Here is a 46,527-nt window from a genome sequence, read left to right as displayed (position 1 = left end):
ACTAAGAGGGTATTTAATAACAATAGTTAAAATCTGAGTGGTGTATCTTTTAGGTAAATTGTTGTAAGCGAGGAAGAAGCATAGCGCGCTATGCGACTGACGAGCTTCAACAATTTAGCAAAAGAGACACCAAGGCTTGGGTAACTTAAAAATTTTTATTCATGAAACATCATACAGAAGAAAAGACAATACCATCGCCTCCGAAAGTTTTGAGTGTCTATGACTCTTCATTTCAGTCACATAGCGCGCTATGCTCCTTCAATTCAGAGCCATATCCATCTCAAAACTTTCGCTCAGATTTTAACTATTGTTATTAAACACCCTCTAATACTATTCCTGCCGATTGCAGTGTCATTGGCAGGCCAAAAACATTTGTTGAGTTAACATGACTTTTATAGCTACAATCATAATCATTTACCTCGTGTGGCTTCTGGTAAAGCCCATGCTGATGCGCTATGCCCAGCGCAAATATCAGGAGAAGGTTAATGATATGTTCAATCAGGCGTTTGGCGGCGGCAGGTCTGCATCGTCGTCCTACGGCCCGTTTTCATCTCCAAGTAATGATGCGCCGCCTCGTCGCGAAGCGCGCAACTATCCCCGCAGGAAGAAAAAAATATTCTCCCGCGACGAGGGAGAATATGTTGAGTTCGAGGAAATCGAGGTGACGGCTGATCACCGTGCGGCTTCAAGCCCGGATTCGACTTATACGCCAAGAGAGCCTCAGGTCAGCGATGCCGACTGGGAGGAAATCAGATAGGCGATTTCATCGACAATCATTTTGACATCTTCCGGTGTCACCCAAGGACCGGAAGGGAGGCAGAGTCCGCGGCCGAAGAGGTGTTCGCTGACTCCGTTGACGTATGCAGGTGCGTCGGCATAGACCGGCTGAAGGTGCATCGGCTTCCAGAGGGGGCGCGTCTCGACATTGAGCCGTGCCAGATGTTCGCGCACATCGTCAGTGGTTATGCCGGTGATTTCAGGGTCGATTTCGATGGTCGACAGCCAGTAGTTTGCATCTGAATCAGCGTTTGGATTGGCATGATAAGTCACCCCCTCCATATCGGCTAAAAGTTCCTGATAGATTGATGCCAGCATGCGGTGGTGGGCGATATGCTTGTCGAGTACTGTCATCTGGCCGCGTCCGATGCCGGCACTTATATTGCTGAGGCGGTAGTTGAACCCGATATGCTCGTGCTGGTAGTAGGGGAATGGTTCGCGTGCCTGAGTAGCATAGAATATAGCGCGTTTCTTGGCTGCGGCATCGGGACAGATGAGCGCTCCGCCACCGGAGGTGGTAATCATCTTGTTGCCGTTGAAACTGAGGATTCCATAGTGGCCGAACGTGCCGCACTCGTGTCCCTTATATGTAGAGCCGAGAGCCTCCGCGGCATCCTCCACCACTGGAATGCCCCATTTCTCACCGACGGCACAGATTTCGTCGATGCGGGCCGGCATGCCGTAGAGATGGACCGCGATGATTGCTTTGGGCTTACGTCCTGTCTTGGCTACGCGGTCGGCTATGGCTTCGTCGAGCAGGGCCGGATCCATGTTCCAGCTTTCCGCCTCGCTGTCGACAAACACAGGCTGTGCGCCCTGATAGACAATCGGGTTGGCTGAGGCCGCGAATGTGAAGCTCTGACACATCACTTCATCGCCTTTGCCTACGCCGAGCATCACGAGGGCCAGATGTATGGCGGCTGTTCCTGCCGACAGGGCCGCGATTTCCTTGCCGCTACACGACGGGTCGGTGTCGATGATACGATGTTTGAGGTCTGCCTCAAAGCCGTCGACGTTCGGTCCGAGTGGCACGACCCATTCCTCGGCGAAAGCCTCGTCGATGAAGCGCTGTTCAGCGCCGCTCATGCGGCACATACATAGGTGGATCCGTTTATTTTCCATATTGATTTATTTAAAAAATGAGTATGTTGCATAGCCTCCGGTGGAGGATGCGACATACTCATATATGTTTGTTGACCGGATTTATCCGATTTCGCGGGCAAACTTTTCAGCTGCCTGACTGAGAAGTGCTATCTTTGACCACTGGGTCTCGTAGTTGAGTCCCTGACGTTCGCGGTTGCTCACCTTGAAGCCGCATGTCGGGCTGACAGACAGAAGGCTGACGGGGATATAGCGTGCCGCTACACGGATGGCTTCTACTATGTCGTCGACGCTTTCGAGGTTCGGAAGCGAGCCGTCGACAATGCCTATGATGGCACGTTTTCCGGCAGGAATCCAGCGCACGGCCTCTATTTCCTGAGGCGACGAGATGGCGAAGGGAAGCAGGAATGCGTCGGCGTCGACCTGTTCGAGCATCACACGGAGATGTGTGAGTTCCTTTTCGTCAAACCAGCGTGGGATGCGTGTCTCGTCGGCGGCTATACTGAGTGTTATCTCAAGGTCAGCGGGACGGCCTTCGATAGTGCGGTTGATGATGTCAAGCAGGGTCTGTGTGACCTTGTCGGAGTCAACGCCGCCAAGGAGGAGCAGGCGGTCGAAATCAGGGTCGCTGAGTCGGCCCCACACACCGGTGTCGAGCTGGATGTGACGGCATCCGCGACGATAGAATTCCTCGATGGTCTTGCGGTAGGCTTCCACGATGTCATCGAGAAGAGTCTCGGGCGATGCGTATGTCTTTGATATGTCACCGTTACTTCCGAGAAGTATGCGCATGTAGAGTTCGCCCGGCGAGGGAATGGTCTGGCGCACCTCGGCGCGTCCGGCCGTCAGTTCCTGCATGTGGGAATATTTTTCGAAAAACGGATGGGCTTCGTTGTATTCGATGCGTCCTTCGAAGCGGAGCAGGTCGTGGCGCACCACCTCGTCCTGATGGACATAACCGGTGTCGATGCGGTCGCGGCTCATGCCGTTGAAACCTTCCCAAAAGTCGCGAGCCCAGCTTTTGCGACGCATTTCACCGTCGGTCACAATCTGCAGGCCGGCTTCGATTTCCCTGTCGATCAGGCTGTCAATCACCTTATCCTCAATCGAATGATAGACTTCTTCACTGAGGTTGCCGTGGATTTTTTCGTTAAGAGCGTTTTCAAGTTCCTCGGGAGGAAGAAAACTGCCCACGATTTCAACTCGGGGCATATTTGCTAAAGTGTTGCTCATTTTCAGATTTAATTATCAGACTAATAGTTAGAAATCGAGTGCAAAAGTAGGTATAAATGATATACTATAATTAAACACGTTGTTAAAAATAGTTAACCATGTTGGCACTCGCATGTATCTATTGGGCTGATAGCAAAGGTGTTGAACTGCATGGTGACGGCATCAAACGTAAGTATTCGGTTCAGTAGCGCGTCGCCTGTCCCGACGAGGAGTTTGACAGCTTCCGTGGCCTGTAGCGACCCGATTACACCGACGACCGTGTTCATGATTCCGTTGATGGCACACGGCAGGTCGGCATCAGGGTCGGTGGTCGACGGGTCGAAAATGCAGCGGTAGCAGGCTGTCCCGGCCTTGTGGCTGAACACTTGTCCCGAGAAGCGCGACACTGCTCCGAAGACCATAGCTTTGCCCGTTGCCACACATGTGTCGTTTATCAGCAGGCGTGTCGGCAGGTTGTCGGTGCAGTCTATCACGAGGTCATAGTCCTCCATTATAGTCATGGCATTCTCGCTGTCGAGCATTAGCGGGAGCGTGGCGACGTTTATGTGTGGATTGATGGCCCGTAGCTTTTCGGCTGCCGAATCGACTTTCAGGCGGCCTATGTCGGCTGTGGTGTGTATCACCTGACGCTGCAGGTTGCTGAGACTCACCGTGTCGGCGTCGAGCAGGCCGATAGTCCCGACTCCGGCCGCTGCAAGATAGAGGCTGACGGGGCTTCCGAGTCCGCCTGCGCCAACGATGAGCACACGGCTTTCGGCAAGACGCTGTTGGCCTGCCAGATCAATCTCGCATAGCGACAGGTGGCCGCGGTATCGTATCTTCTGTTCCTTGCTTAGCTCGGTGGGATTTTTCATTCTTCTGGAGTTTCAAAATTGTAGCCACATTCGCGTATCATAGCGATATCCTCGTCTATCTGCGAGCCTATGGTGGTCAGCAGATCGCCCATGATGCTTCCGTTGATACCTATGCGAAGAGCCTTGCGTTGGGTTTCGCGGTCGATGAGCGCGCGTCCGCCTGCAAAGCGTAAGACAGCATGGGGATGTATCATTCTGAATATTGCCACCGTCTGGAGTATGTCGCGGCCGGTGAGTGGGTCGGCGTTTTCAAGCGGAGTCCCGGGGATGGGGGAGAGGACATTGATTGGAATCGAAACCGGACGGATGCGTCTGAGCGTGAGGGCGAATTCCACCCGCTGTTCCATTGTTTCGCCCATGCCGATGATGCCGCCGCTACACACCTCCATGCCTGCCTCGCGGGCGGCTTCAATGGTCTTTATCTTGTCGTCGATGGTGTGGGTTGAGCACAGGGTGGGGAAGTGGGACGGGGCAGTCTCGAGATTGCAGTGATAACGCTCCACACCGGCCTCGTGCAGCCGTCGGAGCGACTCGCTGTCGAGCAGCCCCATTGATGCGCAGAGCCCCATGCCGCTTTCGCGCTCCGACAGTTCGCGGTAATAGTCACACACGGTGTCGAGAGCCTTTCCCGAGAGTGTGCGTCCACTTGTGACGAGCGAGAACCGACCGATTCCACGCCGGTGGTTATAGTCGGCAAGCTCCATGCAGGTGTCATGGTCGACAAGCTGGTAGACGGCTATATCGGTCTTGTGGTGGGCCGACTGGGCACACCATTTGCAGTCTTCGGGACAGCGCCCCGAACGGGCGTTTATGATGGAGCACGAATCAAAATCGCGGCTGCCGAAACGGTCGGTGATTTCAGCGGCGGCTTCCAAGAGTTCTTCATATTCATCCGTGGTGAGTGTTGCGAGGCTCATTGCCTCAGCTTCGGTCAACTCACCGCAGTTGAGCACTTTTTCTTTAAAATGATTTATAGGACTCATGATGTAAGAGTGTGACAATAATTATTTTATATGTCTGTAGTCTGGTGGTTATGTGAGTCAGGAATTGCCTTGACAGCGTCCTGTGTGGCTGCAAAAATACGAAAAATAACGACCTCTTTTGTATTATCGCACCAAAACCCGCTGTCCGTCATCATAATTTTGCGTCACAGTTCCCGTTTTTCTCTGATTCAATTGATTGATAAATCCCTCATCCCAAATCCTTGAACCAATGCATCTCCGCCTCACCCCCTCACGCATGCTCGACCTGTGGATGCTTCATTCCGGTTATTCGCCGTCGCTCACCGATGCCACCTTCAGGCGCAACGACGGCATCGACACCTCTGCCATCCATCTTGCAGAAATGAAACAGTGGTACAGACGCCTGCTTCTTGAAGCCCCGGCCTCATGTCTCGTTGCCGACGATCTTTCAAAATCCGTCATCCTTTCTCCAACGGCCGATGGGGCAGCCGTGATTGACCTGCCACTGTCGGTTGTTAGAATTGTCAGGGTGCGTCTTGATTCGTGGCTCACCTCTGCGCGGATTATCACGAGCCCTACCCATCCGGCCGCCATGCGTCAGCTCCATCCCTACACACGTGCAACGCCGTCGCGGCCGGTGGCCATCTTCCACGACAATCGCTTGCGTCTTTATCCTGCCGCCGCTTCAGGCGAATCGATCAGCACGTTGCTCTGTGTCAGTTACGACGAGGATGAATACCGCCTCGACGATTCGGCCTTCGCAACCATTCATCCACGCCCTGTATAATCTCTTAAACAGCTTTTTTAATGTTCTCCTCCAATTCCAGCCTTCTTGACGAGGCGTTCAGCGCTTGGAAACGCCATGCCGGACTGCGGTCTATGCGTCGCGGTCTTATGCGGCACACATATGGCGACCAGTGGAGCGACCTGACGCAGACTGCCTCCGGCCAAACGGTCAGCGAGTATGAGAAAGCGCGCATGGCCGGCATGCGCCCTCTCACCAACAATCTGCTCCGCGCATTGGTCAAAAGTGTCGTCGGGCGTTTCCGTTACAACGTCTCGCAGTCCGAATCCACTTCGTCACAGCAACTACTTGATGTCCATCGGATAAATCTGCTGACAGAGCTCGACAGCCGTGCGCTTGAAGAGTTTCTTATTTCCGGGATGGCCATACAGCGTGTCGTCTATGAAAACCGTCCTCCTGAGGGGGCGGGAGTCTGGGTCGACAATGTGAATCCCGAACACTTCTTCTGTACCCCATTCCGCGACCCGCGTGGAAGCGACATCCGTCTTGTCGGCATGCTCCACGACATGACTCTCGACGAGCTTCGACTCCGTTTCGGGCACAATTCACGCCGACGTCACCGTTATCTTGAAAAAATCTATCGCCATGTGTCGGCCGACGGGCCTTATCTCTCGTCTGTGGCATGGGGCGGACAAGACGCGGCTGATACAAAATTTTATTCTTCCTCCTCACCGGGCTTCTGCCGGGTAATAGAAGTGTGGACCTACGACATCGACCCTCACCATCCTGTCGAAGACCCACACTGGCATTGCCGTTTCCTCACGCCTGACGGGAGCGTGATTGACCATTCGCGCTCGCCGCTGAAATCGGGCGCACATCCCTTTGCCCTGAAGTTTTATCCGCTGACCGACGGTGCTGTCCATCCTTTTATCGAGGATCTGGTCGGACAGCAGAAACACATCAACACTCTCATCACTACTATCGACCATATTCTTGCCAACAGTGCCAAAGGTGTGCTGCTTATGCCGACCGACGCTCTGCCGCCGGGACTCGACATGGAAAAAGTGGCCGACATCTGGAGTCGTCCCGGCGGGGTGATTCCTGTCAACCCAACCGCACGCCGTCTGCCTGTCGAGGTGACAGCTGCCGGACGCAGCGAAGGTGCGGCGAAGCTCTTGGAGATGGAAATGCAGATGTTTCAGCAGATTTCAGGGGTGACCTCGGCGCTTCAGGGCATGACTCCGGGCGCTAACGTGTCGGCTTCGCTCTATGAAAGTCAGGTCTACAACTCGGCCATAGCACTCCTCGACGTGTATGAGAGTTTCAATTCCTTCCGCACCCTGCGCGACCGCATAGTCATTGCATTGTTGTCGTGATTCATGCGAAGTGGGTGGAAAACGCCGTCGGTTAACATCTTTTTACAGACCTGTACATGCTTTTTACCATATATCGGTTGTAGATTTGCCAACACAAACCGACATAAAAACCTCACGCCGGAAAATTAATAGTGGTATAATAAAAATTCTTCCCCCTTTTGATTTTAAACCTTAAATTTCATCAGTCATGTTTTCTCTCATCCATCTTCGCAACCGTCATTTCCTTACAGCAGTCAGCAATCTCATCTCCTCTCTTCCTGCCGACAAAGCGTTTGACATCGACTCGATTGCCATGCAGGCGGCCATGAGTCATGCTCCGGCATACTATTGCACCTTCGACTATGCGCTGCGAATGCTCCGTGTCCTTCGCCACGGCCGTCTCCGGCTTCGTCGCGACAGGCGTCTTGCCATGTGGACCGAACTCAACACACGCGTAACCCGTCTGATGGAAAAGCGTGGAGTGCGTCTTCCCGACGCGCTGGCCAATGTGCTTTCCGATGGTGGCGCATCGCAATTTTTCATCTCTCCGGCCACAGCCGCGTCGCTTGTCCGCCGTTATTTCGACTACAGCACCCGCACACTCCTCATTCCCGCTTAAACCTCATCTTGATTTCTATTGAAAAATGCATATCTCACTTTCAACCACGGTCATAACCGACACTGTCCATGCGCTTGCGGCGCTTGAGTCGCTGTCGGCTGCCGACGACACGGCGCGCACCCTCCTCCGTCCGCTCCTTGACCGGGAGCGGACGGGAATCCTGAGACTAATGGTCAAAAACGCCTTTGCCGAAATCATTCTCCATCTTCTCCCTTATGTCGACGGTGCTGAGCTTGACAACGAACTTCCTGCTGTCAATCCCGGGCATCAGGCTGCCGGCGATGAGGCTGACACGCTGCTGGGCATCGACCTCCGGCTTCCGGCCGGAGTGTCAGCGACACTCGGCCCGCTCCTTCGCCGCAATCTCGAACTCGCTGTCACCTATCGTGTGCTTGCCGTTGCTGTCACCTCGGCTTCTTCTGTTTCGGATGCCGCCTCTACGCTTGCATCCTCATTTTCCGACCGCTCCGCGAACGCTGTTGCAGCCATGCTTGCTGCTTTGCGTTCCCCCGGACGACCTTTCGTCCGTTCGCGCGCTCATTAAGCGCTATTGTCATCTTTCCGGTGTCCTTCTGTCGCTACAGGAGGACACTTTTATTTTTAATCCGCATCTTAAATTACGTGGTGTGATGCCAAATTCCGGCTTCGGAATACACTGAATCTGACGCTTATTTCGTAAATTTGCGCCCATGAAACCTAATAATGCACTTCCATCAGGCGTAGTGGTCTATTGCGCCTCCTCATCCGATATTGATCCCCTCTATCTCAGCGTCGCCCGCCGTATGGGTGAACTGATAGCGGCTTCCGGCCTGACTCTCGTCTGCGGAGGCGGGGCCGGAGGCATGATGGCTGCTGCCATCGAGGGTGCTGTCGATGCGTCGGGCGAAGCTGTAGGTGTGCTCCCGCATTTCATGATTGAAAAAGGCTGGAATCATCCGCGCCTCACTCGCTGTATCGACACCGAGTCGATGCACCACCGCAAACACACTATGGCTTCGATGTCGCGTGCGGCAATAGCTCTTCCCGGAGGCATCGGCACTCTCGACGAGCTCGCCGAAATCATGACGTGGCATCAGCTTTCGCTCTTCAACGGACCGGTCATAATTGTCAACACCGATGGCTATTACGATCATCTTGTCGCACTGTTTGACTCGATGCAGGCCAAAGGGTTCATGCGTGGCGGTGTGATTCCGGCCACCGTTGTCGCTTCTCCTGAGGAAGCTATGGAAATAATTGACCGTATATGACGATGGACACTTCTCTGTTGGCCGATTCCGTTGCGTCGCCGTTCGTCCCGAAGTTGTGTCGTGAGTATCAGGCTCCATCCTCGGCTGCCGAAAAACTCACCATGACTCTCGGCCCTGTACCCTTTACCTCAGGGGTCAGGCCGGCTGAGCGCACATTCCTGCCGGGCTACGACTCCGGTGTGCTCTGTCTGATAATCGGTGTCTTCCTCCTGTTGGCCTATAACTTCCGCAACTACTCCACATTCCTCAAAAATTTCACCTACGACCTCTGGAATGTGCGCCGGACCGACGACACTTCCGCCGTCCGCACATTCACCGAGACAGGCATCCAGATTTCCATCGTTCTGCTCGCATGTCTGTGTGAAGGCATAATAATCAATGCTGCTCTCAACTCCGCCGGCTATACTACACCGCTCCCGACATTCCCTGAGATTGCTCTGCTGTCATTAGGGGCTGTGGCCTTCTATCTCTTCCAGTTGCTTGCCTACAGGATGGTGGGCTACGTCTTCACCGATAAGCTCTCCGGACGGCAGTGGGTCAAAGGCTTCAACGCCTCGCAGTCGCTTCTGGGAATGGCCCTGACCATACCTGCTCTCGTGGTTCTGTTCAATCCCGATGTAGCTCCGATAGTAGTCACTATTGGCGTGGTTTGCTATATTTTAGCTCGTTTGATATTTATTTTCAAGGGCTTTAGGCTTTTTTACGACAATTTTGGCTCGTTGCTTTATTTTATTTTGTATCTTTGCACTCTCGAAATTGTACCCCCGGTCATCATATTCAGATGTATCGGATTTTTCAGTCAATTACATCCCTAAGCGCTCTGACAGTGAAAGTTAAAAAAGTTTTAGTTTCCCAGCCTAAGCCGGCTTCCGACAAGTCTCCTTATTACGACATCGCTGATAAGTATGGAGTGGAAATCGAGTTTCGGCCTTTTATTAAAGTAGAAGGGCTTACTGCCAAGGAATTTCGTCAGTCAAAAATATCCATCTCTGACTTTTCGGCTATTATCTTCACAGCCCGTACTGCGATTGACCACTTCTTCAGGCTTTGTGATGAGATGAGAATCTCCATTCCTGACACTATGAAGTACTTCTGCACAACAGAATCTATTGCTCTTTATCTTCAGAAGTACATTGTTTACCGTAAACGCAAGATTTTCCATGGCGAGACAGGTAAACTCGACGGTCTTCTCCCTGCTCTTGTAAAGCATAAGAAAGAAAAATTCCTCTACATCGTTTCTGACGTTCACAAGGAAGACACAACCATTCTCGACAAGAACGGCATCAACTACACCAAAGCCGTCATGTATCGTACAGTCTCCAACGACTTCGGTCCTGAAGAGAAGTTTGACTACGACATGCTGCTCTTCTTCAGCCCGGCTGGAATTGACTCTCTGTTGAAAAACTTCCCCGGTTTCGAGCAGAAAGACATCCGCATCGGCTGCTTCGGCGCTACGACCGCACAGGCTGTCCGCAATGCAGGCTTGCGTCTCGATCTCGAAGCTCCTTCGGTCAAAGCTCCCTCAATGACCGCAGCCCTCGAAAACTTCCTGAAGGAAGAAGTTGAAAAAGGCGAATAACCTCATCTGGAAATATGGTCGGACAAAGACTATATAAAATCGAAAAACTCCGCAGCGAGATTGCCATCGGTCAGCTATTCGACCGCAGCAATCCCGCTGCTCAGTCTGTTATGGCCTATCCCTTGCGTGCCGTATGGACTGTCAACTCCTCAAGGCGTGCAGCAATGGAAACCGCGTCCGGCACACCCCGTCGCAAGGTTGCCCCTTGCCCACAGTTTCTCGTCTCCATTCCTAAGAAAAAACTCCGTCATGCCGTCGACCGGGTGCAGATGCGTCGTCGAGTCCGCGAAGCCTACCGCCTCAACCGCCATCTGATTCCAAACGACCTTCCGCTCGACATCGCCTTCATCTATGTAGCCACCGAAGTCCTTCCCTACGCCGAAGTTCTCAAAGGAGTCACCCGCATCCTCACCCGCATCTCCAAAACCCTCCCCACCACTTAACCCTTGTCACTTAATACTTAACACTTAATCCTTAACACTTAATACTTAATCCTTAACATCCCCTTCATTGCTTCGCCTCCTCTTCATATTGCCCATTCGTTTCTATCAGCTCTGCATATCACCGCTGTTTCCTCCCGCATGTCGATTCACCCCCACATGCAGCGCCTACGCCATAGAAGCCATACAGAAACACGGCATCATCCGAGGCACATGGCTCGCCATAAAACGCATCGCCCGCTGCCACCCGTGGGGCGGTTCAGGCTACGACCCCGTCCCCTAATAACACTTAACCCTTAACCCTTAATCCTTAACCCTTAATCCTTAATCCTTAGCAACGCTTTCCCAATGTTCGACTCCCACACACACCGCTTGCGTCGCAACGCCATAGTCGACATCGATCCGGTCGAACAGCGAGGAAATCTACGACTTCATAAAGGCTACTACTACTCCGTAGGCATCCATCCTTGGAATCTATTTAAGGCAACCCCTGCCGACATCCGCATGTTGCAGGCCCTCGCCGCCGAACCGCAGATTCTTGCCATTGGCGAATGCGGACTCGACCCCAAGATTGAAAGCAGCGGATTGCTGTCGAGAAACGAAATAATCGAAGCACAGACACGCCTGCTCACACTCCACATTTCACTTAGCGAGCGGCTCTCAAAACCCCTGATACTCCACATAGTGAAAGCCTATCCCGAAATCATCGCACTTCGCAAATCCTTGCGGCCCGTACAACCGTGGATAATCCACGGCTTCCGGGGCAAACCGCAACTTGCAAGCGAACTCCTCGCCCACGGCTTTCACCTTTCGTTCGGAACGAAATACAACCCCGCCTCCCTCGCCCTGACGCCACCCTCCCGCCTCCTCCGCGAAACCGATGCCATGCCAGAGTGAAGAAAAATAAAACAGAACTGCTTATGGCCGTTGGCTTAATCCTTAGGATATAGCTTATCGCCTCTTTTGATGTAAATTCTTCCCCACTTGTCTCTGTAAGTTCCGTCGTAGAGTTCATCCAGTTCCTTTTCAGTTGAAAAAAGACCTCCGTCTGTAGCCTTGATTGTGCGGCCGGTCGGAGAAAGAAACCAGTAGATGACTTTCAGAATCACAAAGCCGACAACGATGAATATCAGCCACATGAGAGCCTGAATTGCAAGATAGAGCGAAAGGGCTATGGCAGAGACAGTAAGAACGCCATAGAGCATCCCGACCCATGTCGCACGCATGGGGACACCTTTTCTATTGAAGCGCAGACGGCCCAGAAGATAGGCGTAGAGCCCTGTGGCGACAAATGGCATGAAGGTGTAAAACAACATGAGATTTCTGCTCATCTCAGGATCGTCGTTGTTGGCAAGAAAAACTCCGATACATATACCGCTGACGACAGTGCCAAACACAAATGCAGCGACGGCATGCAGGATAAAGCTGTTCCATTTCTTTTCGCCAAGCACCTCTGTTCCGGCCCATTTGTTAAACGTGTCGGCCAATAGGTTATACTTGAACCAGAAACAAAATGTGAAAACTAATGTAGCTACCCCGATAATTCCAAGGACAATTGTGAATAATGTCGTCATAAAGCAATTGATATTAGATTGTTAATGATTGGTCATGGCAAAGATATATAATAAAAAACTTATCCCCGTCACGGTTTTCAGTGAAAAGGATAAGTTTTTATTATTTTTTCAATTGTCTTGATGACTGTCGATTAGGTCATTCCTTATGGATTGCGGAGGCGTTGCGCTGGAGGCCGGTGAGTTTGGTGCGTTTGATGGCCGAACGGCGGAATAGGGTTGAGAATTCTTCCTGCTTCATGGAGATAATGGCTTCGGTGTCGAGGCGCAATATGGCAGGACGCGGACGGAATTCCTCGATTTCAGAGATAGGGGCGAAGCGGTTGTGAGGACAGACATCCTGACAGACATCGCAGCCGTAGATGTGTCGGCCGAGGTGGATGTTTGGCCGGGTGGTGGTGATGTAGGCCGGAGTGTGGTGGTCGGCCGGAGTGAGTATGGCGGTTGGAGTATGTGGGTCGGTCGGGTTGCCTGAGACTTCGGGGGGGAAGTCGCCACGGTGTTCGATGGTCAGATAGGATAGACAGCGGTTAGCGTCGAGTCCCTCAGGACTGAGAGCACCGCCGGGACAGGCGCTCAGGCAGCGTCGGCATTCACCACAGTTTCCCGTTTCGGGCTGGTCAGGAGTCAGGGAGAGGGTAGTGACAATCTCTCCGAGAAAAAAATGTGTTCCCGCTCCGGGGACAATCAGCTGACGGTTCAGCCCGATGAAACCAATGCCGCTTTTGACGGCCCAGTAGCGTTCGGGAATCGGGGCTGTGTCGACACACACGCGACACTCCGCACCTGTCTGACTGACAATCATGTCGGCCACGCTCTGCAACCGCGCCCTCACCACATCGTGATAATCATCGCCGAGAGCATATGAGGCCCATTGAAGCGGTCCGTCGGAGCGTCCCCACCAATAATTGAAAACCGACGAAATCACACTCCGTGCCCCGGGTAGGAGCAGAGCGGGATTCCGTCGGATATCGGTATATTTTTCAAGATAGGCCATTGAGGCGTGACGGCCTTCGGAAAGCCATCTGTCGTAGTCGGCCATGCGGTCGGCATCGACTTCCCCGGCGAGTGCGATTCCTGACTTGAACGCTCCCGCCGCTTTCAGCAGTCGTTTGATTTCTACGGCATCCATCGAAAAACGTCACATTGGCAGCGCACGGAACTCATAGCCCTGTTCCTTGAGCCATTCGATGGCAAGAGGGAGGGCATAGCGCATCTTATCGTGGGCTTTGAGTGAGTCGTGAAACACGATTATCGAGCCGTTGCGGGTGTAGCGCTTCACATTGTCAAGCACCTGCTCCTTTGTGACACGCTTCGAATAGTCGCGTGTCACCACGTCATACATTATTATATTATAATGGCGTTTGATGAGCTTTGTCTGAAGCGGGGAGATGATGCCGTGAGGCGGCCGGAACAGGGTTGAGCCGATATATTGGTCGGCTTCAGTGATGTCACGGAAAAATGTGGTGGCACATTCTTTCAGTCCCTGCAGGTGGTGCATGGTATGGTTACCGTAGGAGTGTCCGCGCCGTTTGACTTCCTCAAACACTTCGGGATGCTTCCTCACATTGTCGCCGACCATGAAGAAGGTGGCTTTGATGTCGTAGCGGTCAAGCACGTCGAGCACCCACGGCGTCTCCTCGGGGATAGGGCCGTCATCAAAAGTGAGATAGACGACCTTTTTTCCTCTATGGAGTATTCGCCATATAGCTTCCGTGAAGAGCAGGCGATAGAAAAACGGCGGTTGTTCAATCCACATGGATAAGGTGAGGTTTATAAAATTTTATGTAGGGGCACGGCACTGCCGCACCCCTACACTTGATTATCTTTGGAATACAGCCGTCGGCCGACGGCTGTTGGATGTCTCTCTTTTTTTACTGCTGGAGGATGGAGACGATACGGTCGAAGTTGATGCCCATGTCAGTCAGGCGGTCAACCATCTTTTCGGGATCACCGCCGATGTCGCCGAGATCCTGAAGGAGATAGACCATATAGTATGTCTCGATGAAACGGTCGGTCTGCGGGAGTGTGGCATACTGCCAAGGGTTGAGGCTCTGGTAGTATTTCACATTTCCTGCATAGCGCATGATTTCCTTTTCAAGAAGTTCGACAGCCTTGGCTGATGCAGCCTTGTCGCCTGTAGCTATGCCGATGCGGGCATAGATCTGGGCCATCTTCTGGGGAATCTGGATGGCGTATGGGGCGGCTGCTTCGGGAAGCTTCTCTTCGATGATGGTCAGAAGTTCCTTGGCCTTGTTATAGCGGTCGGTCTTGAAGGCTTCGAGTTCCTTGCGTGCGTTATCGTCGGTGGCTATGGAGTCGGCGCGTTCGGCCATCACAGCCTCGTTGATCATCGCGGTCGCAGTACCGAGGATGTATGAACGGGTGGTGGTCACCATCTTGCGCACAGTCTCGTCGAGGTAGATCTGACTCGGGTCAGTCACCTTGTCGAGTCCGCCCCAGCGGAATTTCTCGGTGATGTTGCGGTAGGCCTTGTCGGTGTTGACGGCGTTGATGTCATAGTCGCCGTTCTCCTCGTTGCGCACCGGTGTCACCTCATAGGCCATACCTGTCGAGCGCATGTAGGGCTGGAGGGCGATATAGTAGTCGGAAGGCACTGTCGATGCGAAGTAGATGGGGTTTTTCCATCCGTTCTTGACAGAGGTTGCAAGCATGTCGAGCGAGAGAATCTGGCTGAGTGTCATGCCTCCGTGGCGCGAAGCCTCGCGGTCGTCGGCCATGTTGGCGCGGATGGCTGTGTCGGCCACCTCTGCCTCTTGCTCGGTGATGCGTCCGGCCTTCACGGCTGCAGGGATGTCGACGGGGATGACGAAGTTGTTGTATTTCATCATCGGGGCGTTCCATGCGTTCTTGCTTGAGCTCTGGTCATAGACCTGACGCAGGGCGGTGTAGGCGTTGACAGGTGTGCTGTCGCAGTCGGCCGCGAAATAGCTGAAGTTCATGCGTTCGTAGCCGTAATCCTCGGGTTTGGCGAGTGTCTCGATTCCTTCGGCCTGATATGAGGGGTGCTTGACCTGATTTGCATACCAGTCGGTGGTGAGATACGAGAGGTTGACAACCTTCACGTCGGTGCGGTGTCCCTCGACCTCCTGTGCATACCAGAGGGGGAAGGTGTCGTTGTCGCCGTTGGTGAATATGATGCCGTTTTCGTCAACCGAGTCAAGATAGTTCATACCGAAGTCGCGGGTGACGTAGCGTCCCGAGCGGTCATGGTCGTCCCAAGTCTGTGATACCATTTGCAGCGGTACAAAGAGGCCTACGAGGCAGGCGAAGATAGCGCCTGCAAGGCTGACCTTGCGCTCTTTGGCTGCGATGGCTTCTTCCGAAAGGGTGTTTTTACCTTTCTCCTTGCCTCTGCGGTTGAAAAGCTCGCAGACGAGTGCCCAGAGTCCGGCAACACCCATGCCCAACCAGATGGCGAAGGCATAGAACGAACCGGCGAACGCGTAGTCGCGCTCACGTGGCTGTGTCGGGGTCTGGTTGAGGTAGAGCACGATGGCTATACCGGTCATGAAGAAGAGGAAGAAGATGACCCAGAACTGCTCGATGCCGCGTTTGGAGGTGAATGCCTGCCAGCCGAGGCCGATGATACCCATGAGGAGCGGGAGCATGTAGAAGACATTGTGACCCTTGTTGCCCTCGCCGTCGGAGTAGGGGAGGAGGCTCTGGTCGCCAAGACGTGGATTGTCAATGAAGGGTATGCCTGAAATCCAGTTGCCGTGGTTGACCTCGCCGTTGCCTTGGATGTCGTTCTGACGGCCTGCGAAGTTCCACATGAAGTAGCGCCAGTACATGTGGTTGAGCTGGTAGACGAGGAAGAAGCGCAGACTTTCGCCCATCGTAGGCTTGATTGCGTCGACGGTCTGGAGCGTCTCGCTGTCGTGGACATAGCGGGTGGCGCTTACCGGCTTGCCCTTGAGTCCGCCGATCCAGTCGGAGTAGGCTGCTGCATGCTGTCCGCTGTAGATGCGCGGGAAGAGCATGTTGAGCTCGGGAGCCATCACATAGTCTTTCTTGTAACCGGTGATTTCATAGTGGTCGGCCTGTTCGGGTGAGGTCTTGACCACCTTTGCATAGAGCGGTTTCCCTTCCTTATACATAGGTGAGGCCTGGCCTTGCGCGTCGATTTCGTAGACTACGGACGACTGGTGGGTCTGTCCGTAGAACAGCGGACGTTCGCCATACTGCTCGCGGTTGAGGTAGGAGGCAAGTGCGAACACGTTGTCGGGGGCATTCTGGTTCATCGGCGGGTTGGCGCTCGCGCGGATGAGCAGAAGCGCGTATGACGAATAGCCGATGAAGATTACGAAGATGCTCATCACGACGAGGTTGAGAATTCGCACCGGGAGTTTCTTGGCCATGAACAGGTAAGCGATGACGGCAATCATGATGACTACGGGAATCCACATGCTGTCACCGATGAAGGGGATGCCTGAGAAGAAGATGCTCAGGAGGACGCTTATGCGGATTTTCGCGATGCTGTTCTGCTTATAGAGTTCGCTGATGGCCCAGATGAAGCAGGCTACCGCAAGGATTGCATAGATGAGCACGCCCATGTTGTAGCTGCAGCCGAGCACATTGACGAAGAAGAGTTCGAAATACTGCGACACCTCGATGAATCCGGGGACGAGACCATAGAGAATCAGTCCCACTACCACTGCCGAAATCGCGAGAGTCACCAGAGAGCCTTTGGCGGTGGTGTTTTTCCAGAGACGGTAGTAGATGACAAGTGCGATGGCTGGGATACAGAGGAGGTTGAGCAGGTGGACAGCGATGGAGATACCGATGACGTAGGCTATGAGTATCAGGTATTTGTCGCTGTGGGGGCGTTCGGCGCGGTTCTCCCATTTGAGGATGAGCCAGAAGACAAGTGCTGTGCAGAACGAGGAGAAGGCGTAGACCTCGCCCTCGACAGCCGAAAACCAGAATGTGTCGCTCCACGTGTAGGCCAGAGCGCCGCAGATACCCGAGCCGAAGATGACGAGCATCTGGGTGAGCGAGAGGTTTTCGACATCATCCTTCACTACCAGACGGCGGACAAGGTGGGTGATTGTCCAGAACAGCAGCAGGATTGTGCCGGCCGAAAGGAGTGCGGACATGGAGTTGACCATAAGCGCCACTTTGCTGACATCGCCGAAAGCGAAGTTGACAAAGAAGCGGGCGGCCAGCATGAAGATAGGGTTGCCCGGCGGGTGGCCGACTTCAAGCTTGTAGCCTTGGGAGATGAATTCCGGGCAGTCCCAGAAGCTCGCTGTTGGCTCAAGGGTGAGCATGTAGGTCACCGCAGCTATGACGAAGCAGAGCCAGCCGAGCGAATTGTTGATAAGATTGTATTTTTTCATTTATCTGAATTATCAATGTAATCAGTGTTAGCGGGATTTCTGCCTCGGTTTACCAGAAACGGCGGATGCCCATCACCTCGCGTACTTCCGAGAGGGTTTTGGCAGCGCGCTCGCGTGCACGCTCTGCGCCTTCGCGGACAACTCGTGAGATGTATGCGTCGTCGTTGCGGATGTCGTGGTAGCGCTCGCGGATGGGAGTGGTGACTTTGAGGATGTCTTCAGCGAGCTGCTTTTTCATGTCGCCATAGCGGATTGAGCAGTCGGCATAAGCGTCGCGGTAGCTCTGGACGATTTCGGGGGCGGAGGTGAGCTCCATGAGAGTGAGCAGGTTCTGCACCGGTTCGGAAATCGGCTGGTTGGGTTCTTTCGGACCTTCGTCGGTCACGGCGCGCATCACCTTTTTGCGCAGTGGCTTCTCCTCGTCGATGAGATAGATGCAGTTGCCCTCGCTCTTGCCCATCTTGCCTGAGCCGTCGAGACCGGGGACTTTCACTGCATGGTCGCCGAAGTTGAAGTTTTGCGGTTCGGGGAAGAGGTCGACACCGTAGAATGAGTTGAAGCGGCGTGCGAAACGGCGGGTGAGTTCGAGGTGCTGTTCCTGATCTTTTCCGACGGGCACTTTATGTGCTTTCTGGATGAGGATGTCGACGGCCATGAGTGTGGGATAGGTGAGGAGGCCGGCGTTGACACGCTTGTTGGAGTCAGTGCCTATAATCTGTTTTTCGATATCCTCGTCGTCGTTGCCTGTCTTGATTCCGAGCTGTTTGCGGGCCTTGTCTTTGAAAGAGGCTGTGCGCATCAGTTCGCCGATACCAACGTGCATGTTGAGCAGCAGATACATTTCGGAGATTTCAGGAACGTCGCTCTGGACGAAGATTGTAGCCTTTTCGGGGTCGATGCCAGCCGCGAGATATTCGGCAAGAATATTCTTGACGTTTTCGTGGAGTGCGTCGGGCTGAGGATTTGTCGTGAGGGCATGGAGGTCAGCGATGAAAAACAGACAGTCGTAGTCGTTTTGCATTTTCACAAACTTGCTGAGTGCTCCGTAATAGTTGCCGAGGTGAAGGTTGCCGGTGGCACGAATGCCGGAGAGAACCACTTCTTTATTGTTCATAATATGGTGATGGTTAGATTGTTATAGATGCTATTAGCCCTGCTGTGGGCAATTTGGCTACAAAAGTACAAAAAAAACTCCGTAACTGCCGAATAAAAACAGGCCAAACTCGCTGAACAATCTATTAATAAAGCATTTATAACATTTCAGCCCTCCATTTTGCTGTTATGGTTTCTTTACGTCAGTCCGCTGAGATCGAGCCTGTAGACACCTCCGCAGTCAGTCTGCCGGCGAATGAACATAGTCATATATATGGGAGCATATATAATGCGCCCGCGTCGTTCGACATTCCCGTTACACATCACATAGGCTTTTTCTATGTCATATTCCTTACATGCCATCACATTGCTGAGGGCATTATGCCTTTCGTAATCTTTGCCTGATTTTACTTCGATAGGAACAACTCCGTTGAAGTCCGAAATCACAAAGTCAAGCTCACCCATCCGTTTGTTATTATAGTAATATGGCTGATAGCCGTGGCATAATAATTCCTGAGCCACAACATTTTCATATATAGCACCGAAATTTACAGAAATATCACCGGACAGAATTTTCAGCTGAACCCCGTCGGCATATTGAGCTGTCAAAAGACCGACATCATTTGAAAATAACTTGAATAAATTTCGCGTCACAGATAGCTTCATTGGCATTCTGGGCTCATCTACGTTATATACAGGAATTGCTACCCCGGCATTTTTTAACCATAGGAAGTCGTTTTGCAATCTATCGAATTTGGCATGTTCGTTAAGTCGTTTTAAAATGAATCGTTTGTTTTTTGCGTCGAGTTCAGATGGGATAAGGTCAAAAATTTCCTTTATTTTTAGCTTGTTGTCCTTTTCTGCATACTGTGCTATGTCTTTGCGGTAAAGGTTTATAATATCAGATTGAGTCCGGCTGACAATGTTGAGATTGTTTGTGGTTATATATCTTTCTACTGCAGCAGGCATGCCTCCTATTATAGTATAGAGACGATATAACTCGAGTAGCTTTTCGTGAATCACCACATCTACAGGCTTGCAATCGTTCCAGCATTCTTTTACGGTATCAATTATGCGTTGTGCTACTCCTAAATTTAAAATGAATTCTTCGAAGTCAAGTGGATATGTTTCCTTTATGCTGAGATAACCGACCGGGATTGATCTGATTTCAGTAAGTTCCACCCCAAGCAATGATCCGCTGAGGGCATATCTGTAGCTGCCTTCATCGACAAGAAACTTTATGGCGGTCACAATATTTTCGCAGCATTGAACCTCGTCAAAAAAAATAAGAGTCTCGTCTTTATGTAGAGGCTGTTTGCTGAGAGCTGATATTCTGAGCAATATGTCCTCGGCTGAATTGACATCTTTAAAAAGTTGTATAGCTTCCGGTTGCTCAATAAAATTGATTTCTACAAAAGATTTAAACTGCTTTCCTAATTGGCGTATTGCATATGTCTTACCGGTTTGTCTTGCTCCGGTGAGTAATAATGCAGTCTTTTGTGTTGCGTAAAATTCTTTTAAATAATTGTTTAGATGCCTGAATAATGCCATGCTTAATTGGGATTTTTTACAAAAATAGCTTGTTTCTGCCGTTTTTCCAAGGTTTTTTAGGCTGTTTCTGCCGTTTTTCCAAGGTTTTTTAGGTTGTTTTTGCCGTTTTTCCAAGATTTTGGCGGAATAATTGTGGGTCGAGAGTGGCGTGAATAAGGCGGGAGGCATACGGAATGCTAAGCAGTCCGTATGCCTCCCAATCAAAGTATTTCCTTCAATGTATATGGAAGATAAAATATATCCGTATTCAGTCAGGCGGTGTAGGGTGGGATTATCTATGCCATGTGAGTTCGGCTGTGCCGGTGAAGTGGTTGATGTAGCGGGCGAGGATGAAGAGGTAGTCGCTGAGACGGTTGATGTAGGTCAGGACTATCGGGGCGACGTAGGCTCCTGTGTCGGCGAGGGTGAGTATTTCGCGTTCGGCACGACGGCAGACTGTGCGTGCTACATGAGCGTGGGCAGCGCCGATTGATCCGCCGGGGAGGACAAAGAGACGGAGCGGAGGTGTCATCGAGTCGAGAAGGTCAATCTGGTGTTCGAGGTCGGCAAGAACAGGGGTGAGCGTAGCGGTGATTTTTTCAGCCGGGTCGTTTGCCTGAGCTTCGGAGGCGGAAGTTCCGTCGGCTGAAGATTCCTGCTGAGCTGCTGACTGTTGCGATGGAGTGGCGAGATATGCACCGATGTTGAAGAGGGTGTTGTTGACCGACAGGAGCGAAGCTGTCACGAAGTCGTCGAGTTCGGTGCAGTGGGCCTGTACGAGTCCTACCATTGCGTTGAGTTCGTCAAGAGTACCGTAGGCCGATACGCGAGGTGAGTTTTTGGCGACGCGCTGTCCTCCGATGAGGGATGTCATGCCGGTGTCGCCTGTGCGTGTGTAAAGGGGGCTTTTTTTCATGATTCGGTTCGTGTTTTTGCATTAAGTGGCAAATTTCGTAAATTTGCGCCATAATATAAACAATTCAAAACCTAAAAATAGCAATAAATTATGTTCTCAGGCATAGTAGAAGAGGCCGCGCAGGTGGTTGACGTTGTGAGAAAGGACGGCAATGTTGACCTGCGAGTGAAGTGCAGTTTCACCGACGAGCTCAAGATTGACCAGAGTGTAGCCCACAACGGCGTGTGTCTGACCGTAGTCTCGCTTCCGGGCGACGGAACTTACACCGTGACCGCGATTCAGGAGACTCTAGACCGCAGCAATCTCGGGCTGCTCGAAGCCGGCAGTCTTGTGAATCTCGAACGCTCGATGATGATGAACGGCCGTCTGGACGGTCACATCGTGCAGGGCCATGTCGACTGTACGGCGGTCTGCGAGGAAATCGAGGAGGTGGAAGGCAGCCGTTACTATAAGTTTGCCTACGAAGTTGCTCCCGAAATGGCCGCCAAGGGTTATGTGACTGTTGAAAAGGGTTCGGTCACGGTCAACGGCGTGAGCCTGACGGTGTGTGACTCGGAGCGCTATTCATTCCGTGTGGCAATCATTCCCTATACTTTCGAGCACACGAACTTCAAGCAAATCGAGGTGGGGACAAAGGTCAACATCGAGTTCGATATCATCGGGAAGTATCTGGCCCGTCTGAAAGAATTCTAAATCCTTTGATTTGGTGTCGCCGGTGTCGTAACTTGCTGATAGCCGGAGGCTGAACCAAATATCGGGATGGTTTGTTGTACAAAACGGTAGCTTATGGAGCGGGCGCAATCGAGATTTTAACTTTTTTAAATTAAAATTATTGGAAAGAGCGTTGTAAAATAGGCTATCTTTGCAGACTTGATGACAATTAAATCAAAAAAATAATTATGGAAAATAAAGAATTGGACCGTATCAGCTATGCTCTCGGATTGAGCATGGGTAACAATTTCCGTGCGAGCGGCATTCAGGAAATCAACGTTCAGGATTTCGCCGACGGAGTTGCCGCTGTGTTCTATGGCAGCGAACCCAAGATGAGCTATGACGAGGCAAAGGCTGAGATTCAGAAATATTTCACCGCACTCGAGGAGAAGCAGCGCGCCGAGGCAGCCAAGATGGCCGATGTCAATGAGGCAGCCGGCAAGAAGTTCCTTGAAGAGAACGGCAAGCGTGAGGAAGTCAAGACCACAGCTTCCGGCCTGCAGTATGAGGTGATTACCGAAGGCGACGGCGAGATGCCTACCGCTCAGGATCAGGTCGAGGTCCACTACACAGGTAAACTTATCGACGGCACTGTGTTTGACAGCTCCGTAGAGCGTGGCGTACCGGCTACATTCGGTGTCACTCAGGTTATCCCCGGATGGGTTGAGGCACTCCAGCTCATGAAGGCCGGATCGAAATGGCGTCTGTTCATCCCCTCGCAGCTTGCCTATGGTCCGCAGGGGGCAGGCGGTGTGATCGGCCCGAACGCAACTCTTATCTTTGACGTGGAGCTGCTCAAGGTAATCAAGAAATAAAAGGAGTTATCCTTAATGCCGAGAAGGTGCGGGCGCTGTGACTTTGGCGGCCGCACTTCGGTGTAAAAAATAGAAAACGACAAGAAAACACCATTAAAAAATAAAATTTACAAAAGTTTATGAAAAAGCTAATTATGGCTTGCGGCGTAGCCGCAGTGCTGCTCGGCGCGAGCTCATGCGGCAATTCATCATCATCAAGCAATGCCAACAAGGGATTCGGCGATTCACTCTCTGTAGCTATGGGCGAGGCTCAGGGCTGCCGTCTTGCTTCGGAATATCTCACACTCCCCGAAGATCAGAAAGCTAATCTTAAGAAAGAAGACATTCTCCGCGGTCTCAAGCAGGTTATCATGACCGACACCACCCAGCAGGGCTATCTCACCGGTATCAGCTTCGGTCTGCAGCTCGTAGGTCAGCTCTTCCGCTACGAAGAAGCCGGTGTGCCCATCGACCGTTCTAAACTCTATGAGGCTTATGCCAAGGCATTTTCTGCCGATTCAGTCAATCAGGATGCTCTCCGTGAGGCTCAGACCCAGTTCCAAGTTCTCGCAGAACAGGCTCAGCAGAAGATGATGGAATTCTACCAGAAGAAGGAAGAAGAAGCCCGTCAGGCTAAGGAAAACAGCCCTGAAGCTAAGGAAAACATAGCAGCCGGCGAAGCATATCTGAAGGATCAGATGGCTAAAGACCCTGCAATCAAGGTGCTTCCCTCAGGTCTCGCTTACAAGGTGATCAAGGAAGGTACAGGCGAAGCAGTCGGCCAGAACGGCAGCGCGAAGGTGAAATATACTGGCAAGCTCATCGACGGCAAGGTTTTTGACAGCAACTCAGACGGTGTCGTGATGAACCCCAAGCGTGTCGTTCCCGGTTTCGGCGAAGGTCTCGCTATGATGAAGAACGGTTCACAGTATGTGCTCTATATCCCCGGCAACCTTGCCTATGGAGTCGACGGCAACCAGCAGGCAGGCATCGCGCCCAACGCTATGCTCGTGTTTGAGGTAGAGACTTCTGACATCACTCCCGCTAACTAATAATATGTGTGTGAATGAGTCTCTGTCGGATGACAGAGGCTGATAAACTCACGCATAGAAAAAACGACAGGTTTTTATTCCGGACATCTCTTTTCGGTCAATGAGAAGAGAGTCGGAATAAAAACCTGCCGTTTTTTTGCGTGGATATTTTTGCTAGTATTTCCGGAAATCAGTAACTTTACGCCATATATTAGTCTATCACATTCAATAATAAAAGAGAAATGAAAAACATAGTACTATCGTCGGCACGGACAGTTGACAGAATCGCTTTTGCCACTGGCTGGACGCTTGTGATGTGGATGGCGTTGTATCCCGGACCGCTTGCGCTACAGATTATCGCCATGGTGCTGTTCTGTGTCTATATCATTTCGCTGTTTTTATGTCTGAGAGCCAACGGATGGTCGCTGAAGGCGTTCAGGCGTGATGGCGAAAGTTACGGTGGAGTATCATGTGTGACGTGGATGGTCGCACTGCTGATTGCCCGTAATAGTTCGCCGGAAGTCAAGGAGATTGTGGCCGGTGTCGCGCTGGCCATACTGGTTTTCGGACTGCTGTATTTCGGGCTTGGAAGAAACCTTAGTGAAGTTAAGGAATAATCAGCCCCGGGCCGATGTCGGGCCGTCATGCAGGAGTCATTTCGATGCGGAGATGAGAGTCCGGGTGACGGAGCACGAGGCATGAGGCTTCGGTGAGGACTACGCCCTCGGTGTTACGGACACCCTGTTTGCGGAAACTGATGCGGTCGGCCGTAAATGGGACATGGGTATATTTGGTAATATATTCCGGGTCGATGACCATTCCGCAGTTTTCTTTGCCACACAGGTCGAAAACTTCAGAGTGGTGGACGTAGAGAGTACCGAATTTCGAGACTATGCGGTGGAAGTCGATGCCCCATACGACTTCTCTGTCTTCGGCGCTCACTGATTTGACATGTGGAGTCATACAGATTGCCTCGATGAGTCCTGAACCTCCGATGAGCACTTTGCGCGACGAGCCGGACCTGCCGGTGAATGCCGCACGCGATAGGGCTGTCAGCTCTATGTCGGTCATATTATTATATGTGAATGTGCGGTCGGTCTGATTCCAGATGCCTCCGGTGAACAGGATTTCGTCCTGACTGTCGGGGAGTGTGATTCGTGCGCGAGCTCCGAAGAGAAATGATTTTTCGATGCCCATGCGCATGTCCATGATGGCTACTTCTTCCTGATCGGAAAATGTCCATCCCACTTCCTTGTCGGAAAGACGCTGGTAGAGACTTTCTTCAACTTGGCTTTTAAATATTTGACAGTAATTGTAGTTCTTGCGTGGGAGCGCGACATATTGTGATGTCTGCACGTCGAGTTCACGGGCGGCGCGTCCCATGCGGGTGACGTTTGCTCCCTGTTCGATAGTCCCGATTTCGATTCCGGTTGAGTCGTCGGGAATATTTACGGGAATAAGCGATAGAGTTTCCGGTCCGGTAGCTGAGATGTAGGCCACAAGCTGCTGCCCTTTGTAAGTGCCTTCGGGGATTATGACCGAGGGGATGAGGACTGTTTCGGTTTCGGTGAATATGGCTGTGTTGTCTACTGCGAGTTCAAACGGCTGGCCGGGGACGAGTGTGACTCCGCGAAGGGAGCGTGAGGTTTTTGAGCATCCGTCTTTTATGTCGACCGAGTAGTATTCGACTTTCATTGATTTTGCCTTTCGCGCTCCGACCATTCGTGAAATCTGGTCGAGTGGGGTGGAGGAGGGGCGTACTTTGACGATGCGTTCGTCGATTTCGCTTCGGAGTAGGGTAGGTGCGATTTCGTTGGTCAGTTGGGTGGTGAGCATTTTTTTAAGTATTAAGTGTTAAGGATTAAGGATTAAGTGGGAAAGTACAAAGTGTTAAAGACTAAGGGGTTGTGTCCCAGGCGCTTTTGCGAGGTGTGTTGAGGATTAGTGTGGATTCCGGGTTGGGGTCGGGGGCTTCAGCGGGTGTGGACGATGGCTGCGGGTGGGTTTCGGTGGTGTCGTTTTCAGGATGTCTTACGAATTCAAGAGGGGCTGGTGTCATAGTGTCGGAGTTTTTTTGATTTGGATAAGTGTTTGTTGCCTGTGTGAAACGGTTGATGGTGTTGTGGATTGACATTGCAAAGTTAGGGTGGGGTGGGTGTGAAAAAGGTGCGATAATGCAAAAGGCTGAGAAAAAAGATTAGGTTCACGGCATGAAAAAAGTCCCGCCGGAAAGTTGGGCGGGACTGATGTGTGTGTCAGGCAATGCTGGGAGGATATTGTCACCTCCTCTACATATTATATAATAGAGGTGTTAGAGACGTGGTTTCTATCATTCGGCGTCGAGTGTGCAGATGGAAACACGGTTCCAAGATTCTTCGCTGAACATGTGGCCGATGCCTTCACCCTCTGCGTTGATGCGTTTGGGGTCAATCTTGTATCGCTTGATGAGGGCGTTCTTGACAGATTCTGCACGGGCTTTGGCGAGACGTTCGTTGAGCTCTGCGGGGCCGTCCTGCGAAGCATAACCGCGAACCTGTACGGTGGCCTTGGGATGGTTGTTGAGGTAGGCTGCGATCATTTCGATGTTAGGCTGCTGGTCGGCTGTAATCACGCTTGAACCAATCTTGAAGAAGACGTAGCGGACAGATTCGAGATTGTTTTCCTTGATGACCTTTGCGGGCTTTGCGTTGGCTGCTGCAAGCGCGGCGGTAAGTTCGGCGTTCTTTGCATCGGCTGCTGCAAGGGCTGCATTGCGTCCGTCGACTTCAGCACGGAGGGCGTTGACACGTCCGTTGAGTTCCGAAAGTTCGGCAGAGTTGTCGGGACATTCGACACATTCGAAGCCGGGGCCGAAGTTATAGTTGAGACCGACAGCAAGGTTGAAGTTTGCGCGCTTGAGGTCGAGCCCCTGATCGTTATGTCCTGTTCCGTTGCCGGTTACATTCCAGAGCACGCTCGGTTTGAGCGATATGCCGAAGTGGTCGGTCACGGCGAAGTTGAAGTTGAGACCGGCCTTCGCGCCGATGTTGCTGTGGTCGCTGCCATAGCTTACGTAGTCGTGCATCCAGCCGATGCCGACGAGGGCGTCGATCGTAAACGGACGCGGGTCGCAGCTGAAGCCGCAGAATGCGTTCGTGAGATTGAACGTACCGTATGCTCCGAGGTAGGTGTCGTCGAAGGCGGTCTTGCTACTGCGTCCGCCATTGACGGTCGAAGTGTTGATGCCGGCCACGCCTTCGATGCCGAGTCCGAAGAGCGGAGTGAGCTGTTTGCCAAGATGCAGACCTACTGTCGGGCGCATGTTGCCGAAAAAGGAGTGGCCTTTGAGCGGAGTGGTGATACCACCGTCGAGGCCGAGCTGCCAATTATCGCCAAATGTCGGGCGTTCGATTAGATTCTGGGCTGAGGCACCCATAATACAGCCGACGAGGGCTGAAGCAAGAATAAATCGTTTCATGTCTTTGCTTTTTTAGTTGAAGTGTAAGTGCTTTTCTTTCGAAACGCGATGTTTTTCTTTTCTAAATGGATATTATTTGTTGTTTTTTTATTTGGTTTTTGAGTTGAAAGTTTGAGTGTTTTGTCTAATAAACAACTGACATCAGGAAAGAAGCCGAGTTGTTAGAGAAATTTAACAGATTGTGTTACAAAAATGAAAAGCAGGAAACATGGCATTCTTATTGTATATCTGACCATAAGTTGAGTCATCATTGTAAGTGGATAATCGCAGAGTAGACAATGCATTTGGAAGAAAAAGACATTGCGATGGAAATACTTATTGTATGATTGACGTGAACATAGTCGCTTATTGTAGACAGTAAGAAAAGAAAAAGGCCTTGTTTTTATGTTTTACAACATATTTTTGATTGGATGTAGGAATTGTAAAATTCGTACATTTGCCATTGCAAACGATTGACAACGCGTCCACTGCCATTCGGACCTGTCGTCGTTGCGAGATCCTTAAAGTACCGATTAACACAAAAAATCACTTAAGTTTTATGGCGGCTCCACTTGCCAACAATCATATCTCGGTCGACTGCGTTGTATTTGGCTTCGACGGTGAAAGCCTGAATGTGCTACTCAGCAAACGAAGCGGTTGCGACGCAAACGGCGAAGTCTTCATGGATTATAAACTGCCGGGCAGTCTCATCTATCAGGATGAAGACCTCGACGATGCTGCATCGAGAGTGCTCAAGGAACTAACCGGTGTGAGTGACGTGACTCTGACCCAGTTCAAGGCTTTTGGTTCGAAAGACCGCACAAGCAATCAGCGCGATGTCCACTGGCTTGAAAAAGAGCAGGCGAAGGTGAAGCGTATCGTGACCATAGCCTACTTTTCGCTTGTCAAGCTCGATAAGGCTCTTGAAAAGACGGTCAACACGGAAGTGGCCGAATGGCAGCGACTCAACCAGCTCGAGCGTCTGGCCTTTGACCACAACCTGATAATCGCCGAGGCTCTCAAAGCCATAAGACGCGAGGCCGACAACAACCGTGCGCTCATCTTCGATCTTCTGCCCAAGAAGTTTACGGCTTCCCAGTTCAGGATGCTGATGGAGATTATCTATGACAAGCAACTCGATGTCAGAAATTTCCATAAGAAGATTTCGCAGCTGTCATATATAATACCACTCGACGAGAGGCAGCAGGGTGTGGCCCACAGGGCAGCACGTTACTACCGCTTCGACAAGAAAGCCTACAGCGGCTCGCGTTAGCGGACGGCGCATGCAGGCGCGAACAGAAATTTAATCAACAGAATTAACGTTACATCATAACAAAACACAGACAATATGTATCTTTTAGGATATGACATAGGCAGTTCTTCAGTCAAGGCGAGCCTTGTGAATGTCGAGACCGGAAAGACCGTGGCATCGGACTTCTATCCCCGTACCGAGGCCGAGATAATAGCAGTGAAACCCGGATGGGCCGAACAGCGCCCCCAGCAGTGGTGGGATTGCCTGAAACACGCTACCGAGAGCATTCTCGCTTCGTCAAAGGCTGATCCGAAGGACATCAAGGCGATAGGCATTTCCTATCAGATGCATGGACTGGTGATGGTCGACAAGAACAAAGTGCCCCTGCGCCCGGCCATCATCTGGTGTGACTCGCGTGGTGTCCCCTATGGCGAAAAGGCTTTCGGCGAACTCGGCGAGGAGATGTGTCTCAGCCACATCCTCAATTCACCCGGCAATTTCACCGCCACCAAACTCGCGTGGGTCAAGGAGAACGAGCCGCAGGTGTTTGAGAAAATCGACAAAATCATGCTCCCCGGCGACTACATCGCCATGCGTCTGACCGACCGCATCTGCACCACCGTTTCGGGTCTGTCGGAAATGATGCTCTGGGACTTCAAGGAGAACAAGGTCGCCGGCTTCCTCATGGACTATCTCGGATTTGACGAGGGCATAATCCCCGAAATCGTCCCGACTTTCTCGATTCAGGGCCGTGTGACAGCCGAAGCCGCTGCCGAGCTTGGTCTCACCGAAGGCACTCCGGTGTCGTATCGCGCAGGCGACCAGCCCAACAACGCTCTTTCGCTCAACGTGTTCAATCCCGGTGAGATTGCATCGACCGCAGGCACTTCGGGTGTGGTCTACGGTGTACTCGGCGAGGTTAACTATGACACCAAGAGCCGTGTCAACACCTTCGCCCACGTCAACCATAGCGACGAGGCCACCCGTCTGGGTGTGTTGCTCTGCATCAACGGCACAGGCATCCTCAATTCGTGGAGCAAGCGCACTGTAGCTCCCGAGGGCATAAGCTATGCCGAGATGAACGATGTCGCCGCCAAAGCCCCGATCGGAGCTGAAGGTGTCTCGGTCATCCCGTTTGGCAACGGCGCCGAGCGTGTGCTTCAGAACAAGGAGGTCAACTGCTCGATCCACGGTGTCAATTTCCTCACCCACAACAAGTCTCACCTTCTCCGCGCGGCTCAGGAAGGCATCGTGTTCTCGTTCATGTATGGAATGGAGATCATGGAGCAGATGGGCATGCCTATCAACAAGATTCACGCCGGACACGCCAACATGTTCCTCAGTCCGCTCTTCCGCAACACTCTTGCAGGCGTGAGCGGTGCGACCATCGAGCTTTACGACACTGACGGTTCGGTCGGTGCGGCCAAGGGTGCAGGTATGGGCGCAGGCATCTACCGCGACAACAACGAGGCGTTCGCGTCGCTCGAAAAAATCGAGATTATCGAGCCTTCGGTCAGCGACAGCCGTGCCTATCGCGATGCCTACGCGCTGTGGAAGGAGCGCCTGATGCGCGAAATCTGATTTACAATACAAAAACGATATACTTAATCTTTAATACATCTATCAATACATTTATTATGGCAGTAAAAGAATATTTTCCCGGTATAGGAAAAATCAAGTTTGAAGGCAAGGACTCTAAGAATCCTATGGCCTACCGTTACTATGACGCAGAAAAAGTTGTGCTCGGCAAGCCCATGAAGGAATGGCTCAAGTTTGCTATGGCATGGTGGCACACTCTCTGTGCTGAAGGCGGCGACCAGTTCGGCGGAACTTCAAAGAAATTCCCTTGGAACATCGGTCCTGACGAAATGACCATCGCAAAGCAGAAGGCCGACGCCGGCTTCGAGTTCATGCAGAAGATGGGCATCGAATATTTCTGCTTCCATGACACCGACCTTATCGGCGACCTCAACGACATCGAGGACTACGAAGGCCGCATGAAGGAAATCGTTGCCTATCTCAAGGCTAAGATGGACGAGACCGGCATCAAGAACCTCTGGGGCACTGCAAACGTGTTTGGCAACGGCCGCTACATGAACGGTGCTGCAACCAACCCTGATTTCGACGTTGTTGCCCGCGCTGCTGTCCAGATCAAGAACGCTATCGACGCTACCATCGCTCTCGGCGGTCAGAACTATGTGTTCTGGGGTGGACGCGAAGGCTACATGAGCCTCCTCAACACCGACCAGAAGCGCGAGAAAGAGCATCTCGCAATGATGCTCCGCATGGCACGCGACTATGCCCGCTCGAAAGGCTTCACCGGAACATTCCTCATCGAACCCAAGCCCATGGAACCCTCTAAGCACCAGTATGATGTCGACACTGAGACTGTCATCGGCTTCCTCAAGGCTCACGGTCTCGAAAACGACTTCAAGGTGAACATCGAGGTTAACCACGCTACTCTCGCCGGCCACACTTTCGAACACGAACTCGCAGTGGCTGTCGACAACGGCATGCTCGGCTCGATCGACGCTAACCGCGGTGACTATCAGAATGGCTGGGATACCGACCAGTTCCCCATCGACAACTTCGAGCTCACTCAGGCCATGATGCAGATCATCCGCAACGGCGGTCTCGGCAACGGCGGTACTAACTTCGACGCCAAGACCCGTCGCAACTCTACCGATCTCGAAGACATCTTCATCGCTCACATCGCCGGTATGGATGCAATGGCCCGCGCACTCGAAAGCGCAGCTGCAATCCTTGAGGAATCTCCCTACAAGACCATGTTTGCTGAGCGCTACGCTTCGTTTGACGGCGGCAAGGGTAAGGAATTCGAGGAAGGCAAGCTCTCTCTCGAAGACGTGGTTGCCTATGCCAAGACTCAGCCCGAGCCCAAGCAGACTTCAGGCAAACAGGAGCTCTACGAAGCTATCGTTGCAATGTATTGCTAATCGGAAAAACAGTGACGTATTCTCAGTGGATACGTCACTGTTTCCATGATACAATGTTCGTGCGGCGTCAGACAGATGATGCCCGCACGGACATTTTCCTCTAATAGATTCCGGCACACACTCTCTTCCCTCAGCCCGCTCCTCATAAACCGTTACTCTGAAAACAATCAACACTAACTATATAACCCATAAAAAAACTTCTTACCTAACCATGAATTATCCTCAGAAAGGAAGCAAGGTCTACCTCTTTTCGATTGTGCTTGTCGCAGTGCTCGGAGGCTTGCTTTTCGGCTATGACACAGCCGTGATTTCAGGAGCCGAGAAGGGTCTTCAGGCTTTCTTCCTCGGAGCAAAAGATTTTGTCTACACCGACACCATCCACGGCATCACCTCGTCGAGCGCACTGCTCGGCTGTATCATTGGTGCTGCCATTTCAGGTTTCTTCGCCTCGTATTTCGGTCGCAAGAAGTCGCTTGCCGTCGCCGGTATTTTCTTTTTCCTTTCGGCGCTCGGTAGCTATTATCCTGAGTTCCTTTTCTTTGACTATGGCACTCCGACTTCAAGCCTGCTGATTGCCTTCAACTTCTACCGCATTCTCGGAGGCATCGGCGTGGGTCTTGCCTCGGCCATCTGCCCGATGTATATCGCCGAAGTCGCTCCGTCGAATCTGCGTGGCACACTCGTGTCGTGGAACCAGTTTGCCATCATCTTCGGCCAGCTCGTGGTCTACTTTGTCAACTTCCTCATCCTCGGCGAGCATACCCAGCCCGTCATCGAGAAAATTGGCGAGACGCTCTATCAGGTCAGCGCCGAGTCCGACGCATGGACAATCGAACGCGGCTGGCGCTACATGTTCGGCTCTGAGGCCATCGTTGCCGGATTGTTCACCATCCTCGTAAGCCTTGTGCCGGAATCGCCGCGCTATCTCGCCCTCACAGGCCGCGACGAGAAGGCCCTCATGGTGCTCTCACATATCAACGGCTATGACAAAGCCCGCGAGATTCTTTCGCAGATCAAGAGCACAGTCGAGGTCAAGAGCGAGAAACTCTTCTCGTTCGGCATCATGGTCATCTTTGTCGGTGTCATGCTTTCAGTCTTCCAGCAGGCAGTCGGAATCAACGCCGTGCTCTACTATGCACCCCGCATTTTCGAGTCGATGAACATGGGCAACCCGATGGTGCAGACCATCATCATGGGTATCGTCAACATCTCGTTCACACTCGTGGCAGTCTTCTCTGTCGAGAAGCTCGGACGCAAGCCCCTGCTCATCTGGGGTTCGATCGGCATGGCCATCGGAGCGTTTGGTGTGGCGATCAGCAACATTGTCGACGGTATCCATCCGCTCATCCCGGTTGTATCGATTATGGTTTACTCGGCATCGTTCATGTTCTCATGGGGCCCCATCTGCTGGGTGCTCATCGCTGAAATCTTCCCCAACACCATCCGTTCGCAGGCTGTCGCCATCGCCGTGGCATTCCAGTGGATTTTCAACTTTATCGTCTCGTCGACCTTCGTGCCGATGTACAACATGCACGGTCTCGGCATGGGCGATAAGTTCGGCCACATGTTCGCCTACGCCCTCTACGGCATCATCTGCGTCATCGCCGCATGGTTCGTCGCCGCCCTCGTCCCCGAAACCAAGGGCAAGACCCTCGAAGACATGACCAACCTCTGGCGCAACCGCAACAAGAAGTAACATGCTATCCATACAATATTCTTAACAGATAGAGCGTATCATAATATCCTAACTCTAAGATTTACCCCTGCCACAAATTTCGATGGCGGGGGTGATTTTTTTCAAATGCATCTATAAAGTGCCACTAGTTAGGATCTAATGTACGTTAAGAAGATGATTTGTATTAAATAATATTAAAATGATAAGGTTCTTTTGTTTGAATTTGGCATAATCTGATGGATAATATATATTTGACAAGCATAAAGAGATAGGAGATCTCTATATACTTATTATATATAATGGAAGAAGTAATATAGTTTTAATTTTTTGTACTTCTCGTTTAGTAATTGTATTATATACTGATAATTTGACGCTATTTTTAATTAGAACTACTGTTGTACGAATTGATACTTATTTTAATTATTAATTAAAATTTATTTAAAATGAATACCAAAAATATCATCTACCGATAGTGAAAATAAATCTCACCGTAAATTTTGCATTTGAGTCCATAGAGACTTCAAATGGTGTATATTCTTGGCTTTTAATATTAATATTTTGTAATAAGCCTAAAATTAGTATTAGGTATAAGTGTAGAATATGCTTATCTGGTATTAAACTACTACGTCATTTTATACTAATATTTTTTAAAGGTTATATTTACTTTCGCAGAATTATAGATTTGTTAGATTTGTTAGAGGAATTAATTTGATGCCAAGACAAATTCCTATATAAGTTTTTAATATTTTGAAACCAAATCTATGCTCTTCTGTAAAGATAGAATTTAATATTTAATGATGAGACCGATACTTCTCAAAGAAGAAGTGTCGGTCTCTTTTCTCATTACTGGAATTATAAAAATCTTGAAATTATTTTGTAAATAAGTACTTGTAGACATAGAATTTCATTATCTTTGTCATAAACCTAATTGCAATTACCCTATGGAATATCCTTTGATCTCTGAATATCGTGACGCAATTCTTTCGGCAGAAGATAATTTCAATGAGTTGTCCTCGCTTCGGCCGGTGCTTGACAGTGCCGGTAATCCAGTCATGTCGAGTGGCAATTTTGCTGTGGTTTTCAAGATGAGAGATGAAAGGGACGGGAAGCTATATGCTGTTAAATGCTTCACGAAGGAACAGGATAGGCGCAACGAGAGTTATCGCAAGATTGCAGATGAATTGGAATCTGCATCATCGTCCTATATCATACCGCTTCGTTATCTGGAAGATGAACTTTTTGTTGATTCAGACCAGTGTGATTGTGAGGAATTTCCAGTCGTCTTGATGGATTGGGTTGAGGGAGAAACGCTCTCTGCTTATATCGAAAGCCATATCGATAATAAGTATGACCTTGATATGTTGAGCTATCGTTTCAACCGTATGGCCGCTTGGCTTTTATCTCAGCCTTTCGCGCATGGCGACCTCAAACCCGACAATATCCTTGTCCGTGCCGATGGTTCTTTAGTGCTGATTGACTATGATGGCATGTTTGTTCTCTCTATGAAAGGGGAGAAGTCGCGTGAATGTGGTAGCCCGGATTACCGCCATCCTTTGCGCACAGATAATGATTTCAACGAGCGTATCGACGACTTTTCAATCGCCGTCATTGCCCTTTCATTGAAAGCAATCGCGTTAAAACCAGAATTGAGAAATATATCAACGACAGACACACTTCTGTTTACTGAGCCTGATTTCCGCGATTCTTCCACATCCGCCATACTCAAAGAGCTTCAGGCCCTTACGACTGACATGGAGCCATCCTTGCTTTTGGGCGCATTCTTCATTGCCTTGGCTAAGAATAGCTTGGAGCTGCTTTCTTTCAGGACATTTATAACTGAAAGACCTGAGAGGCCTGAAATCGATGTAATTGAAGAACTTGACACAAAAGTTACCAAAGAAGAATTAGCCGAAGGAGTGGAAGATGAATTCGGAGTAATTTATAGTAAAGATGGGAAACGCTTATTAAAATGTTCGAGAGCATTAAAATTAGTAAATTACAATATAAAAGCAGTAACAAAAGTCGTATGTAACGATGCATTCTCTGGTTTTTGGTTATTGCAGGGCGTCCATATCCCGTCGTCGGTCATCTCAATCGGGGATAGCGCTTTCGAGGGTTGTGAATCATTGCAGAGCGTCAATGTTCCGTCGTCGGTCATCTCAATCGGGAACAGCGCTTTCGCTGGTTGTCGTTCATTGCGGGGCGTCAATATTCCGTCGTCGGTCATCTCAATCGGGGACAGCGCTTTCGAGGATTGTAGCTCATTGCAGGGCGTCAATATTCCGTCGTCGGTCATCTCAATCGGGAACTACGCATTCTCTCGTTGTAGCTTATTGCAGAGTGTCCATATTCCGTCTTCGGTTACTTCAATCGGGAACCGCGCTTTCGAGCATTGTGAATCATTGCAGAGTGTCCATATCCCGTCGTCGGTCACCTCAATCGGTCTCCACGCTTTCCTTTGTTGTGAATCATTGCAGAGTGTCCATATCCCGTCGTCGGTCACCTCAATCGGGGAATGTGCTTTCCTTTGTTGTGAATCATTGCAGAGTGTCCATATCCCGTCGTCGGTCACCTCAATCGGGGAATGTGCTTTCTCTGGTTGTGAATCATTGCAGAGCGTCCATATCCCGTTATCGGTCACCTCAATCGGAGACTTTGCTTTCAACTGGTGTCGTTCATTGCAGAGTGTCACTATCCCGACCTCGGTCACCTCAATTGGTATCGGCGCTTTTGCGGATTGTGAATCATTGCAGAGTGTCAATATTCCGACTTCGGTCACCTCAATCGGAGATGGCGCTTTTGCGGGTTGTGAATCATTGCAGAGCGTCATTATCCCGTCGTCGGTTACCTCAATCGGAGAGAAGGGTTTCTATGGTTGTAATTCTTTGCACAGTATTATTATACATGGCTTCTTAAAGGTAGATGAGAGTAATGTCTTTCCGGCTCAGTGCAAAGTTATTTATAAACAATGAACGGTAGATTTATAGCCATCACAATATGATAATCATAGAATCCAAGCGGAAGAAGATTGAGAATCTTCTCAAAAAATATCCTGATGCTGTTATTATGGATGTAACGAGCAAAGCTGAGGATGATTTGATTGCGCTTAGTCCTTTTTATCCTCATGGTGGGATTCCTGTACCATTCAGCGAGGGTGTTACGGCTGAATGTGTTGAGGGGGTCTGGCAAGGATTGAAGGTTTTTGAAAATGAGGATATTGACAAGTCCATATTTCGCAATAAGAGCATGAAAAATATCAAACGCTCAGTCCGAAAACATGGGAAAGTTCTGGGGCATAGAAAAGGCATTGACAGGCAGGAAATATTGGGATATGTCGAGGCAAAACACCTCATCTATATCCCCACCTATAAATGGGTGCTTGAAAATAGAGTCCATGACATTATCAATCGCCTAAAAGAAATTGCCAGAAATAAGACGTTGGTTTTACTTGACTATAATACGTGTTGCGATGTGGATAGCCCGGTCAAACCACTTTCACACGCCTATCTGATTAAGGCTTATATTGAAGGCCTTTATCCTTATGGCGACAGTCAGACAGTATCAATGCCAACACTTCCATTTGAAGATTTATAGACAACATTATGGCAAGGCGAGAAAATTATCTATCATTCAAAGAGCTTCTTGACAAGCACGGCATCAATAAGTTATATCATTTCACCGACCGGGATAATCTCCAGTCAATCATTGAAAACGGTGGCTTATATTCGTGGGCCGACTGTGAGTCAAAAGGAATCACTATCCCTAAACCGGGAGGTGGCGACTTGTCGCGCAGTCTCGACAGGCGAGACAATCTCCAGAATTATGTGAGGGTGAGTTTCGTTGACGAACACCCAATGATGTTTGTGGCGATGGACGATGACCGAATTACCAATCCGGTGATTCTTGAGATAGATCCGGAGGTAATTTTTGATGAAAATACCAAGTTTGCCGACCGCAACGCAACCCGTAACGGAGCTAATGTCGGCGGTTCGCTTGACGATTTCAAAAACATTCATTTTGACAGCGTCAAAGCTGACGATTATTTTGACCTTGATGAGGAGGAGCAACCGTTTTATCAGGCAGAAGTGCTCGTTAAAAATTTTATCCCGCTTGATAAAATTATAAACATATCTAATTTTGGGGTAAGAGTTCCGGCCTCTCCAAAGCAGATTCAAAGCAGGATACCATATACAGCGCAAATCACTCGCAATACACCGACGGCTTTTATATTTCTGCTTGACCATTCGGTAAGTATGTCGCGCGAAACAACACTTATGGGTGAACGGATGACTATGGCCGAAGCTGTCGCTCGGATTGTCAACCGTCAGATTAATGAGCTCGTCCTGCGGTGTATCAAGTCAAACGAAGTGAGACATTATTTTGATATTGCCGTTGTCGGGTATGGCGAAAGGTCATACAGCGCATGGGAAGGGGCACTCAAAGACCGCGATTTCGTATCGCCGGAGGAACTGCGCGATAATCCATTCAAACGCATAATGGTAAAAGAAGAAAAGCGCACACGGCGGGGGACTGTCGTTAAGGAAGTTGAGAAAGTACAATGGGTTCAGGCTGACCATTCGGGACATTGGACTCATTTCCATGATGCTTTTGACCATGCAAAACGGCTTCTGAGGCAATGGATGGAGCAGCACCACGACAAGGATTGCTACCCGCCGACCGTCATACACATAACTGACGGACAGTATAACGGAGCTACTAAAGATGAGGTTCAGCAAAAGGCCAATGAACTGAAATCCATGTTTACTAACGATGGAAATGTGCTGCTCTTTAACATCCACATCAATGTAGACAATGAGACGATTGTGACCTTCCCGAAATCAAAGGATGAACTTAACAGCGACAGATTCGCGACAGATCTGTTTGAACTGTCGAGTCTGCTGCCGTTGCGCTACAATGAAGAAATCTGTAAAATAAAAGCTACTGATTCCTCAAAGCGCCATTCCGCAATGGCTGTCAATGCCGACATGACCACCCTTATAAAGCTTATGGATATAGGAACCCCCACAAATATCAGTGTGCCAAAATGACAAAGACAAGAAGTATAACTTTAGGCAAGTTTGAGAGAAATACCATTAATGAAGATGCCGTTGCTGCCTGCCGGAATATGATTGCTGTTTCCGATGGTGCAGGAGGTGGAGGCCTCTTTGCCGACCGATGGTCACGCTACCTCATAACGAAGCTTCCGAAATTACCAATTGAATCGGCGGAAGAACTTGACGGATGGATAGGCTCAATCTGGGAAGGGTTTTATAATAATGCAGAAGCTTCGGCAAAACGACTGGGAGGAATGGCTCTTGATAAATTTTATGATGAGGGCTCTTTTGCGACATTAGCAGTCGCATGGAAGCGTGCCGACGGAATTTGCCAATGGATGGCTTATGGCGACAGTGTCGTTTTTCATTATGATTACTCGACGAAAATGCTGACTCATTCATTTTCTTCGTTGGCTGATTTTGACAGACCGCCATACCTTATCAATTGCAAGGATGAATTGAATCCTGACGGATTTCGCAATGGCTGTTTCCCGATGAATAAGAATTCATTTGTGTTTGTGGCAAGCGATGCGCTGGCACATTTCATTATCATGATGTATGAACTTTCGCGAAAAGAATCCTACGCCGATGAAATTGAGTTGGCGCAAAAAGAATCATCCAAAAATAGCAACATCCTTAGAAAAGCTCAAGCCGTCGGCATACGCAATTTTGAGACATACGTCATAGAAAAATTGCGGACGGTTGTCTATGATAAACGTCAGTATGGCAGATGGCTGGCTTCGTTGAATAAAATGGGACTTCTGGCTCACGACGACTATTCGTTAGCGGTAATGTATGACTGATTAGGTTAAGTTATCGGGCGATGAGCTTATTTAAGGATTATAGCCGTACACTTCATCGACAGGCTATTTATTTGTCATGATGTCTATTTTTTATTAAATTCTTCCGATAATTAGTGACTTTACAAATATGGATATGTTAGTAACAGAAGGTATCTACGACCGCATGATGGGCTGTCTTTACGGAAATGCTATTGGAGATGCTTTGGGACTTGGGGCGGAGTTTATGAGCCGGGATGAGGTCAGAAGGTTTTATCCGCAAGGTCTGAAAGAATATTGCCAGATTGTGCAGGATGACCACCGCCGACGTTGGTCGAAAGGGGCTTGGACTGATGACACTGATATGATGCTCTGCCTTCTTGGCGCATTCGGACCTGACGGATTCAATTATCGTAGGGCAGCCAAAAATTTTAAGGATTGGTATGAAGATAATCCCGTTGGCATAGGGAGACATATAGTAAAGGTATTGATGTGTGGAGATTACACCGATGCTCCGTTTGAAGCCTCAAAGATAATGTGGGAATCGACACGATGTAACAGTGCTGCAAACGGGGCTTTAATGCGCACATCGGTAATGGGCTTGTGGAATCCTTATGTTCAGACATGGGTGGATGAAGCCTGTATGTTGACTCACTATGATCCGCGCTGTGTGATTTCATGCCGTATAGCTTCGGTGATAATCCATAATCTCGTGTGGGCAGATAAAACACTTTCGAAAGAAGAGATTTTAGAGATGACAACCGACAGTGAGCTGGTGGCATATATCGATACCGCATATTTTTGTGCGGATATTGCTGAACTGAAAATAGCCGAACAGCCGGGCATCGGTTATACCTATCGGACTCTTGCGGCTGCTCTGTGGTGCTACTGGCATTCGGAATCGTTTGAGTCAGGATTGCTTGCGATAGTCAACGAGGGAGGTGACGCCGATACTAATGCAGCTGTAGTGTGTGCAATACTCGGCGCAAAGTTCGGCTATAGAAGCATCCCGGCCTGCTATATAGATAATCTTAATAATGGAAATGAATATCGGGATAGGTGCGAAGCTTTTGTCCGCTTAGTGACAGGAGAATGAATTGAGGCGTTGTTCCGGCTTAGTTCGCATCCTGAATTATTTAAGGATTAGAGCCGTACACTTCATCGACAGGCTATTTATTTGTCATGACGGAATGGTATTAACAATAAATGGCATGATTTTATTTCTGAGTTTCGGGATATTTGTTTAACTTTGCGAGTAACTAACGAATTACATTTTACCCTTAGATTTACCAAAGAAATTATGGCAAAATTTGATAAGATCGCTGTACTCGCCAAGATGGGTGAGACCGGTGTTGTGCCTGTATTCTACCACAAGGATGCAGAAGTTGCAAAGCAGGTTGTAAAGGCTTGCTACGATGGTGGCATCCGTGCGTTTGAGTTCACCAACCGTGGCGACTTCGCTCACGAAGTTTTTGCAGAAGTTGTGAAGTTTGCCGCCAAGGAATGTCCTGAAATGGCAATGGGTGTAGGCTCGATCGTTGATCCCGCTACCGCAGCACTTTATATCCAGCTCGGCGCATGCTTCGTTGTCGGCCCGCTCTTCAACCCTGAAGTTTCACGCGTATGTAACCGCCGTCTCGTTCCCTATACCCCCGGTTGCGGAACTGTCAGCGAAGTCGGTGCTGCTCAGGAAACAGGCTGCGATCTCTGCAAGTGCTTCCCCGGCGATGTGCTCGGAACTAAGTTCGTCAAAGGTCTTCTCGCTCCCATGCCTTGGACCAAGCTCATGGTCACTGGCGGCGTAGAGCCCACCAAGGAAAACATCGAAGGCTGGATCAAGGCCGGTGTATGGTGTGTCGGAATGGGTTCGAAGCTCTTCCCGAAAGACCGCGTGGTTGCTCAGGACTGGCAGTATGTCACCGACAAGTGCCGTGAGGCTCTCTCATATGTTGCCGAGGCTCGTAAATAATATCAGCTGAGTATACATTTCGATCCATAACGGCGCATACGGGCCGGGGCTTTCAACAGACCTCTGTCCCGCGTGCGCCTTTTCTATAGCTACACGTAACATATAATCATCACTTATCAAACTTCAGATGGAAAAAACATGGCGTTGGTTCGGACCCAACGATAAAATCACCCTCGAAATGCTCCGACAGATTGGTGTCGAAGGTATCGTCACCGCCCTCCACCACATTCCCAACGGCGAAATCTGGTCGCTCGAAGAGGTGGAAAAGATGAAAAACTTCATCGAGAAGGCCGGGCTGCGCTGGAGCGTGGTCGAGAGTCTCCCGGTGAGCGAGTCAATCAAGTATGCCGGACCTGACCGCGACCAGCTGATTGAGAACTACAAAGAATCGCTCCGCAATCTCGGCAAGGCAGGTGTCAAGACCATATGCTACAACTTCATGCCTGTCCTCGACTGGGCGCGCACCGACCTTGAATATCCCAATCCCGACGGTACTTCAAATCTCTATTTCAACCGCGCCGAGTTCGCATATTTCGACATCCACATCCTCAAGCGCGAGGGGGCGGAGAAGGACTACAGCGATGAAATCCTCGCCCGCGTCGAAGAGCTTAAGAAGACAATGGACGAAGAGGGCGAAAAGCGTCTCGTCGAGAACATCATTGTCAAGACTCAGGGATTTGTCAACGGTAACATTTCGGAAAACGACCTCGACCCGGTGCAGAAGTTCCGCGAGCTTCTTGCGCTCTACGATGGCATCGATGCCGACCAGCTCCGCGAGAACATGAAATATTTCCTCGAAGCCATAATGCCGGTCTGCGACGAGTATGACATCAACATGTGTGTCCACCCCGACGATCCCCCATTGCAGATTCTCGGTCTCCCGCGCATCGTCACCTGCGACGCCGACATCAAGGCTTTCCTCGACGCAGTTCCCAACCCCCACAACGGACTTACGTTCTGTGCAGGCTCGCTCAGCGCAGGCGCTCACAACGATGTGCCCGAACTCGCGAAGAAATATGCCGACCGCACCCACTTCGTCCATGCCCGCATCTGCAACGTCATGCCCAACGGCGACTTCAAGGAGTCGACCCACCTCGACCCGCGCCTGATTGACGTGGTGCGCACCTTCGAGGAGAAGCGTCCCGGAGTGCCGATGCGTGTCGACCACGCTCCGCTGATGCTCGGCGACGAGAAGATGGGCTACAACGCAGGCTATTCATTCCACGGCCGCATGCTTGCCCTCGGCATGGTCTCTGGCATCATGGCTACGATAAATGCCGAGAAAGGCTGCTGATTTTCAAGACAATTCAGAATATTATATAAAAAATCATGAACGAATTATTTTCAGTCAAGGACCATGTAGTGGTCATAACAGGCGGCACAGGTGTGCTCGGCCGCTGCATCGGCGAATATCTCGCCACACAGGGCGCGAAGGTTGTCATTCTCGGCCGCCGTCAGGAAGAAGGCGACGAGATTGTCAACGCCATCAAGGCCAAGGGCGGCGAGGCGATGTTTCTTGTTTCCGACGTGATGAATGCTGAGGTCGTGCAGGCCAACTGCGATGAGATTATGGCGAAATACGGACGTGTCGATGCCCTTCTCAATGCAGCCGGTGGCAACATGGCCGGTGCTGTCATCTCGCCCGAAGGCAACTTCTTCGACGTGAAGATCGACGCTTTCCAGAAAGTGCTCGACCTCAACCTCACAGGCACTGTCATCCCGACACAGATTTTCCTCAAGCCGATGGTCGAGGCCGGCAAAGGCTCGATTGTCAACTTCTCGTCGATGGCTGCTTTCCGCCCGATCACCCGAGTGATGGGCTATGCCGCAGCCAAGGCAGGAATTTCAAACTTCACAGCCTTCCTTGCAACCGAAGTGGCCTCAAAGTTCACCTCAGGTATCCGCGTCAACGCCATCGCTCCCGGATTTTTCGTGACCAACCAGAACCGCGCGCTGCTCACCAACCCCGACGGCTCGCTGACCGCCCGCGGTGCGTCGGTAATCCGTCAGACTCCGTTCGGACGTTTCGGAGAGCCCGAAGAGCTTTGCGGAACTATCCAATATCTCATCTCTGACGCTTCAAGCTTCGTCACCGGCACTGTAGCCGTGGTCGACGGCGGTTTCAATGCCTTCGCGATGTAATCTTCAGTCACGGATATAGAAACGATAATACCGGCTGTGGCAAATTCTCGCCACAGCCGGTATCGTCGTTTATGAGGAACTACTTAAAATTCTTTATGCTCGGTTCTTGTTATTCTGATTTACAACTCATCCATGTCAAGCGCGATGTAGTGCTGATAGGGATGGTCGCATGCCGGACATACCTTCGGAGGTTCTTTCCCGACCATCTGGTAGCCACACACCAGACACTGCCATGTGATGGGTTTCTTTCGTTTCCACACAGTCCCTTCCTTGACCTGCTTCAGATAGGCCATGAATCTGTCGTAGTGGCGCTGTTCGATTGATGCGATGGCGCGGAAATGTTCTGCGATTTCAGAGAAACCTTCTTCGTCGGCTGTCTTGGCCGCTTCGGTGTAAAATTCAACGCCTTCGGTGAGTTCTTCATGAGCCGCAGTGGCAAGATTCGACGCTGTGTCGCCTATTTCTCCGGCATCAACTCCGAGACTTACGTCGAGCGAGCCGCCTTCGAGATGTTTGAAGAATACCTTGCCGTGGCGCAGTTCGTTGGCCGCTGTCTCACGGAAAATCTCACCGATGGGGAAATACTCTTCCTTATCGGCCTGTCCTGCATAGTAAGTATAACGGGAATATGCTCCTGATTCAGCCATGTAGGCTATGACCAGATTCTTTTCAGTCTGTGTGCCTTTTATGCTTTTCTTAGCCATAGTGATAGAGTGATTATATGTTTTAATTTGATAATTCTGTCTTGTATAAACCCCTGCGGCGGATAAAATGTTGACATATCCACATAAAAAAAGTCTCCGCCGGAATTGGCGAAGACTTTCTTATGAATTTCTGAAGTCGTGTTTGATGATTATTCGACAGTGACCGATTTAGCAAGGTTTCTGGGCTGGTCGACATCCTTGCCCTTGTTTACAGCGATGTAATAGGCAAGAAGCTGGAGCGGGATTGACGCTACAATCGGAGTGAGACATTCGGGCACTTCGGGGATTTCAATGCAGAAGTCTGCAATGTCGTTCATGGCCTGATTGCCTTTCGATACAATTGCCACGACAGCACCTCCGCGCGATTTCACCTGCTGTACGTTTGAGATGATCTTGTCGTAGAGCGAATCGCTCGGTGCGATGATCACACTCGGCATCTCATGGTCGATGAGAGCGATCGGTCCGTGCTTCATCTCGGCAGCGGGATAGCCTTCGGCGTGGATATAGGAGATTTCCTTCAGTTTCAGCGCACCCTCGAGGGCGGTGGGGTAGTTGTAGCCACGGCCGAGATAAAGGAAGTTGTGGGCATAGGCGAAGATTTTCGAAAGCTTCTTCACTTCGTCGTCGACTTTGAGAGCCTCTTTGATAGTCTCAGGCATCTTTTCGAGCGAGACGAGTATATCGTGGAGCATCTCGTTGTCGATTGTTCCGCGAAGCTGGCCGACGGATAGCGCGAGCAGAGTGAGCACTGTCACCTGACCTGTGAACGCCTTTGTCGAGGCCACACCGATTTCCGGACCTACGTGGATGTATGTTCCAGAGTCAGTGTTGCGGGGGATTGATGCGCCAACCACGTTGCATATACCATAGACAAACGCGCCTTTCTCGCGTGCGAGCTGTATGGCTGCGAGCGTGTCGGCTGTCTCGCCCGACTGGCTTATCGAGATTACTATATCCTTCTCGTTGAGCACCGGATTTCCGTAGCGGAATTCTGAAGCATATTCCACTTCGACGGGAATCTGGCAGAAATCCTGTATGAGACGCTTGCCGATGAGTGCGGCGTGCCACGACGTGCCGCAGGCCACGAGTGTGATTCGTTCGGCTGTCATGAAACGCTCTTTGTTGAGCTCAACGCCCGAGAGCACGACACGCGAGCAATTGTCGACGATGCGTCCGCGCAGACAGTCGCGCAGCGTCGAAGGCTGCTCGAATATCTCCTTTAGCATAAACGTGTCATATCCGCCCTTTTCAAGCTGGGCGAGCGAGAGCTTCAGCTTCTGGATGTTGATGTCTGAAGGCTGGTTGTTCGACAGTGAGATTACCTGAAGAGGTTCGTTGCGGCTGATGATGCCGATTTCGTTGTCTTTGAGATAGATAACCTTGTCGGTGTACCCGACGATTGGGGTTGCGTCTGATGCGATGAAAGTCTCGCCTTCGCCTACGCCGATTACCAGCGGAGAGCTCTTGCGGGCAACAATCATCGTGTCGGGGTTTTCCTGCTCTACGACAGCGATTGCATATGCGCCCTCGACCTGAAGCAGAGCTTCGCGGACAGCTTCGAGGAGCGTGCACGATGAAGTGAGCTTGATATATTCGATGAGCTGGACGAGCACTTCAGTGTCAGTCTCGCTCTTGAATTCATATCCGTGGTCGGTCAGCACTTTTTTCAGCACTGCGTAGTTCTCGATAGTGCCGTTGTGGACGAGCGCTATCATGCCGCTTTGCGACACATGGGGATGGGCATTGGTGTCGTTCGGCTCGCCGTGGGTGGCCCAACGGGTATGGGCGATACCGAGCGTGCCTTCGATGCAGCCTGCCTGAGCCACATGTTCAAGATTAGAAACTTTTCCTTGTGATTTATGGACATGAAGCGTCCCTTCGCTGTCCACGAGCGCTACACCGGCGCTGTCATAACCGCGATATTCAAGGCGCTTGAGTCCCTGTATCAGGATGTCATAGGCTCTGTTTGAGCCGATATAACCAACAATTCCGCACATAAAGTCTTTAAATAAGTCGTGTTTTTAAAATTTTTTAGACCGCATCGGCTTATCGGGGAGAAGAGCTCTGCCGGTTCTTTAAGATTAAGAATGTTAATTGAACTGATGTTTTTAGAGCATTCATGCTTCCGGCCTTACAGCTTTAAGCATCGGGGCTCTGCTGTCCCGGACAATATTCTTAGGATTGCTCCGGTGATTTTTTATAAAAGAAGATGATGAAAGTTATGGCTTTTTCTCATTGTCCCTTCAAATATTTTGCAAATATACGAATTTTTGTCCTATTTTCCCAATCTATGAGTTAAATTCATCGAAATCCAACCGCTAATATGCTATTAATATCAAAAAAATACTGTGCAGTCTAATCTTTTTCTTCGGTCAGGTGTTATTCTGAATTGGGCGCTTCTGTGAAAAAAATCATCATTGCATAAAAAAATATGATGGTCGCTGTTGCCTTGTGCATGATTTTTTATCGGCCTTTCATACTTTTTTCACTTCTTCCCTCTGCCTTTTGCGAAGGGTAGGGGAGATTTTTTTGATGCGATTGTGAGTGCTATATTATATTAAATAATGTGGTAAAAGGCTCAATATAGGGAAAAGTGTTAAAATTCTGTTAAAATACCGTATAAAATTTGGAGGGAATGTAGA

The 46,527-nt window shown here is 50.5% G+C and carries 43 protein-coding genes; 27 read left to right on the top strand and 16 right to left on the bottom strand.

Annotated elements, in window-relative coordinates:
* The first annotated feature begins 385 nt into the window (after window positions 1-385).
* A complete protein-coding gene (locus QZ311_RS08930) occupies window positions 386-757 on the top strand; it encodes a DUF4834 family protein (protein WP_297066859.1) in 372 nt (123 codons plus the stop codon).
* Here the strand turns inward: QZ311_RS08930 and QZ311_RS08925 are convergent.
* The 4 genes from QZ311_RS08925 to bioB form a co-directional block, all read right to left on the bottom strand.
* Window positions 721-1,899: a DegT/DnrJ/EryC1/StrS family aminotransferase gene (locus QZ311_RS08925; protein ID WP_297066857.1), complete on the bottom strand. Its 1,179-nt coding sequence runs from the start codon at window positions 1,897-1,899 to the stop codon at window positions 721-723. The genes QZ311_RS08930 and QZ311_RS08925 overlap by 37 nt on opposite strands.
* 81 nt (window positions 1,900-1,980) lie before the next feature.
* Complete coding sequence (locus QZ311_RS08920) at window positions 1,981-3,090, bottom strand: hypothetical protein (protein ID WP_297066855.1); 1,110 nt, start codon at window positions 3,088-3,090, stop codon at window positions 1,981-1,983.
* Between the two features lie 113 nt (window positions 3,091-3,203).
* Window positions 3,204-3,965 (bottom strand): HesA/MoeB/ThiF family protein, encoded by a 762-nt coding sequence (locus QZ311_RS08915; protein ID WP_297066852.1) that lies wholly within the window; start codon window positions 3,963-3,965, stop codon window positions 3,204-3,206.
* On the bottom strand, window positions 3,962-4,948 hold the full coding sequence (bioB, locus tag QZ311_RS08910) for a biotin synthase BioB (RefSeq protein WP_297066849.1): 987 nt from the start codon (window positions 4,946-4,948) through the stop codon (window positions 3,962-3,964). Before bioB ends, QZ311_RS08915 begins: the two co-directional genes overlap by 4 nt.
* A gap of 229 nt (window positions 4,949-5,177) precedes the next feature.
* Between bioB and QZ311_RS08905 the strand changes: the two genes are divergently transcribed.
* The 10 genes from QZ311_RS08905 (at window position 5,178) to QZ311_RS08860 (ending at window position 11,809) form a co-directional block, all read left to right on the top strand.
* A complete protein-coding gene (locus QZ311_RS08905) occupies window positions 5,178-5,714 on the top strand; it encodes a hypothetical protein (protein WP_297066847.1) in 537 nt (178 codons plus the stop codon).
* A gap of 20 nt (window positions 5,715-5,734) precedes the next feature.
* Window positions 5,735-7,048: a hypothetical protein gene (locus QZ311_RS08900; RefSeq protein ID WP_297066845.1), complete on the top strand. Its 1,314-nt coding sequence runs from the start codon at window positions 5,735-5,737 to the stop codon at window positions 7,046-7,048.
* A gap of 187 nt (window positions 7,049-7,235) precedes the next feature.
* Entirely contained in the window at window positions 7,236-7,646 is a 411-nt protein-coding gene (locus tag QZ311_RS08895) for a hypothetical protein (protein ID WP_297066843.1), read from the top strand.
* Between the two features lie 25 nt (window positions 7,647-7,671).
* A complete protein-coding gene (locus tag QZ311_RS08890; RefSeq protein ID WP_297066841.1) occupies window positions 7,672-8,190 on the top strand; it encodes a hypothetical protein in 519 nt (172 codons plus the stop codon).
* Window positions 8,191-8,335: 145 nt separating this feature from the next.
* Complete coding sequence (locus tag QZ311_RS08885; RefSeq protein WP_297066840.1) at window positions 8,336-8,893, top strand: TIGR00730 family Rossman fold protein; 558 nt, start codon at window positions 8,336-8,338, stop codon at window positions 8,891-8,893.
* A gap of 2 nt (window positions 8,894-8,895) precedes the next feature.
* The gene (locus QZ311_RS08880) at window positions 8,896-9,708 is read left to right on the top strand and encodes a DUF4271 domain-containing protein (protein ID WP_297066837.1); all 813 of its coding nucleotides are present in this window, start codon (window positions 8,896-8,898) and stop codon (window positions 9,706-9,708) included.
* Between the two features lie 11 nt (window positions 9,709-9,719).
* Window positions 9,720-10,472, top strand: a complete 753-nt coding sequence (locus QZ311_RS08875) for a uroporphyrinogen-III synthase (protein WP_297066835.1) — start codon at window positions 9,720-9,722, stop codon at window positions 10,470-10,472.
* A 14-nt stretch (window positions 10,473-10,486) separates the two neighbouring features.
* Window positions 10,487-10,915 carry a ribonuclease P protein component gene (locus QZ311_RS08870; protein ID WP_297066833.1) on the top strand — a complete coding sequence of 143 codons (429 nt, stop codon included), beginning with the start codon at window positions 10,487-10,489 and terminating at the stop codon, window positions 10,913-10,915.
* Window positions 10,916-10,982: 67 nt separating this feature from the next.
* Entirely contained in the window at window positions 10,983-11,195 is a 213-nt protein-coding gene (yidD, locus tag QZ311_RS08865; RefSeq protein ID WP_297066831.1) for a membrane protein insertion efficiency factor YidD, read from the top strand.
* Between the two features lie 65 nt (window positions 11,196-11,260).
* Entirely contained in the window at window positions 11,261-11,809 is a 549-nt protein-coding gene (locus QZ311_RS08860) for a TatD family hydrolase (RefSeq protein WP_297066829.1), read from the top strand.
* A gap of 35 nt (window positions 11,810-11,844) precedes the next feature.
* Here the strand turns inward: QZ311_RS08860 and QZ311_RS08855 are convergent, their stop codons facing one another.
* The 7 genes from QZ311_RS08855 to QZ311_RS08825 form a co-directional block, all read right to left on the bottom strand.
* Window positions 11,845-12,486, bottom strand: coding sequence for a hypothetical protein (locus tag QZ311_RS08855; RefSeq protein ID WP_297066827.1), 642 nt, complete (start codon window positions 12,484-12,486; stop codon window positions 11,845-11,847).
* Window positions 12,487-12,622: 136 nt separating this feature from the next.
* On the bottom strand, window positions 12,623-13,615 hold the full coding sequence (locus QZ311_RS08850) for a QueG-associated DUF1730 domain-containing protein (RefSeq protein ID WP_297066825.1): 993 nt from the start codon (window positions 13,613-13,615) through the stop codon (window positions 12,623-12,625).
* A gap of 9 nt (window positions 13,616-13,624) precedes the next feature.
* On the bottom strand, window positions 13,625-14,242 hold the full coding sequence (locus tag QZ311_RS08845) for a polysaccharide deacetylase family protein (RefSeq protein WP_297066823.1): 618 nt from the start codon (window positions 14,240-14,242) through the stop codon (window positions 13,625-13,627).
* Between the two features lie 115 nt (window positions 14,243-14,357).
* Window positions 14,358-17,846 (bottom strand): DUF2723 domain-containing protein, encoded by a 3,489-nt coding sequence (locus QZ311_RS08840; protein ID WP_297066821.1) that lies wholly within the window; start codon window positions 17,844-17,846, stop codon window positions 14,358-14,360.
* A gap of 49 nt (window positions 17,847-17,895) precedes the next feature.
* Entirely contained in the window at window positions 17,896-18,960 is a 1,065-nt protein-coding gene (gene trpS, locus QZ311_RS08835) for a tryptophan--tRNA ligase (protein ID WP_297066819.1), read from the bottom strand.
* A gap of 176 nt (window positions 18,961-19,136) precedes the next feature.
* Window positions 19,137-20,603 (bottom strand): AAA family ATPase, encoded by a 1,467-nt coding sequence (locus QZ311_RS08830; RefSeq protein ID WP_363323601.1) that lies wholly within the window; start codon window positions 20,601-20,603, stop codon window positions 19,137-19,139.
* 157 nt (window positions 20,604-20,760) lie between these two features.
* Window positions 20,761-21,384: a cob(I)yrinic acid a,c-diamide adenosyltransferase gene (locus QZ311_RS08825; protein ID WP_297066817.1), complete on the bottom strand. Its 624-nt coding sequence runs from the start codon at window positions 21,382-21,384 to the stop codon at window positions 20,761-20,763.
* Between the two features lie 90 nt (window positions 21,385-21,474).
* Between QZ311_RS08825 and QZ311_RS08820 the strand changes: the two genes are divergently transcribed.
* The 4 genes from QZ311_RS08820 to QZ311_RS08805 all read left to right on the top strand — a co-directional run bounded on the left by QZ311_RS08820 (window position 21,475) and on the right by QZ311_RS08805 (window position 24,537).
* Window positions 21,475-22,077: a riboflavin synthase gene (locus tag QZ311_RS08820; RefSeq protein WP_297066815.1), complete on the top strand. Its 603-nt coding sequence runs from the start codon at window positions 21,475-21,477 to the stop codon at window positions 22,075-22,077.
* 221 nt (window positions 22,078-22,298) lie between these two features.
* Window positions 22,299-22,910 carry an FKBP-type peptidyl-prolyl cis-trans isomerase gene (locus tag QZ311_RS08815; RefSeq protein WP_297066884.1) on the top strand — a complete coding sequence of 204 codons (612 nt, stop codon included), beginning with the start codon at window positions 22,299-22,301 and terminating at the stop codon, window positions 22,908-22,910.
* Window positions 22,911-23,029: 119 nt separating this feature from the next.
* A complete protein-coding gene (locus QZ311_RS08810; protein WP_297066814.1) occupies window positions 23,030-23,941 on the top strand; it encodes an FKBP-type peptidyl-prolyl cis-trans isomerase in 912 nt (303 codons plus the stop codon).
* A gap of 221 nt (window positions 23,942-24,162) precedes the next feature.
* Window positions 24,163-24,537, top strand: a complete 375-nt coding sequence (locus tag QZ311_RS08805) for a hypothetical protein (protein WP_297066812.1) — start codon at window positions 24,163-24,165, stop codon at window positions 24,535-24,537.
* Window positions 24,538-24,562: 25 nt separating this feature from the next.
* On the opposite strand, the gene QZ311_RS08800 is transcribed toward QZ311_RS08805, so the two are convergent.
* The 3 genes from QZ311_RS08800 to QZ311_RS08790 form a co-directional block, all read right to left on the bottom strand.
* Window positions 24,563-25,756: a hypothetical protein gene (locus QZ311_RS08800; protein WP_297066810.1), complete on the bottom strand. Its 1,194-nt coding sequence runs from the start codon at window positions 25,754-25,756 to the stop codon at window positions 24,563-24,565.
* 61 nt (window positions 25,757-25,817) lie between these two features.
* On the bottom strand, window positions 25,818-26,054 hold the full coding sequence (locus tag QZ311_RS08795) for a hypothetical protein (RefSeq protein ID WP_297066809.1): 237 nt from the start codon (window positions 26,052-26,054) through the stop codon (window positions 25,818-25,820).
* A gap of 195 nt (window positions 26,055-26,249) precedes the next feature.
* Window positions 26,250-27,377 (bottom strand): OmpA family protein, encoded by a 1,128-nt coding sequence (locus tag QZ311_RS08790; RefSeq protein WP_297066808.1) that lies wholly within the window; start codon window positions 27,375-27,377, stop codon window positions 26,250-26,252.
* Window positions 27,378-27,915: 538 nt separating this feature from the next.
* On the opposite strand from QZ311_RS08790, the gene QZ311_RS08785 reads away from it, so the two are divergent.
* The 12 genes from QZ311_RS08785 (at window position 27,916) to QZ311_RS08730 (ending at window position 43,181) form a co-directional block, all read left to right on the top strand.
* Window positions 27,916-28,629 carry an NUDIX domain-containing protein gene (locus QZ311_RS08785; RefSeq protein ID WP_297066807.1) on the top strand — a complete coding sequence of 238 codons (714 nt, stop codon included), beginning with the start codon at window positions 27,916-27,918 and terminating at the stop codon, window positions 28,627-28,629.
* A gap of 75 nt (window positions 28,630-28,704) precedes the next feature.
* The gene (locus QZ311_RS08780; protein WP_297066805.1) at window positions 28,705-30,189 is read left to right on the top strand and encodes an FGGY family carbohydrate kinase; all 1,485 of its coding nucleotides are present in this window, start codon (window positions 28,705-28,707) and stop codon (window positions 30,187-30,189) included.
* Between the two features lie 56 nt (window positions 30,190-30,245).
* Window positions 30,246-31,562 carry a xylose isomerase gene (gene xylA, locus QZ311_RS08775; RefSeq protein WP_297066803.1) on the top strand — a complete coding sequence of 439 codons (1,317 nt, stop codon included), beginning with the start codon at window positions 30,246-30,248 and terminating at the stop codon, window positions 31,560-31,562.
* A 211-nt stretch (window positions 31,563-31,773) separates the two neighbouring features.
* Window positions 31,774-33,258 (top strand): D-xylose transporter XylE, encoded by a 1,485-nt coding sequence (xylE, locus tag QZ311_RS08770; RefSeq protein ID WP_297066802.1) that lies wholly within the window; start codon window positions 31,774-31,776, stop codon window positions 33,256-33,258.
* Window positions 33,259-34,178: 920 nt separating this feature from the next.
* Window positions 34,179-36,209 carry a leucine-rich repeat protein gene (locus QZ311_RS08765; protein ID WP_297066800.1) on the top strand — a complete coding sequence of 677 codons (2,031 nt, stop codon included), beginning with the start codon at window positions 34,179-34,181 and terminating at the stop codon, window positions 36,207-36,209.
* A gap of 25 nt (window positions 36,210-36,234) precedes the next feature.
* On the top strand, window positions 36,235-36,831 hold the full coding sequence (locus QZ311_RS08760) for a hypothetical protein (protein ID WP_297066798.1): 597 nt from the start codon (window positions 36,235-36,237) through the stop codon (window positions 36,829-36,831).
* Between the two features lie 8 nt (window positions 36,832-36,839).
* Window positions 36,840-38,285 (top strand): DarT ssDNA thymidine ADP-ribosyltransferase family protein, encoded by a 1,446-nt coding sequence (locus QZ311_RS08755; RefSeq protein WP_297066796.1) that lies wholly within the window; start codon window positions 36,840-36,842, stop codon window positions 38,283-38,285.
* Window positions 38,282-39,094, top strand: a complete 813-nt coding sequence (locus QZ311_RS08750; protein ID WP_297066793.1) for a hypothetical protein — start codon at window positions 38,282-38,284, stop codon at window positions 39,092-39,094. Before QZ311_RS08755 ends, QZ311_RS08750 begins: the two co-directional genes overlap by 4 nt.
* A gap of 127 nt (window positions 39,095-39,221) precedes the next feature.
* Window positions 39,222-40,166, top strand: a complete 945-nt coding sequence (locus QZ311_RS08745; protein WP_297066790.1) for an ADP-ribosylglycohydrolase family protein — start codon at window positions 39,222-39,224, stop codon at window positions 40,164-40,166.
* Between the two features lie 204 nt (window positions 40,167-40,370).
* A complete protein-coding gene (locus QZ311_RS08740) occupies window positions 40,371-41,039 on the top strand; it encodes a bifunctional 4-hydroxy-2-oxoglutarate aldolase/2-dehydro-3-deoxy-phosphogluconate aldolase (RefSeq protein WP_297066789.1) in 669 nt (222 codons plus the stop codon).
* Window positions 41,040-41,166: 127 nt separating this feature from the next.
* Complete coding sequence (uxuA, locus tag QZ311_RS08735) at window positions 41,167-42,333, top strand: mannonate dehydratase (RefSeq protein WP_297066787.1); 1,167 nt, start codon at window positions 41,167-41,169, stop codon at window positions 42,331-42,333.
* A gap of 35 nt (window positions 42,334-42,368) precedes the next feature.
* Window positions 42,369-43,181 (top strand): SDR family oxidoreductase, encoded by an 813-nt coding sequence (locus QZ311_RS08730; RefSeq protein ID WP_297066785.1) that lies wholly within the window; start codon window positions 42,369-42,371, stop codon window positions 43,179-43,181.
* Between the two features lie 119 nt (window positions 43,182-43,300).
* Here QZ311_RS08730 and rbr read toward each other — a convergent pair whose 3' ends face one another.
* Both rbr and glmS read right to left on the bottom strand, forming a co-directional pair.
* Window positions 43,301-43,885, bottom strand: coding sequence for a rubrerythrin (gene rbr / locus QZ311_RS08725; RefSeq protein WP_297066782.1), 585 nt, complete (start codon window positions 43,883-43,885; stop codon window positions 43,301-43,303).
* A gap of 149 nt (window positions 43,886-44,034) precedes the next feature.
* Window positions 44,035-45,882: a glutamine--fructose-6-phosphate transaminase (isomerizing) gene (glmS, locus tag QZ311_RS08720; protein ID WP_297066780.1), complete on the bottom strand. Its 1,848-nt coding sequence runs from the start codon at window positions 45,880-45,882 to the stop codon at window positions 44,035-44,037.
* Window positions 45,883-46,527: the final 645 nt, after the last annotated feature.

The sequence above is a fragment of the uncultured Duncaniella sp. genome (assembly GCF_910578445.1).
Lineage (GTDB): Bacteria > Bacteroidota > Bacteroidia > Bacteroidales > Muribaculaceae > Duncaniella.
Note: the sequence above shows the minus strand (reverse complement) of the source record. Positions and strands in the feature narration are given on the sequence as shown.

What these genes read in the sequence shown, in the direction of transcription:
- QZ311_RS08930 (WP_297066859.1), top strand. Translation starts at nt 386, where the DNA reads ATGACTTTTATAGCTACAATCATAATCATTTACCTCGTGTGGCTTCTG.
- QZ311_RS08925 (WP_297066857.1), bottom strand. Translation starts at nt 1,899, where the DNA reads ATGGAAAATAAACGGATCCACCTATGTATGTGCCGCATGAGCGGCGCT.
- QZ311_RS08920 (WP_297066855.1), bottom strand. Translation starts at nt 3,090, where the DNA reads ATGCCCCGAGTTGAAATCGTGGGCAGTTTTCTTCCTCCCGAGGAACTT.
- QZ311_RS08915 (WP_297066852.1), bottom strand. Translation starts at nt 3,965, where the DNA reads ATGAAAAATCCCACCGAGCTAAGCAAGGAACAGAAGATACGATACCGC.
- bioB (WP_297066849.1), bottom strand. Translation starts at nt 4,948, where the DNA reads ATGAGTCCTATAAATCATTTTAAAGAAAAAGTGCTCAACTGCGGTGAG.
- QZ311_RS08905 (WP_297066847.1), top strand. Translation starts at nt 5,178, where the DNA reads ATGCATCTCCGCCTCACCCCCTCACGCATGCTCGACCTGTGGATGCTT.
- QZ311_RS08900 (WP_297066845.1), top strand. Translation starts at nt 5,735, where the DNA reads ATGTTCTCCTCCAATTCCAGCCTTCTTGACGAGGCGTTCAGCGCTTGG.
- QZ311_RS08895 (WP_297066843.1), top strand. Translation starts at nt 7,236, where the DNA reads ATGTTTTCTCTCATCCATCTTCGCAACCGTCATTTCCTTACAGCAGTC.
- QZ311_RS08890 (WP_297066841.1), top strand. Translation starts at nt 7,672, where the DNA reads ATGCATATCTCACTTTCAACCACGGTCATAACCGACACTGTCCATGCG.
- QZ311_RS08885 (WP_297066840.1), top strand. Translation starts at nt 8,336, where the DNA reads ATGAAACCTAATAATGCACTTCCATCAGGCGTAGTGGTCTATTGCGCC.
- QZ311_RS08880 (WP_297066837.1), top strand. Translation starts at nt 8,896, where the DNA reads ATGGACACTTCTCTGTTGGCCGATTCCGTTGCGTCGCCGTTCGTCCCG.
- QZ311_RS08870 (WP_297066833.1), top strand. Translation starts at nt 10,487, where the DNA reads ATGGTCGGACAAAGACTATATAAAATCGAAAAACTCCGCAGCGAGATT.
- QZ311_RS08860 (WP_297066829.1), top strand. Translation starts at nt 11,261, where the DNA reads ATGTTCGACTCCCACACACACCGCTTGCGTCGCAACGCCATAGTCGAC.
- QZ311_RS08855 (WP_297066827.1), bottom strand. Translation starts at nt 12,486, where the DNA reads ATGACGACATTATTCACAATTGTCCTTGGAATTATCGGGGTAGCTACA.
- QZ311_RS08850 (WP_297066825.1), bottom strand. Translation starts at nt 13,615, where the DNA reads ATGGATGCCGTAGAAATCAAACGACTGCTGAAAGCGGCGGGAGCGTTC.
- QZ311_RS08845 (WP_297066823.1), bottom strand. Translation starts at nt 14,242, where the DNA reads ATGTGGATTGAACAACCGCCGTTTTTCTATCGCCTGCTCTTCACGGAA.
- QZ311_RS08840 (WP_297066821.1), bottom strand. Translation starts at nt 17,846, where the DNA reads ATGAAAAAATACAATCTTATCAACAATTCGCTCGGCTGGCTCTGCTTC.
- trpS (WP_297066819.1), bottom strand. Translation starts at nt 18,960, where the DNA reads ATGAACAATAAAGAAGTGGTTCTCTCCGGCATTCGTGCCACCGGCAAC.
- QZ311_RS08825 (WP_297066817.1), bottom strand. Translation starts at nt 21,384, where the DNA reads ATGAAAAAAAGCCCCCTTTACACACGCACAGGCGACACCGGCATGACA.
- QZ311_RS08820 (WP_297066815.1), top strand. Translation starts at nt 21,475, where the DNA reads ATGTTCTCAGGCATAGTAGAAGAGGCCGCGCAGGTGGTTGACGTTGTG.
- QZ311_RS08810 (WP_297066814.1), top strand. Translation starts at nt 23,030, where the DNA reads ATGAAAAAGCTAATTATGGCTTGCGGCGTAGCCGCAGTGCTGCTCGGC.
- QZ311_RS08805 (WP_297066812.1), top strand. Translation starts at nt 24,163, where the DNA reads ATGAAAAACATAGTACTATCGTCGGCACGGACAGTTGACAGAATCGCT.
- QZ311_RS08800 (WP_297066810.1), bottom strand. Translation starts at nt 25,756, where the DNA reads ATGCTCACCACCCAACTGACCAACGAAATCGCACCTACCCTACTCCGA.
- QZ311_RS08795 (WP_297066809.1), bottom strand. Translation starts at nt 26,054, where the DNA reads ATGTCAATCCACAACACCATCAACCGTTTCACACAGGCAACAAACACT.
- QZ311_RS08790 (WP_297066808.1), bottom strand. Translation starts at nt 27,377, where the DNA reads ATGAAACGATTTATTCTTGCTTCAGCCCTCGTCGGCTGTATTATGGGT.
- QZ311_RS08785 (WP_297066807.1), top strand. Translation starts at nt 27,916, where the DNA reads ATGGCGGCTCCACTTGCCAACAATCATATCTCGGTCGACTGCGTTGTA.
- QZ311_RS08780 (WP_297066805.1), top strand. Translation starts at nt 28,705, where the DNA reads ATGTATCTTTTAGGATATGACATAGGCAGTTCTTCAGTCAAGGCGAGC.
- xylA (WP_297066803.1), top strand. Translation starts at nt 30,246, where the DNA reads ATGGCAGTAAAAGAATATTTTCCCGGTATAGGAAAAATCAAGTTTGAA.
- xylE (WP_297066802.1), top strand. Translation starts at nt 31,774, where the DNA reads ATGAATTATCCTCAGAAAGGAAGCAAGGTCTACCTCTTTTCGATTGTG.
- QZ311_RS08765 (WP_297066800.1), top strand. Translation starts at nt 34,179, where the DNA reads ATGGAATATCCTTTGATCTCTGAATATCGTGACGCAATTCTTTCGGCA.
- QZ311_RS08760 (WP_297066798.1), top strand. Translation starts at nt 36,235, where the DNA reads ATGATAATCATAGAATCCAAGCGGAAGAAGATTGAGAATCTTCTCAAA.
- QZ311_RS08755 (WP_297066796.1), top strand. Translation starts at nt 36,840, where the DNA reads ATGGCAAGGCGAGAAAATTATCTATCATTCAAAGAGCTTCTTGACAAG.
- QZ311_RS08750 (WP_297066793.1), top strand. Translation starts at nt 38,282, where the DNA reads ATGACAAAGACAAGAAGTATAACTTTAGGCAAGTTTGAGAGAAATACC.
- QZ311_RS08745 (WP_297066790.1), top strand. Translation starts at nt 39,222, where the DNA reads ATGGATATGTTAGTAACAGAAGGTATCTACGACCGCATGATGGGCTGT.
- QZ311_RS08740 (WP_297066789.1), top strand. Translation starts at nt 40,371, where the DNA reads ATGGCAAAATTTGATAAGATCGCTGTACTCGCCAAGATGGGTGAGACC.
- uxuA (WP_297066787.1), top strand. Translation starts at nt 41,167, where the DNA reads ATGGAAAAAACATGGCGTTGGTTCGGACCCAACGATAAAATCACCCTC.
- QZ311_RS08730 (WP_297066785.1), top strand. Translation starts at nt 42,369, where the DNA reads ATGAACGAATTATTTTCAGTCAAGGACCATGTAGTGGTCATAACAGGC.
- rbr (WP_297066782.1), bottom strand. Translation starts at nt 43,885, where the DNA reads ATGGCTAAGAAAAGCATAAAAGGCACACAGACTGAAAAGAATCTGGTC.
- glmS (WP_297066780.1), bottom strand. Translation starts at nt 45,882, where the DNA reads ATGTGCGGAATTGTTGGTTATATCGGCTCAAACAGAGCCTATGACATC.